The following is a 55109-nucleotide window of genomic DNA, read 5'->3' on the forward strand; positions in this document are numbered from 1 at the left end:
GAGAGGCTGTCCCAAGCGGTGAGCACGGCGATGGGTTTGCCCTTCTGCTTGAAGTAGGTCAGATCAGAAGGACGCATGCAGCTTCAGAACCCCTCGAGGGCTCATTGCTAGCATTTAGCCGATTCGGGCCTATGCGGCTCTGACGCCCAAATCTGGTCAGAACCGGAAGGGAGCAGCCACACGGGATGCTCAGGGCAGGCGTGGGTTCCGGGTCACCACCTTCGAAGCAGCCGTCAGACCAGAAGGCCTGACAGTGTTCTCATACCGTGCCGTTGTCCTGTTGTTGACGACGACGCAGGAATTCAGGAATGCGGGCGCCGTTCTCTTCAGGTTCCCCACGAGTCAACATTCCTGGCACAGAGCGGCTGCGCTCGCTGCGGTAGGGCTGCTTGTTTTCGAATCCTGTGGCGATCACCGTGACGTGAATTTCGCCTTCGAGCGCCTCATCCACTACAGCGCCCACAATGATGTTTGCTTCCGGGTCGACGACGTCGTAGATAACCTCGGAAGCAGTGGTCATGTCCTCCAGGGTCATGTCCTTGCCGCCGCTGATGTTGATCACACAGCCCTTCGCGCCATCGATCCGCTCGGTTTCCAGCAGTGGGCTGGCGATCGCAGCCTGTGCTGCTTCCACGGCTCGGGAGCGACCGGAACCGATTCCGATGCCCAGCAGTGCCGTTCCCGCTTCTGTCATCACGGAACGAACGTCCGCAAAGTCAACGTTCACCAGGCCTGGGCAGGTGATGATGTCACTGATGCCTTTGACGCCCATGCGCAGGACGTCGTCCGCACTGCGGAAAGCTTCCTGAAGAGGAGCTCCGCCGATGGCATCACGCAGGCGGTCGTTGGGGATCACGATCAGCGTGTCCACATGTTCCGCCAAACGAGCGATGCCTTCGTCGGCCTGACGCATGCGACGACGGCCCTCAAAGCTGAACGGCTTGGTCACGATTCCGACGGTAAGAGCACCGACTTCACGGGCGACTTCGGCCACCACTGGAGCAGCACCAGTACCCGTTCCACCACCCATGCCAGCGGCAATGAACACAAGATCGGAGCCCTGCAGTGCATCGTGCAAATCAGTACGGGATTCCTCGGCTGCTTTCTGGCCGATGGTCGGATTGCCGCCGGCGCCAAGCCCGCGGGTCAGGGTCTGCCCCAGCTGCAGGCGTTGCTGGGCTTGCGATTGAATTAGGGCCTGCGCATCGGTGTTGAGAACGCGATAGCCAACCCCCTCAAGGTCACTGAGGATCATGCGGTTGACGGCATTGCTGCCACCGCCGCCAACGCCGATGACCTCGATGCGGGCGGATTGGCTGGGCTGGATTCCCGCTGCCGTGTAAGACCCTGAGCCGCTCACCATCTCCATCGTCGAGGCAGAACCGTGTGGTTGAGATGCATTATGTCCCTGAAGCCTGGTCTCGGCTTCAACAGATCACAAACCAGGAACTGAGGTTGTGGTCTCCAGATTTTTAATCCTTTGGATTCAGGGTTGAGTTTTGACCTTTTTGGGCGTGGGTGGAGCCGGCAGTTGCAGTTCCGGTCGGTCCGGATTGCTGAGATCAAGGCTGCTCTGATGGGCCTGGCGCAGGTACTTAGGCAACGTCTTGTTGAGGTGGACGATCGTCTCGATTTGGGCGTTTAGAAGGGCTGGTTCGCCACCCAGATCAATCTCGCCCAGTTCGGTGGTGATCAGACTGACATTGCCGTCAGGGTGAAGCACGATGGCTTTCAGCCTCCCCTCGAACCGATCCTGTTGTTGCAGCAGTGCAGCGATCTGAGCGCGCTGCTGGTCGTTCCAACCGCGCACAACGATGTTCGTGAGCGGTTCTGGTAGTGCGTCGCTCAGTGTGATCCACTCTCCTGCGGCGTTCAGCAGTCCCCGTTCCCGTCCAGCAGGCCCCTGACGCACCGCCTTTGCGACGGGAATCTCGGGCTTCAGGCTGATGATTAGGCGAGCAGGCAGCATTCGGCGCTGCACCTGAGCGCTGCGAACCGGTAAGACCTTCAAGAGTTCTTGTTCAAGAGCCCTGGGACTGACCTCCAGGAGAGGTGAGGGAAAGCGCAGCTTGGCGGCCTCGATGACCTCATTGGTCTCAAGGGCAGCATCGCCGGTCAGGATGATCGCCTCAGGGCTCCGCAGCGTCCAGCCATGGCGCAACAGGGTCCAACTGAATCCTCCACTGAGAAGCAGCAAGGCCGCGAACCGCCAGAGCTGAAGCAATAGGGTCTGGCGGCGCTGCCGGCGGAAGTCCCGGCGCCGGGCGACCTGAGCGGAAACCGGCCGTTGGGAGGGTTTGTTGTTGGTCGAGACCCGGCTCACAGGTCGCATCTGGCCCGTGCCATCAGCTGCTCACCCCAGCTGCGCGCGCGGTCGGCATCAGAGAAGGGCACATCCATCTGCAGGTCCTTACCGATGAGGCGCAGCCGACAACGCCCCTGGGATTCATCGGTGAGCGGCGCATCACCGGATGCCAGCGACATCAGTTCCACAAGCTCAAGCCTGCAGACATCAAACGAGCCCTGATCCTGAAAACAGCCCGCTTCGAAGCTGCTCCATTGCAATTCACCGTTTTTAAGACGGGCACCACCACAACCGTCGAGCTTGGCGAGTTCGGAGCCTTCGGCCCAGGTACGAAACAGGTTTTGGCGCCGTCGTTCCAGCCATCCGAGCGACGCCAGCAGCACAAAGGCCAGCAACAAAGGAAACCAGAGCAGTCCGTGGCTCATGGGTTAGGCGAAGGACGCTGTGCTCATTCTCCTGCGGTTTGGATCAGTTTGTGCACCAACTGTTCGAGTGTTACGCCGCTGGCCGCCCAGAGCATCGGGAACATGCTCTGGGCCGTGAAACCAGGCAGGGTGTTGATTTCGTTGATCCAGAGCTGATCGTTGACGTCGTCGTAGAAGAAATCCACACGTCCCATGCCGTTGACGCCCACGGCAGAGCAGGCCTGGAAGGCCTGGGCGCGGATCCGGTCAGCCACTTCATCAGATAGGGGAGCTGGAATCAACGTGGTGCTGCGCCCTGCGGTGTATTTCGTCTCGTAGTCGTACCAGTCCGCATCAAAACGAACCTCACCGATCACCGACGCTTCGAGCATGCGTCCCCCCAGGACGGCGCATTCCACCTCTCTAGCGTTGACGCCCTGCTCCACTACCAGCCTTGGATCGAGCGCTGCTGCCTGGTTGAGGCCTGCTTCCAGTTCGTGGCGGGAACGCACCTTGCTGATGCCCACCGACGAGCCGAGATTGGCGGGCTTCACAAAGCAGGGGTAATTCAGTTCGCGTTCAATCCGATCCAAGAGTGCCGATCGGCTCTTGGCGTCTTCGAGTTCGGACGCGCGAAGGGCCACATAGGGCACCTGTGACAGCCCGGCGCTGGAGAAGGCAGATTTCATCGCCTGCTTGTCCATGCTGACGGCTGAGCCGAGCACGCCGGTGCCTACGAAGGGTTTGCCGGTCAGCTGGAACAACCCCTGAATGGTTCCGTCCTCTCCATTAGGACCATGCAGCACCGGATACCAGAGATCAACCGCATCACATCCCTCTGGGAACCCTTGGAATCCTGAGGGGGGCAGAGGTGGTGTGAGCTCTGGTGCGGTTTCGGAGGCCAGGGTTGCCTCGGATAGATCCGTTCCCCACCAGCGACCATCATGGTCGATGTAGATCGGCTGCACCGTATAGCGCTCTCTGTTGTTTCCGGTGCGCAGGCCTCGGACGACGGTCGCCGCAGATCGGATAGATACGTCGTGCTCTCCAGAGCGGCCTCCAAAGACGAGCCCGACCGTGATGGGACTGGACGGCATGAATGCTGCGACCCCTGAGCGGTGGGAGCGCCAAAGGTATCAGCGTTGTGCTTAGTGGGGCAGGGGGCTGCCGCTGAGTGAAAAGGACCGCACCGCATCGATGCGCACCTGCACGAGATCGCCGGCTTTGTGGGCATGACCATCCGCCGATGTGGAGCTGAAGAAGGTCAGGCGATTGGTGCGGGTTCGTCCCATCAGCTGCGATGGGTCCTTGGGATTGATGCCCTCCGCCAGTACTTCTTCAGTGCGCCCCTCGTAGCGGGCATTGGCCTTCCGGGCGCAGCGTTCCACCAGGGCATTGATTTCGCGCAGGCGTTCCACCTTCACCTCCTCCGGCAGCTGGTTGTCCCAATTGGCTGCAGGGGTATTGGGCCGAGGTGAATAGGCCGCTGTGTTCACCTGATCGAAGCCGATCTCTTCGATTAAATCGAGGGTGCGGCGGTATTGCGCATCGGTTTCGCCGGGGAAGGCAACGATCACATCGGCACTGAGGGAGGCATCGGGCATGCGCTCACGGATGCGGTCGATGATCCGCCGGTAGCGCTCAACGGTGTAGCCCCGGGCCATGGCTTGCAACACGTCGTTGTCCCCGCTCTGAAAAGGAATGTGGAAGTGTTCACAGAGCTTGGGAAGGTCGGCACAAGCATCGATCAGCCGCTCGGTGAAGTAGCGCGGATGGCTGGTGGCAAAACGGATCCGTTCAATGCCCTCCACGTCGTGTACGTGATGGAGCAAATCCGTGAGGGTGTGTTGGCGGCGGCCCTCTGGAGTGATGCCCGGTAGATCACGGCCGTAGGCATCAATGTTCTGGCCGAGCAGGGTGATTTCCTTGTAGCCCTGGGCGGCAAGACCCTCCATTTCCAGCTTGATCGCCTGGGGCAGCCGTGATTGTTCTTTGCCGCGCACGGAGGGCACCACGCAGTAGGTGCAACGTTCGTTGCAGCCATAAATCACGTTCACCCAGCCGCAGATGCTGCTGTCTCGGCGGGCCGTGGTGATGTCTTCAAGGATGTGGTGGTCTTCGGTGGCGACCACCTGCTGACCGCTGTCCACCTGCAGCAACAAGGTTTCAAGCCGGTTGGCGTGTTGCGGACCCATCACCAGATCCAGCTCCGGCACCCGTCGTAGCAGTGATTCGCCCTCCTGCTGGGCCACACAGCCCGCCACCACCAGGGTGAGATTGGGGTTACTGCGTTTCCTCTGGGCTTGTCTGCCGAGATAGCTGTAAACCTTCTGTTCGGCGTTGTCCCTGATGGTGCAGGTGTTGTAGAGCACCAGATCGGCATCCAGTTCGGCTGACGCCTCCTGGTAGCCCATGGCCTCAAGGATTCCCGCCATCCGTTCGGAATCCGCCTTGTTCATCTGGCAGCCGAACGTGGTGATCCAGTAACTGCCACGTTGGGGATTGGCAGTGGCGTCAGTGGCGAGGGGGGCGGAGGCGACCAAATCTCTGGCTCAAGCCTTCTCAGTGTGAGTCACAGCGGTGTTGTGTCAGTTTGGAGATTGACAGCCGGATGGCTGTGGGCTGGGCTCTCACACGGTTTTCGCTCACCAAGGCCGTGCCCCTCACGATCAGCCGGGGCACCACAGCTGTTGTGGTGCGGTTGGAGCTCAGGGTGGAACGTGATGGGCTGGTCGGCCGCGGCGAGACCGGTGGATTTGAGACCGGCCACCGTGCCTTTGCCCTGGAGGCTGTGGAACAGGAGCTGCTGGCGCTTTTGCCGCAACTTGAGGCTCTGGATCCCAACCATCCGCAACGGTTTGAGCCCTTGCTGGACGCCCTCAGTCCCCAGGCGCGTTGTGCCATCGACCTAGCCTTGCGGGACTGGTATGGGCAACGGCTTGGCCATCCGCTATGGCGGCTCTGGGGGTTGGATCCAGCCAAGGGTGTGGCCACCACTGAAACCCTGGCAAGCTGGGTTGGGCCCGATGGGACATTGAGCTTGCCAAGGTGGACGCTGTCGCGCTCAACACCGAACGCCTCGATGAAGCTCAGGCTCGGGAGGAGAGGTCGAGCGCGTCCAGCAAATGCTGGGTTTGGCCTGCACCGATCCGATCCGCTGGGGTGCAGAACCCCTCCTAGGAGCCTTACTGGATTGTTGAGAAGGGCGAGCGAGGGGATTCGAACCCCCGAATAGCGGCGCCACAAGCCGCTGCCTTAACCACTTGGCGACGCCCGCCGCGTCCGTGAGAATCTACCAACACGAGCTGCAGCCTGCCTGGTGTCCCCTTCATCGCGTCCGCAAGGCCGGCATGTTCTGGCGATGTTGGTGGGGGGGATTGCAGCGGCCGGGGTGCTGTCGCTGGTGGTGTCCAATCCGTCGTTGGAGGACTATCAAGACCATGCCGGAGACCAGCTGGTCAGGTTGGGCACCAAGGAACTGTGCGATGAACCGACCCTGCCCATCGTGCTGCGTCTTTGGATACGCAATTGCCCTGAACTGATTGCCTCCCAGCGGGACGCCCTGGCGGCATTGGCGGCTCAGTTCACCACCCGTAGCAACCTGGTGGTGGCCAGTTTGTACTCCACCCAGATGGAAGGGAAGGAGCTGCTGCCAGGTCTGCGCCTGCCTGGCTTTGAAGTGCTCAGCCTTGGTGTGGCAGGTCGTTTCGTGGTTTTCAGCGCTGACGCCAGCAATGGTGCGGAAGAGTGATGGATGCCCCGTCGCTTAAGACCCAGCCGGAGAGTGGTGTCCTTGAGGCCTGGGCACCCCTGGGACTGCTGGATTTCGCCCCTTCAACGCTCCTGCCGGACGTCGCGAAGCAAGGACTAACGCCGGTGCGCCTTGCCTGGCATCAGGGGCGCTTGCGGGAGCTGAAGCCCCTGCCCGCCGAGCACGTGCCACCGTCTCGGATCGTGCTGCCGCGCTTGGTCGACTGCCATGTCCATTTGGACAAGGCCTACACCTGGCATGAATATCCCAACCTCTGCGGCAGCTATGGGGGTGCCCTGGACGCCAACCTGCGGGAGCACAACACCCGAACCGTCGCCTCCGTGCTTCAACGCGGCGAGCGCGCCATGGAGAGGGCGTTCGCCAATGGGCTGCGTGCCATGCGCAGCCATGTCGACAGTGGTGGCCCTGGCGCCGAGCCCAGCTGGGATGCACTGCTGACGCTGCAGCAACGCTGGCGTAGCCGCATCGATCTTCAGCTGGTGGCGCTGGTGCCCTTGGAATTTTGGTGTTCAGCTGACGCGGATGCCCTGGCGCGTTGCGTGGCCGCCAGTGGCGGTTGCCTCGGTGGTGTACTGACCCCTCCTTGTGGATCGGCTCTGGTCACCGAGCAGCTGGAGGCTTTGTTGTGCCTGGCTGATCGCCATGACTGCGGCGTCGATTTGCACATCGATGAAGCGGACCATGGTCCGGCGGAGGGCATGGTTCAGCTCCTGAAGGCTCTGCGGCGCGTACCAGTGCAGGTTCCAGTCACCTGCAGTCATGCCAGCAGTCTTTCCCTGCTGCCGGCACCACGCCTTGCGCGGTTGGCGGAGCGCATGGCCGCTGCAAATCTCAGCGTGATTGCCCTCCCCCTCACCAATGCCTGGTTGCTGGCTCGGGCGGATGAAGCCACACCACTTCAGCGTCCGCAGGCCCCGATCCGTCAGTTGCAACGTTGTGGTGTTCCCGTGGCTGTGGCGGGTGACAACGTGGCCGACCCGTGGTTCCCGGGAGGAGACTTCGATCCATTGGCCTTGCTGGCTGCATCAATGCCGTTGACCCAGTTGTTGCCCTGGCAGCGCTTGGGCCTTGCCCCTTTCACCACTGCACCGCCCGCCATTCTGCAGTTGGAGTGGGATGGGGTGCTGCGGGCTGGGGCTCCAGCTGATCTGATCTGCATGGAGGGCCAGGGATGGTCAGATCTGATCCAGTGTTCTTCCCAACGTCAGATTCTCGTGAAAGGCCACTGGCAGGCGTCACCGAGCGCTAGACCCTGACCAGTGTTTCGCCACGTCATGGGTCGCGCTGAAGACTTAATAGCTCTGCGTCAAGCCCTCAGCGCTGTTCCGGATCTGGAGCTGTTGGAGGAACCGGGGGACCTTCAGCGCCATTCCCGGGATGCCTTTGAGTACTCCCCCGTTTTGACGCCGCGCCTGGAGGCCTGCCGTGCTGAGTTGGTGCTCCGCCCCCGCTCGGTGGACGCCGTCGAACGACTGGCTTCGGCCTGCGCTGAGCATCAGGTTCCCTTGACCCTGCGGGGTTCCGGGACGGGGAACTACGGCCAGTGTGTGCCTCTGCAGGGCGGCGTGGTGATGCTCACCACGGCCCTGCGGCAGATCCGTTCGATTGATCCGATCACTGGGGTGGTGACCGTGGAACCTGGCTGTGTGATGCGTGATCTGGATCAGGAGTTGCGCCGGCATGGACGCCAGCTGCGCTTGATGCCCAGCACCTGGCGCAGCGCCACCATTGGCGGCTTTGTTGCAGGGGGGTCTGGGGGCATCGGTTCGCTGCGTTGGGGCTTTCTGCGGGATCCAGGCCATCTGCTCGGGTTGGAGATCGTGCCGCTACGCCCCGATGCCCAGCGCCATCAACTCGGCGAGATGGATGCGGAGCCCTTGAACCACGCCTACGGCACCAACGGCATCATCACGGCCCTCAGCCTGGCCACAGCACCAGCGGTCAACTGGCACCAGGTGAGTGTGGACTGCGAGCATTGGGAGCAGGCGGTTGAGCTGATGCACCGGATTGCTGCCTCGGCCTTGGATCTCCATTTGGCGAGCCTTCTGGAACAGCCGCTGCTGTCGCGGATGCCCGGTTGGGGTGGCCCTGCTGTCTCAGCTCACCGGCTGCTGTTGCTCGTCGCACCCGATGGGCTCAAAAGCTTGCAAAGGATGGTGCAGTCAGCCGGCGCGAGCCTGCGGGATCTCGGCCCTGAGGATCTCTCCGGAGGCAATGGCTTGCGCGAGCTGAGCTGGAATCACACCACCCTGCATGTGCGGGCTTCAGAGCCGGGATGGACCTACCTGCAGATGCTGTTGCCGCAACCGGAGGCCCCAGCGATGGCGGCATTGAAGCAGCATTGGGGTGATGCCCTTGTCTGGCATCTCGAGCTTGTGCGGCAGCAGGGCTGTCCCCGCCTGGCTGCTCTGCCGTTGGTGCGTTGGCAGGGACCAGATCAGCTGAACCGGTTGATGGATGACTGCAGGGCCGCTGGTGCCGTGCTGTTCAACCCCCACGTGATCACTGTGGAAGACGGCGGCCTTGGCGTCATTGATGCCGATCAGGTGGCGGCCAAGCAGCGCTTTGATCCTGCCGGTCTGCTCAATCCAGGCAAGCTTCGGGGTTGGGAGGAGCGCTCCTGAGGATCAGCAGCCCAGACTGTCGAAGGTGGCGACTCCGGTACTGGGGTTGATGCCATCGGCCTCGCCACAAAGGCGGCGTTGATCATCACGATCGAGCAGGGCGTCAGTGAAATCAGCCCCTTCGATTTGAGCGTTGCTGAAGCTGCTGCCCGACGCAATGATCCCAGTTAGGACGGCATTGCGTAGATCTGTGGCGACGAAGTCGGCGCGATCCATCAGGGCATCGGAGAGGTCAGCGCCTTGGAAATCAGCCTCGGCGAAAGCCCCTTGGGTGAGGATCGCGCCATGCAGGTTGGCGCCCCGGAAATTCGCTCCGCGGCCCACAGCTCCGGCGAAGGATGTGTTGGCCAGGTTCTGCCCCTCGAAGTCGCCGTTGCTCTGGTTGGTGAGCGTGTAATCCACCTTTTCCTGGAAAAGGGCCCGGTCCTGCAGCCCCACCCCAGCTGAGGTGTCCAGGGCTTGGGCAGGCGTTGCAATAAGCAGAAGGGGCAGGAGAAGGCCCAGTAACCAGGAGATTCTCAGCACAGTCCACGCTCAAGCTGTGCTCACTCTGCCGTTACAACGCCACGAGCGAACAGGTCACCGATCAGATACAGCGATCCGGCAACAATCGGCACCGGTGTCGGCCATTCGTTGCTGCTGAGGTGGTTCAGTACGGTTTCGAGGCCGTCGGCCTCTTGCAGCTGGTGCTCGAGCTGAGGCAGCTCCTGGAGGAGGGCCGACCGGTTCCAGCTCTTGTGGCTCGGTACCGGAATAATCCAAGCCTGGTCCTTCGGCTGCAGCAGCGTCTGGAGCATGGCGACAGCATCCTTGTGGGCCTGGATTGCAAGGATCCACACCACGCCAGTGGAGGCATCGATCCACTGGCTGCGTTCTTCGGCCAGCTGCACCGCTGCCGGTGGATTGTGGGCTCCATCCAGGCGAAGCTTTTGGTCCCCCCAATGCACGGTTTGCAGGCGGCCGGGCCACTGAGCTGTGGCAAAGCCCTTCTGGATCACGGCTTCAGGCAAGGTCCAGCCCAAGCCCGAGAGGGCTTGTAAGGCACCGAGGGCCACAGCCGCGTTGCTTCGCTGAATGGCGCCGGGCAAACCCAGTTGCCAGGTTGAATCCAGGGGCTTCACCCAGTGGAGCTTGGCCTGCTGGGTGAAGCAGGTTGTCTCCAGGACTTCCCGCACCTCAGGGGCTTGAACGCAACTGATCACGGTGGCCTGCGGCGGGATCGCTGCCGCTTTTTCGGTTGCGATGGCGGTGAGGCTGTTCCCTAGGTGCTCGCAGTGGTCCAGGCCAATGCTGGCGACGGCAACCACAGGGCGGCATGGGTGGGCCGTGGTTGCGTCAAGTCGTCCTCCCAGCCCCACCTCCAGCACCAGCAAGTCGCAGGCGTGACGTTGGAACTCCAAGAAGGCTGTGGTCACGAGCAGTTCAAATGGGGTAAGTCGATGCCGTTCGTTCAGGGCCTGAAGCGCCTGCAACTGGGTGCGCAGCGTTTCAACTGCAATGGGCTTTCCCTTGATCCGGATGCGTTCGCACCAGCTCACCAGGTGGGGGGAGGTGGTGACCCCGCAGCGGAGGCCGGCGGCACAGAGGGCTGATTCCAGCAAGCTGACGATGGAACCCTTCCCGTTGGTGCCCAGCACCTGAATCGCGGGAATCGTCCGACAGGGATGGTCGAGCTCGTGCAGGGCCGCATGCATGCGATCCAACTGCAGATCCATGCCACGCAGATCGAAGCGTGGAATCAGATCAGACAGATCGTCCACTCAGCTGACGCTGGAGAGGGTTGCCGCCAGGCGGCGCAGCAGTTCGCGCACCTCGCGAGTGTTGATGGTCAGTGGGGGCACCATGCGCAGCACCGAGGGGCCGGCCGCCACCAGCAGTAGGCCGTGGTCGATGGCGGCTTTTGCCAGCGAAGGGGCCTTCCAACTGCTGCCCTCCCGGATCACGATGCCTTGCAGCAGGCCCCAGCCCCGCACGCCTTGCAGGTGCTCGGGGAAGCAGTTCACCAGCTCTTGGAGCCCATCGCGCAGTTGTTCGCCGCGGGCTGTGACGTTGGTTAGCAGTCTTCGTCGTTCGATTTCGGTGGCTACCGTCAAACCCGCACGGCAGGCGAAGGGATTGCCGCCGAAGGTGCTGGCATGGTCGCCTGGTTCAAACACATCCGCGGATGCGTTCACCAGTAAGGCACCAATGGCATGGCCACCGCCTAGGCCCTTGGCCAGGGTGAAGGCGTCAGGGCTGATGCCCAGCTGCTCATAGCCCCACAGGCGGCCACTCCGCCCCATGCCCACCTGCACCTCATCAAGGATCAGCAGGATGTTGTTCTCTGTGCAGATCTCGCGCAGGCGTGAGAAGAAAACGCGGTCTCCAGGGTTGACGCCACCCTCACCTTGCAAGGGTTCAACCAGAACAGCTGCGATCGAGGGACCGGCCTTTTCGTAGCGGTTGATCAGGGCTTCGAGAGCCTTCAGATCGTTGTAAGGGAAGTAATCAAACCCGGTCACCATGGGCTCAAAACCCTTGTGGTACTTGGGTTGACCGGTGGCGGTGACAGCCGCGAGCGTGCGGCCATGGAAGCTGGCTGCTGCCGTGAGGATCACGGGGTGTTCGATGCCGCGGCGTTGATGTCCGTGTTTGCGGGCCAGCTTGATCGCGGCTTCATTGGCTTCGGCTCCGGAATTGCAGAAGAAGACGCTGTCGGCACAGCTGTTGCGCACTAACCAGCTAGCCAGCTCTTCCTGTTCCGGAATCTGATAGAGGTTCGACACGTGCTGGAGCCGTCCCAGCTGCTTGCGCAGAGCCCGCTGCATGGCTCTGTCGCTGTGGCCCAGGGTGCAGGTGGCGATGCCAGCGACTGCATCAAGGTAACGCCGCCCTTGGGTGTCCTTGACCCAGCAGCCTTTCCCCTTGGCCAGCGCCAAAGGGAAACGGCCGTAGGTGTTCATCACAGCGGATGGATGGGAGCCGGGGGACTTGAACCCCCAAGACCAGTGGCCGGCTGATTTTGAGTCAGCTGCGTCTACCAATTCCGCCAGGCTCCCGCACAGGAATTGTATTGATTGAAGGGCCCCGTTTCAGGGGATGTTGCGCTTCACCTCAGCGCCGGCAGCGATGAGCTTTGCTTCGAGGTCGTCGTAGCCTCGATCGAGGTGCTTCAGACCAGCCACTTCGGTGATTCCTTTGGCAGAGAGGCCAGCCAGCACCATGGCAGCTGCTGCACGAAGGTCGGTGCCGGTGACTGGAGCTGCGCTCAGCTGAGCCACGCCTTCAACAATGGCTGTGCTGCCCTTGAGACGAATGGATGCCCCCATGCGCTGCAGTTCGGCCACATGCTGCAGCCGGTTTTCGTAGATCTTTTCGCTGATCACACTGGTGCCCTTCGCGGTACACATCAGGGCCATGAAAGGTGCCTGAAGATCGGTTGGGAACCCTGGAAAAGGTTGGGTAGTGATGTCCACGGCTGTGATCTCGCCCGGGGTGATAGTTACGGCCCTCCCATTGATGTCGATGGAGCAGCCGCAATCCCGAAGTTTTTGGATCACAGCGCTGAGGTGCTCGGGAATGACTGGCTCCACCACCAGTGGTGAGCGCGTGATTGCTGCCGCCATCAGGAAAGTTCCGGCTTCGATGCGATCCGGGATCACCGCATAGTTGTTGCAACCATGGAGACGCTCCACTCCTTTAACGGTGATCACCGGGCCGCCAGCGCCGCTGACCTGGGCTCCCATGCTGTTGAGCAAGTTGGCCAGGTCCTGCACTTCAGGTTCCTGAGCAGCGTTTTCGATGGTGGAGACCCCATCGGCCAGAACCGCTGCCATCAGAATGGTTTCAGTGGCGCCAACGCTGGGGCAGTCGAGCACGATCTGAGCGCCTGTCAGGCGTTTTTTGATGCCCGGCACTGAGGCTGTGACAATCCCGTGCTCCACGTTGACGACGGCACCAAGGGCTTTCAGGCCGCGGATGTGCTCGACGACGGGACGTGCCCCGATGCGGCAACCCCCAGGCAGGGGGACCCGCGCGTGTCCCAGACGTCCAAGCAAGGGGCCAATGCTGAAGAAACTGGCGCGAAGGCTGTTGACCAGTTCGTATGGAGGGGCTGAGCCGCTGAGCTCGGCGGCGGTGAGGCGAATGCGGTCCGTCCTTCGGTCCACTTGAACCCCCAGAGATTCAAGGATGGCGCTCATTCCATCGATGTCTGTGAGGGAGGGAATATTGGTCAGCTCAATGGTCTCCTCGCTGAGGAGGCTGGCTGTCATCAGCACCAGGGCAGAGTTTTTTGCGCCGCTGACTCGAAGCGTTCCTGTCAGTGTCTGGCTGCCACTGACATTGAGGCGTTGCTTGAGACTCCCCTGAGACACTTCTGCAACGGCCTTCATCGATGAGCTGAACCCCTATATCCGGGATATTGGCAACGTTCTTTGAGACCGTCTAGACGGCCGGCGTTCAAACTGGACAGTCTGTTACTGGGCTGGGGCAGTCAGGAATCGGTTATGCCCTATGTTCTTTCGGTCGAACACGACACGCCAGCGGATGTGGCGGAATTGGTAGACGCGCTAGTTTCAGGTACTAGTGGTGGCAACATCGTGGGAGTTCAAGTCTCCCCATCCGCACTAACTTTGTCGGGTAGCAACGCCCGACAATCATGATCGTTCTCAAGATCTCTAACGCATCGGAAGTGGTTGCTTCCAAGGTTGGCAAATTCCTTGAACTGCTAACCCCTGACTCGATCGATCACACAACCGTTGAGGATCAGGTGATTAAAAAAATGATCGAAAATCTTGCGGCGGAAGGGATTAAAGGTGAAATCGCAGCCATCAATGGCCTCCAGCTTGATGGCGACAATCTGAGCGTTCACAAAGGCTTGAACGTGCGCAAACACGCAGCGTTCTGAGTCATTTTCTGGATTCCTCCTCTCCCCTGATCAGCAGCCGACGCAATCCCCTGGTCAAACGGCTGCGAACCCTGGCCACCCGTGAGGGGCGACAGGCCGAGGGGCTGTTGCTTCTTGAGGGCACCCACCTGTTGCAGGAAGTTCTAAGGAAGGGCAACGCACCCGAGGAAATCATCGCAACTGAAGCTTGGTTGCAAGGTCATCCGGCCCTGGCTGAACGTTGTTCCCAGGCGCGATGTCGGATCGTCACCGATGAGGTGTTGCGGGCTGCTCTCACAACGGTCACACCCGATGGTGTTGCCTGCCTGAGCCCCCTGGATCGACTGCCAACCGTCCCTCCAGAGCTGGACTTCCTCCTAGTTCTGGATCGGATTCAGGATCCAGGAAATCTGGGTACTTTGCTGCGCACGGCCCTGGCTGCTGACGTCAACGCGGTCTGGATGGGGGCTGGTGTCGATCCACTCGGCACGAAGGTGTTGCGGGCCTCAGCCGGTGCTCTGCTTCAACTGCCGCATCAACGCTTTGGCCCGAGCGAAGCGGTGGCGATTTCACAGCTTCAGCAGGAACTGACGCGGCTGGTGGCTTTGGGTGTGCAAGTGGTAGCCACTCTGGTGCCCGTTTCGACCAAGGCTGAGCCTCCCTCTCCCTACTGGGATCTGGACTGGACGCTGCCGACGGCGCTGGTGCTGGGAACCGAGGGAGCAGGTTTGCATCCGGATCTGCAGGCCTGCTGTACCCATGCCGTCACGCTCCCCCACAGCGCACGGGTGGAATCCCTGAATGTGGCGTCTGCCGCTGTTCCTCTCCTTCTGGAGCGGCGAAGGGCGACAATGACCGCCACATCGCAGCAGTTCGGGTGAGCGACGCCAGCTTCGACTTCGACGTCATCGTTATTGGAGCCGGCTACGGCGGCTTCGACGCTGCCAAACATGCCGCCGAGCACGGCCTGAAGACGGCGATTGTTGAATCCCGCGACATGGGTGGCACCTGTGTGAACCGGGGCTGTGTTCCCTCCAAGGCACTGTTGGCTGCCAGTGGAAAAGTGCGGGAACTTGCGGACAACAAGCACCTGTCGAGCTTCGGAATTCACGCTGCTCCTGTGCGGTTCGAACGGCAGAAAATCGCTGATCACGCCAATCAGCTGGTTCAGACCATCCGTACCAACCTCACCAAAACCCTGGAACGGGCCGGGGTGACGATCCTTCGGGGACATGGCCGTCTGGAGGGCAGCCAGAAGGTGGGGCTGCGGGAGCCCAGCGGGGTGGACAGGGTGCTGACCGCCAAGGACGTGATCATCGCCACGGGGTCTGATCCCTTTGTACCGCCAGGCATCGAAACCGATGGCCGGACGGTGTTCACCAGTGACGAGGCCATTAGCCTGGAATGGCTGCCCCGCTGGATCGCCATCATCGGCAGCGGTTACATCGGCCTTGAATTCGCTGATGTGTACACCGCCCTCGGTTGCGAAGTGACGATGATCGAGGCTATGGACAAGGTGATGCCCACCTTTGATCCTGATATCGCCAAGATCGCTGGGCGTCATCTGATTGACAGTCGCGATATCGATGCGCGTTCCGGTCTGCTGGCCCGCAAGGTCACACCGGGCTGTCCAGTGCAGATCGAACTGGCTGATTTCAACAGCCGTGAACTGATCGAGACCCTTGAGGTTGATGCCGTTCTGGTGGCGACAGGGCGTGTTCCCAGTAGCAAGGATCTCAACTTGGAGTCACTGAATGTGGAGACGAATCGCGGCTTCGTCCCGATCGACGACGCCATGCGGGTCTTGGTCAACGACCAGCCTGTTCCCAATCTCTGGGCTGTGGGAGACGTGACAGGCAAGCTGATGTTGGCCCACACCGCCGCTGCTCAAGGCACCGTTGCCGTGGACAACATCCTGGGTCATGCGCGCGAGATTGATTACCGCAGCATTCCGGCAGCCACCTTCACCCATCCCGAGATCAGCTCTGTTGGCTTGACAGAGGCGGATGCCAAAGCTTTGGCCGAGAAGGATGGCTTCCAGCTGGGTTCCGTTCGCAGCTACTTCAAGGCCAATTCCAAAGCTTTGGCAGAGCTGGACAGCGACGGTTTGATGAAGCTGCTCTTCAACAAAACCAGTGGTGAAGTGCTGGGGGCCCACATTTACGGACTTCACGCCGCCGACCTCATCCAGGAGGTGGCCAATGCCGTTGCCCGCCGTCAGAGCGTGAGTCAGCTCGCCACCGAAGTGCACACTCACCCGACCCTCAGCGAGGTGGTGGAGGTCGCTTACAAGCAGGCTGCCGCCCAAGTGGCCGCCTGATCACCACCAGCTTTTTCGTTCCAGCTTTTTCCCTGTTCCATGGAGATCCGCCGTCGTCCCCCCAACCCCAAGGTACGGGTGGCACATCTCGAATATGCGGTGCCCCACGACGACGAAGCACCTCGTCACATTCTCGAGAAAATTGTCTGGGAAAAAGACCGTGAGATCGATATTGCTCGTGACAAGGTTCCCCTCGACAACCTGAAGCAGCAGATTGCCAAGCTTCCCCCCACGAAGGATTTCCTGGGGGCACTTCAGGCTGCCGCAACGAAACCAGCGGTGATTGCTGAGGTGAAAAAAGCGAGTCCCAGCAAAGGGGTGATTCGCGAGGATTTCGACCCGGTGGCGATTGCCAAGGCCTACGCAGCTGGCGGTGCAAGCTGCCTCTCGGTGCTTACCGACAAGACGTTTTTCCAGGGCGGGTTTGATGTCTTGGTGGAAGTGCGTCAGGCCGTCGACCTGCCTTTGCTCTGCAAGGAGTTTGTGCTGAGTCCCTATCAGCTGTTTCAGGCCCGGGCGGCTGGCGCTGATGCGGTGCTTCTGATCGCTGCCATCCTGTCGGACCAGGATCTTCGCTATCTCAACAAGGCTGCGGCGGCGCTGGGCCTCACGGTGTTGGTGGAGGTACATGACGCCACCGAAATGGACCGTGTGCTCAGCATTGGTGGCTTCCCCTTGATCGGGATCAACAACCGTGATCTCGCCAGTTTCGAGACGGATCTAGCCACGACCGAGCGGCTGATGATTGACTTCAACGACCGGTTGAACCAACAGGGGGCGCTGCTTGTGAGTGAATCGGGCCTGTTCAGCCGGGCCGATCTCGATCGGGTGCAAGCCGCCGGTGCGGGGGCTGTGCTGGTGGGAGAAGCCCTGATGCGGCAGCCGGATGTTGAAGCTGGTCTGATGCAGTTGATCGAGGCCGGTTAAGGCCATTCGCTATCTCACTGCTGATGCAGAATTGCAATATTGAGGCGGTTCTTTGTGCTGATTAGCCTTTTGACCGGTATTGCAGCCGGGGCCGTTCATGTGGTGGGTGGTGCTGATCACCTGGTGGCGATGGCTCCCTTCTCTCTGAACAAGCCGTGGGCTGCCTTTCGTCACGGCTTGGCGTGGGGTGCCGGTCACTCCACCGGAGTTGTGGTTTTGGCGTTGATCGCCATTGGTCTGAAAGACCTGGCCCATGTGGAGGCCATGTCGTCCTGGGCGGAATTCCTCGTGGGCGTTGCCCTGCTGGTGGTGGGTGCCCTGGCCGTACGCACGGCCTTCGGGCTGAAACTGCACACCCATGAGCACCGCCACGACGGTGCCTCCGAGCATCGTCATCTTCACCTGCATGTGCACGGTGCCAGCAACCACCGTCGCCACGTCCATGCCTCCTCCGGCCTGGGTCTGCTGCATGGCCTGGCGGGGGCCAGCCACCTGCTCGCGGTGATCCCTGCTTTGGCTCTGCCGACCCACGCCGCTGTTGGCTATCTGGTGGCTTACCTGCTTGGATCCATCGGCGCCATGGTGGCTGTGGTGTCTGTGGTGTCGTTCCTCACCCTTCGCAGCGGTGCCCGGCTGATGCCCTTCATCGTGGGCGGTACGGGTGCTCTCTCGATTGTCACCGGGGCCATCTGGCTTCAGAAGACCTCACCGGCCCTGTTCTGATCTACCGCGCAGGAGCCGGCCTACCACCTCGCCAATCAATAGTTTTGTTGGCACCGCTCCCAATTGGCGGCTGTCGATGCTTTCGGCGGGGTTGTCTCCCAGCAACCAAAGCCCCGTTTCCTCAACGCTCTTCAGGCGCTTAATCAGGCGCAGCTTGCTTCGCTGCGGATGCCAGGTCACGACCACGGATCCCAGGCTGGGCGTGGGGTCCCGTCCCAGCCGTCTGACCAGAACCCGGTCTCCGGGTTCAAGGGTGGGCTGCATCGATCGTCCTTCGATCCGCAGCAGCAGCCGTCGCCCACAAAAAAGCAGCAACAGATCGCGAAGACCTGCTGCTGCGATGGGGGGAATGGTTCTGTTCGAACTCAGGATGCGGTGACCCAGGCGTCGGAACGGCCCTTGGACTGCCAGAACATGCCGTGGATTTTTTCAACGGCAGCCATCAGTTCTTCTGCCTTGGCCTGATCGATGTTCACCTTGCAGGCGCTGCAGAGCTTGGCGGCTTTCCAGAAGGTGTCGTGCAGGTCAGGGAAGGTGGCCAGGTGATCGGGCTTGAAATAGTCGGTCCAGAGGATCAACAGCTCTTTCTTGGTCTTTTGTGCTTCCTCTTCTTTGATAGCGACGTAGCGGCCGAAGGTGTTGTTGTAAGCAGCCAGGGCAGCGGCGTCGCCAGCTGCGGGAGCTTCCAACGCCTTCAGCTTTTTGGTCATCGACAGCACGGCTTCGGCTGCCACACGAGCGGAAGCCGGGTCGTACACGCCACAAGGACCGTCGCAATGGGCTTCTGCCACGGCAGCAGGGAGGGCACATGCAAGGGCGGAAAGGGCCGAGCGCAGCATCGGTTCAGAGCGGAATTGGCTTGAGATGAGCCTAGCTTCCGCTCACTTCTTCACGTCGAGGAGTTCCACCTCAAAGATCAAGGTTGCGTTCGGGGGAATCACGCCACCGGCGCCTCGGGTTCCGTAGGCCAGGTCGGAGGGGATCACCAGCTTGCGCTTGCCGCCCACTTTCATCCCGGCGACGCCTTCATCCCAACCCTTGATCACCCGGCCAGCACCGAGGGGAAAGCTGAAGGGGGTGCCCCGGTCGTAGCTGGCATCGAACTGCAGTCCGTCTTCAAGGGTGCCGCGGTAGTGCACCACAACCGTTTGGCCGGGGGTGGCCTCTTCGCCGTTGCCAACCTCCAGCTCAATGATTTTCAGACCACTGGCTGTGATGGTGGTGTCAGGGGCATCGAGGGGGCCGCCGAGGGCTGAGGCGTCGGCGGGAGCGGAATCGTTGGCCATGGCGAAAAGAGTCGGGTTGGGGTCGTCAGGGTCAAGTTCGAAGCTCAACGCCTTTTGGGGTTTCGAAGCCTCGGTGCGAACGGCAGCCGGCTGCGCTGGGGCTGCGGAAACGGTGGAGGGGGCCACGATCTGGCTCACCAGAGCCAGGAGAAGGCAGGCCACGCAGATCGTTGTGCTGATGATGATGTCTCGCACGGAAAGGCTTCTGTTACGTCGATTCTGACCTCCGGTCCGCGGCGTTGGCGTTCATTCAGGGCGGTTCATCTGCCGCAGCTGTTGCTCGAGGCGATCAATCCGGCCGCGCAGCTCATCCACTTCCTTCTGGCTGGGTACGCCAAAGTCCTGGAGCAGGTTGTCGCGGTTGCGTTCCAGGTTGCGCCCCATCTGCTGTTCGAGTTCGGGGGTTTCACCGCGGAGGGCCTTAAGCACGTCGTCCACCAGAGCGGACGCTTCATTGGGATCCAGCCGTCCACTGTTCACCCAGTTCTGGGTAACGCCGCGTAGATGGTCAGCAACGAGGGTGGTTGTGCCCAGGCCGCGGAGCAGCAGTTGCTGAAGAGGATTCGCGGCATCCATGGCGACAGGTGGGCGGGTCCGATCCAGGATGCCTTCGGCCGGGACTGCTGACCATGGGAAATCACCAACTGCAGGCCGGATCGCGGGCGCTGCTTGGCGGCGTCTTTGCAGGCGTGGCTCCATCCCTTGGCGGGCCATTGCTGATGGTCCCCGCCCTGGCGCTGCTCTGGTCTGTCGTTGAGCGTCCCAGGTGGTCGGCGGGCTGGGGACTGCTGGCTGTTTTGGTCAGCCACCGTTGGTTGCTGGCCTTGCATCCACTCACCTGGATGGGTGTTCCCGCCTGGCTCAGCATGCCGGTGGCGCTGGCCCTCTGGCTGGCCTGCGGGAGCCTTGCCGCTCTGCTCTTGGCCGGATGGTCTGTGCTGGCGCGGCGGCTGCCTCGCCGCTGGCCGCGTCTTGTGCGGCTGGTGCTGTTGGCCGGGCTCTGGGCTCTGGCTGAAGTGGTGCTGTCGGGGTCGCCGCTGTTCTGGATCGGCGTCGGCGGCACCACCCTGCCTTGGGACCGTCCTTTAGCGGGGTTGGCCCGCTGGTTCGGTTCCGGAGGGCTGACATTTCTGCAGTTGTGCTGGGCCTGTTGCCTTCTGACGCTGTTCGAGCAACCCGCTGCCTGGCGTCGCTGGGGCTTGCTCGGATTGGCCAGTGTTCTTCTGGCCCATGGCTTGGGGAGCTGGCTGTTGTTGGCGCCCCCGCCGCCGGTCGGCTCCTTTGCTCTGGGGGTTTGGCAACCCGCCGTCCCCACACGAGAAAAATTCGATCTGGAGCGTCAACAGGCGCTTCCAGAAGCTCTGGTGGATGCGATGCGTCAGCTGGAGCCAAACAATCCAGCTGCTGTGGTGGCTCCGGAAGGAGCGCTGCCGGCGCGTTTTCAGCTGCCAGCCGATGCTCCAGCCATCCCCCTGATCAGTGGCGGTTTTCGTTGGGTGCGGGGTCAGCAACGCAGTTCTTTGCTGCTGTACGAGCCGCAGGCCCGTTCTCCTGTTCCCTTGGCTGATAAGCACCGTTTGGTGCCGATCGGGGAATGGATCCCGCCCCTTCCCGCCGGGCTGACGGCGGGACTGTCTGCGGTGGGTGGATTGTCCCCCGGTCCGGCTTCAAGAACGATGGCGGTGGTTGAACCCCCTGCGGCCGTAGCGATCTGCTATGAAATCGCCGATGGTCTGGCTCTGGCGCGCGCCGCTGCCGATGGTGCGACCTGGCTCCTTGCCATTGCCAATCTGGATCCCTATCCGCTTCAGCTGCAAAACCAGTTTCTGGCGCTGGCGCAGTTACGGGCTATCGAGACAGGACGGGATCTCCTCAGCGTTGGCAACACGGGCCCCACGGCGCTGATTTCGGCCAATGGGTCTGTGCAGTGGTTGCTTTCGCCTGAGGCCCCGGGCGTCGCCGAGGCCGTTGTTCAGGTCCGCCAGCGCGTCACTCCCTATTCGCGTTGGATCAGCCCGCCACCGAGAACAGTTTCACCGTCGTAGAAGACAGCCGCCTGGCCTGGTGTGATCGAGAACTGCTCCTCCTCAAAGCTGAGACGGCAGCGATAGGGCCGCTCTCGCTGCTGATCTGCCTCGGTGGTCGGGAGGGGTGAAAGCTCCGCATGCACCGGCGAACTCCGGTAGCGCACCTGCACCTCAACGGTTTGCGGCGCCTCGATCGGGTCAATCGAGACCCAGTTCACCGCGCCCACCACGCAGCCGTCTCGGCCGGCTTCGGCCCGTGGTGCGACGACCACTCGATTCATCGCAGCGTCAAGGCGGATGACGTGAAGGGGCTCGCGCCAGGCCACCCCGAGACCTTTGCGCTGACCGATGGTGAAGTGTTCAATGCCATCGTGCTCGCCCACAACGGTCCCGTCCGCCAGCACGATTTCCCCCTGCCTCGGTGGCAGATAGGCATCCAGGAACGCTCTCATTGATCCGTGGTGGTCTGCCAGGCAAAGATCCTGGCTCTCCGGTTTTTTTGCGGTGCGCAGACCGTGTCGGGCGGCTTCGAGCCGCGTGTCGGGTTTGGTCAGTTCCCCCAGGGGAAAAACGATGCGCCCCAAAACGTCCTGGGGCAGGTCATAGAGGAAATAGCTCTGGTCTTTGCGGGTATCGAGGCCCCGCAAAAGCTGATGTCGACCTTTATCGCCGCCATGGCGTATTCGGGCGTAGTGGCCGGTAGCTATTCGGGGCAGCTTGCGCTCTTGCAGAGCCCAATCGAGCATCGGTCCAAATTTCACCGATCGATTGCACTGGGAGCAGGGCAATGGGGTGATCCCATCGCGATAGCCATCCACCAGCCGTTGAACGATCTCCTGTTGAAACGTCTCCCGCGTATCCACCACGTGGTGGGGAATGCCCAGTTGTTCACAGATGCCGGCCGCATCTACCAGCCCCTCGGCGCAACAGGCCCCTTTCCCGCTCATCAGCCAGAGCGTCAGGCCTTCCACCTGCCAGCCCGCCTCCACCAGCAGCGCAGCAGTTAGAGAACTGTCAACGCCTCCAGAGAGACCAACGGCCACGCGATGGTCCCCAGGCCATTGCCGGAGGCGCTCAAGAGCAGCTTCTCCAGCGCTGGTTGTGGTGGATCCGACGGCCATGGGCGGCGCAGGAAGTTCTCTCCATAGTGAGGTCCCGGCAACCTGCAACTGGTGTGGCCTCCCGCTGATGCCGATCACTTACTGGTAGGTGCAGTGTCCATGGGCGCCGCGGAACAGAGGTTGTTCGACAGCGGAATGCCCGTCGCTGCCTGGTGGTGGCGGGCAGTGATCACTGCGGCTCATCTGGCGCTGCGGGGGGCCATGGCCAGTGGCTGCGGCTGCGTTTAGGCAGTTGTACCGCCTCGTCTTCAATCCAGCTGGTGGCAGGTTTTGCCGGAGGTGATGCAACTAAAGGATGGGGTTGATATCAGAGTGTCTGGCTGCGGTTTTGGTCGTTCCCGGTCTGGGGGAGTCCAGTCATTGGTCGAACCAGTGGTCGGAGCAGATGCTCAGCGTTGCCGGTTTGCTAGTGCTCGATGCCGATGGCATTAATGGGCTGGCGGCCAGTCCGGAGGGGTGGCGTTGGTTGTTAAAGCGGCAGGGGCCGACCTGGCTGACGCCCCATGCGGCCGAGTTTGCGCGGTTGTTCCCAGACTGTGGATCGCGTGATGCGCTGGAAAGGGCGATTTCCGCAGCCCGCTGCAGCGGTTGTTGCATTTTGCTGGAGGGAGCGCATTCCGTGCTGGCGGATCCATCGGGTGCGGCGGCGGTGTTGACAGGCACGACCCCTCGGGTGGCCCGCACCGGCCTTGGTGACCTGATAGCCGGTTTTGCCACCGGTTGAGGCGCCCAGGCGGTTGCAGCCCAGCATCAACCTGGATTGGAGAGCTTCTCTGCCGCTGCGTCTTTGCATGGTTTTGCGGCATCTCGTGCTCACTCCAGCGATGCTTCAACAATTGCGGATTGTTTGAAAATCAATACAGCGCAGTGTCAGAAAAAGCAAACAACGATGTTCAACGAAGTCTGAACTAATGATTCGTTTTGATTGCCTCGTCATCCAGGTCTCAAAAAAGCTTTTCTTGGGTTTTGAATCTTTTGCAAATATGAAATGTTGCGGTTTGCTGTTCTAAACCTGAAGGGTTGCTGAAAACACATCGACATTCTTTCTGTTCGTAGGAAAGTCATTTCACTTCCGCAGCACCCAAGGTGTCCACAGCTTCCAAGCCGCTGGAGACGCAACGCCGGCGCAGCAGCGACCCAGTCAGTTGGTATCTCGCCACCATCGGCAGAATTCCACTACTGACACCAGCTGAAGAAATCGAACTGGGCAATCAGGTGCAGGCCATGATGGCCCTCACCGAAGACGGTTCCCGTGAGTTCAAGGATGGAGAACTCACCACGCCACAGCGCCGGCTTTTGAGGATCGGTCGCCGCGCCAAAGAGCGGATGATGAAGGCCAACCTTCGTCTTGTTGTCAGCGTTGCCAAGAAATATCAAGGCAAAGGCCTGGAGTTACTCGACTTGATTCAGGAGGGCTCCCTCGGGCTTGAACGTGCTGTAGAGAAATTTGATCCCACCCGGGGGTACAAGTTCTCCACCTACGCCTTCTGGTGGATCCGCCAGAGCATGACCCGCGCCATTGCCTGCCAGTCGCGCACGATCCGGCTTCCTGTTCATCTCAGTGAGCGGCTCACCACGATCCGCAAGGTCAGTCTTGATCTGGCTCACAAGCTCGGCGCCATGCCCAGCCGTGTAGAGATCGCAGAAGCCATGGATATCCCCTTGGATGAACTGGATTCGCTGCTGCGTCAGGCCCTCACCACCAGCAGCCTGGATGCTCCCGTTAATGGCGAGGAGGGGCGCAGCTTCTTAGGGGATCTGATCGCTGATTCATCCCTCGATGAACCGCTCGATATCGTGGAACAGCGGATTCATCACGAACAGCTGGGCCGCTGGCTGAGTCACTTGAGCGAACAGGAGCAGCACGTCCTGCGCATGCGCTTCGGGCTTGAGGGTAACGAGCGTCACACGTTGGCCGAAATCGGACGTCTGATGGAGGTGTCCCGCGAGCGGGTGCGTCAGGTTGAACTCAAAGCGTTACGGAAGCTTCGCAACCTCACCCGTCGTCTTCCGAGCGGCATCTGAGCCACCTCGGTACACGATGGACATAACAGATTCAGTTCAGCTGAATCAGTCTTCCGCCCAGATGTAGCGGGTCAGTTCCGAGGGGTCTGGCTCGGGTGCGGAGAGGGCAAAGTCAACGCAGTCTTGAACGATGCTGTCGATGTCCTTTTCGATCGCGCGCAGTTCATCGCTGTTCACCAGACCCGCTTCAGTCAGGTCCCGCTCGAGCGCTTTGAGGGGATCACGCTTGGCCCAGAACTGCTTTTCCTCCTCCGCTCGCAGTTCGTCCGGGTCAGCCAGGGAATGACCGCGGAAGCGATAGGTCAGGCACTCCAGCAAGGTCGGCCCTTCACCCGCTCTGGCTCGTTCCACTGCGCGTTGGGCCGCTGCCCGCACCGCTAGAACGTCCATGCCGTCGACTTCCTCTCCGGCCATGCCGAAGGAACTGGCCTTCCGCCAGATCTCCGGGTCACTGGTGGCCCGGTCGTGGGCCATACCGATGGCCCACTTGTTGTTTTCGACCACGAAAATGATCGGCAGCTTCCACAGCTGCGCCATGTTCATGCACTCGAAGAACTGACCGTTGTTGCAGGTTCCATCGCCGAAGAATGCAGCTGTCACGGCGTTGCTGGAGGCATCACCGAGTGCGTCACGCTTGTAGCGGCTGGTGAAGGCAGATCCGAGTGCCACGGGAATGCCTTCGGCGATGAAGGCAAATCCCCCCAGGAGGTGATGCTCCTTGGAGAAGAGGTGCATCGAACCCCCGCGACCCTTGCTGCAACCGGTCTCCTTGCCGAAGAGTTCGCTCATGACTTCGCGGGCAGGCACGCCGGCACTCAAAGCATGCACGTGGTCGCGATAGGTGCTGCAGAACCAGTCGTGCTGCCGCTTCATCGCACCGATCACACCTGTGCTGACCGCTTCCTGACCGTTGTAGAGGTGCACGAAACCAAACATCTTGCCCCGGTAATACATCTCGGCGCATTTGTCCTCAAAGCGCCGGCCCAGGGTCATGTCTCTGTAGAGGTCCAAACCGGTGTCCCGGTCCACGGTGGCCCGTTGTGCCGTGACCAGTTTGGAAAGCCGTTCGGCATGGGGACCAGCAGTCGCAGTGCCAATCGGAGCGGAATCGACAGCGAGGTCCTGACCCATGTCCACCTAAGGGATTGCGCTCAACTTTAAGGGCCCACCGATGAGCGATGGGCAAAACCCCAGACACTGACTAAGATCCGCGTCTCCTCGCAGCGGTGCTGTTGGATCTGCCCATCGATCATTTCCGACTTCTGGGCGTCAGTCCATCGGCAGAGCCTGAGGCGATTCTGCGTCGCTTGGAAACCCGCTGTGACAGTCCACCGGATCAAGGCTTTACCCATGAGGCTCTGCTCCAACGGGCCGACCTGCTGCGTCGCTCCGCCGATTTGCTGACCGATCCCGCCGATAGGGCTGAATACGAAGCAGCTCTATTGCGCCTCAGTGAATCCCATCCCAACGGCACGGTGGGGTTGGACCTCCCCACCAGTAGTGAAGTGGCGGGCCTGATTCTGCTCTGGGAGGCCCATGGAGCTCTCGAGGCCTTTCAATTGGCGCGGCAGGGTCTTCAACCCCCTCAGGCCCCGGCCCTTGGTAGCGGCCGTGAAGCGGATCTGACGCTCCTGGCCGCCTTGGCCTGCCGCGATGCTGCCCTGGAGGAACAAGACCAACGGCGCTACGAGTCGGCGGCCCAGCTTTTGATTGACGGCATTCAGCTGCAACAGCGGATGGGCAAGCTGCCCGACCAGCAGCGCCAGCTGGAAGACACCCTGCAGAGGCTCACTCCCTTCAGAATTCTGGATCTGCTTAGCCGTGATCTTGGCGATCAGGACTCCCATCAACGGGGTTTAACGCTGTTGGATGAGCTGGTCGTGGCTCGTGGTGGTCTGGAGGCTGCCGATACTGATGTTGATCAGCCTGGAAGCCTCAGCCAGGACGATTTCGAATCGTTCTTTCATCAGATCCGTCGCTTCCTGACCGTGCAGGAGCAAATCGATCTGTTCAGCCGTTGGTTTGAGGGGGGTGCCGCCGATGCCGGTTTCCTGACGGTTCTGGCCCTCAGCGCCGCGGGCTTTTCGCGGCGCAAGCCCGAGTTCCTCGAGCAGGCGCGCGACCGGATGCAGACGCTTGCCAATGCCGACCTTGATCCCATGCCGCTGCTTGGGTGTCTGGATCTGCTGTTGGGCAACGTCAAGGATGCGGATCGGCATTTCGCCGTCTTGAGGGATCCGGATCTGCAGGCCTGGTTTCTGAACCACCCCGGTGATCGGCTTGCAGCGCAATGCGAATACTGCCGGGCCTGGCTTGAACGCGATGTCTTGCCGGGCTATCGCGATGTCGATTCCGCGGGCGCTGATTTGGATGCCTGGTTCGCTGACCGTGACGTGCAGGGCTTTGTCGATCGTCTCGATCGCAAGGCGTGTCGCCAGATCGGTTCTGAAGAGATGACCCTGGCCTGGGCATCGGTAGAGGATGCAGCTCTTGGTGCGTCGAGTGAACCGGCTGAATCGGACCAGGAGGTTGAGTCCGAAGACTCGGGTGCCACACCGCTCTGGCAGCAACGCTGGGTTCGCCCCGCTGCTGCAGCTCTTGCACTGGTCGGAATCACCGTTGCAGGTTCCGCCTTGCTTCGACGCAACTGGAATCCTGCTCCGCTGTTACCGGAAATCGCTTCATTACCCGCTGAGGAGGAGCAGGTTGAAGAGACGCTGGAGCTCGGCGCTGTTTCATCCCCCGTGGATGACGAGCCTGTAGCGAGCCTGAAGGCCAATCTTGAGCCTTCAGTACCTTCTGAGCCACTGGTCAGTGATGACCCGTCGGAAGCTGAGCTTCAGGCCTTGCTCCAGGGATGGCTTGATGCCAAGGCGTTGATGCTGTCTGGTCAGCAGGCTGATCTTTTCGTCGTGGCAAGGGAGCCCCTGGTGAAGCGCGTGGAGCTGGAGCGGGCCGCTGATCAGGCTGCAGGGCGATCGAAGTCTATTGATGCTGCTATCACCACCATCGAGGTGGTCGACCGCAAGCCTCAGAGGATCGAACTGCTGGCCCAGGTGGCCTACAGCGATCTCCTTCAGGCTGCCGACGGAACCGTCATTGAAGAGACAGCACCGACTGTTTTTATCGTGACGTACGTGCTTGGTAGAGATGGAACCCAATGGCTTTTGCACGACTACATCCCGGGCTCCTGAGTTGCTGGATTGAGTTGCTTGACCGTCGCTTTTTACGATCACCACATTGATCCAGGGGCGTAACGCCGATGTTCGACGAGCTTTCAGCCCGTTTTGAGGATGCGGTCAAGGGTCTGCGTGGCCAAGACAGCATCAGCGAAACCAACGTCGATGGAGCCCTGAAGGACGTCCGTCGGGCCTTGCTTGAAGCCGACGTCAGCCTGCCGGTGGTGAAGGAGTTCGTGGCTGATGTCCGCGACAAAGCCGTTGGTGCCGAGGTAGTGCGCGGGGTCAGCCCGGATCAGAAGTTCATTCAGGTGGTCCATGAACAGCTGGTGGAGGTCATGGGGGGCGATAACGCTCCTCTGGCGAAGGCGGCTGAAGCTCCCACCGTTGTGTTGATGGCCGGCCTTCAGGGTGCCGGTAAAACCACAGCGACGGCCAAGTTGGGCCTCCACCTCAAGGATCAGGGTCGCCGAGCCCTGATGGTGGGTGCCGACGTCTACCGACCAGCCGCCATCGAGCAGTTGAAAACGCTCGGTGCTCAAATTGATGTGGAGGTGTTTAGCCTCGGTGCTGAAGCCAAGCCTGAAGACATTGCGGCCGCTGGTCTGGCCAAGGCGCAAGAGGAAGGGTTCGACACGCTCCTGGTTGACACCGCCGGTCGCCTCCAGATCGACACCGAGATGATGGAGGAGATGGTGCGGATCCGCACCGCTGTGCAGCCCGATGAGGTGCTGCTGGTGGTGGATTCGATGATCGGCCAAGAAGCGGCCGAACTCACCCGCGCCTTCCACGACCAGGTGGGGATCACCGGAGCGGTGCTCACCAAACTCGATGGTGATTCCCGCGGCGGTGCCGCCCTCTCGATCCGCAAGGTGAGTGGTCAGCCGATCAAGTTCATCGGCACCGGCGAGAAGGTGGAGGCCCTGCAGCCGTTCCATCCCGAACGGATGGCCAGTCGCATCCTCGGCATGGGTGATGTGCTGACGCTGGTGGAGAAGGCCCAGAAGGAGGTCGAACTCGCTGACGTCGAAAAGATGCAAAAGAAGCTGCAGGAGGCGACGTTTGATTTTTCGGACTTCGTGAAGCAGATGCGCTTAATCAAACGCATGGGCTCGCTTGGAGGTTTGATGAAAATGATCCCGGGCATGAACAAGATCGATGACGGCATGCTCAAGCAGGGGGAGCAGCAGCTCAAGCGCATCGAGGCCATGATCGGCTCCATGACACAGCAGGAGAGGGAAAACCCCGACCTCCTGGCGAGTCAACCCTCAAGGCGTCGCCGGATCGCCAGCGGCAGCGGTCATCAGGCTGCAGATGTGGACAAGGTGTTGGCCGACTTCCAGAAAATGCGCGGCTTCATGCAGCAGATGAGCCAGGGCAACATGCCCGGCATGGGAGGCATGCCTGGGATGGGCGGAATGCCAGGTATGCCCGGAATGGGTGGAATGCCGGGCATTGGTGGTGGAATGCCTGGTATGGGAGGTATGCCCGGGGGCGGTGGTCGCCCCGGTCGCGGTGGACCGCCGAAGCGGCAGCGACCCGTCAAGAAGAAGAAGGGCTTCGGGGACCTGTGAGGGCGGAACGGTATGGTGGTTGTTTGGCGGGCGTTTAGGCCTCGCCGGACCACCTCTTTCCTTCATTCCAGGGCCACGATGATCAAGCTCCGCCTGAAGCGGTTTGGCAAGAAGCGGGAAGCGAGCTTCCGCCTCGTGGCCTGCAACAGCACCTCACGTCGGGACGGACGTCCCCTTCAGGAGTTGGGCTTCTACAACCCGCGGACGAAGGAAACGCGTCTCGACACCGAGGCCATCCGTGAGCGTCTTGGTCAAGGTGCCCAACCCACAGATGTCGTGCGCACGCTGCTCGAGCGCGGCGGTCTTCTGGAAAAGACCGTGCGTCCTGCTGAGACCGTCGGCAAGGTCAAGCAAGCGGCCAAGCGTGAAGCTGATGCCAAGCAAGCCGCCAAGGAGGCTGCTGAGGCCAAGGCTGCTGAAGCTTCCGATTCCGCAGAATCCGAATCCACCGAGGGCTGATCATTCCGGTGTCTGACGACGGCGAACGCGGCCGTTTCGTTCTCGACCTGCCTGATCCTGATGCTGCACTGGCCCTTGCTGGTGAAGCAGAAACAACCCTGCATCGCCTTGAAGCTCTTACAGGAGCCTCCATGGTGTTGCGGGGTCTTCAATTGGTGATTACCGGGCGGCCAACGCAGATCGAGCGGGCTGCTGCGGTGGTTGAATTGGTGCGCCCGATCTGGCAGGACGGGCAGTCCGTGTCACCGGTGGATCTGCAATCGGCCCTGGGCGCTCTCAACACCGGCCGCGGCGATGACCACGCCGCCATGGGTGAGCAGGTGTTGGCGAAGAGCCAGAAGGGCAACCTGCTGCGCCCGCGCACCCTGCGCCAAAAGAAATACGTGGATGCCATGGAGCGCCACGACCTCACCTTTGCTCTCGGCCCTGCCGGTACCGGTAAAACCTTTCTTGCCACCGTTCTTGCGGTTCGGATGCTCACCGAACGCAAGGTGGAGCGCCTGATTCTCACCCGGCCGGCTGTTGAAGCTGGGGAGCGCCTGGGGTTCCTGCCGGGCGACCTGCAACAAAAGGTGGACCCCTATCTGCGTCCGCTCTACGACGCTTTGCATTCCCTGCTCGGCGCGGAGAAAACCACTGTGCTGCTGGAGAAGGGCGTGATTGAAGTCGCTCCCCTGGCCTACATGCGGGGCCGCACCCTCAGCGATGCCTTCGTGATCCTGGATGAGGCGCAGAACACCACGCCAGCCCAGATGCGCATGGTGCTCACCCGGCTAGGAGAGCGTTCGCGAATGGTTGTGACCGGCGACATCACCCAGGTTGATCTTCCCGCCACTGTGCAGAGCGGTTTGGTGGAGGCGTCCGAGGTGTTGGAGGGCGTGGAAGGAGTCGCTGTCTGCCGCCTCACCGCGGCGGATGTGGTGCGCCACCCCCTCGTGCAGCGAGTGGTGGAGGCCTATGCCCGACGGGACGAACGCAGAACGCCCAAAGTTCAACGTCGATAGGGAGATCCACACCCCAATCCCTTGTCACCGCTGGCAGGATGTGATGAGTCTTTGGTGACCTGGTCGACATGCCAGCTAGCAGCAATTTCCAGGAGGCGATCCGCGAGGCGCAATCGAGCGCACTTGTCGGGCCCAACGTTGTCAATAAGGCGCTGCCCTACGTCGGCGGCGGCATGGTGCTCACCTCGATCGGGGTGATCGGTGGTCTCTCGATGATGGCTACTCCGCTGTTCATGCCCCTGTTTTGGGTGGCAGTGATCGGCAACCTGGTGCTGTTCTTCGTGGCGCAGAACGTCGCTTTGAAGGGCAACAACGCCACAGCCTTGCCGCTGCTGTCCATCTACAGCCTGATCACTGGTTTCACCTTGAGTGGTCTCGTGGCTTTTGCTGGAGCCGTTGCCGGTGTAGGTGCGGTCGGCACCGCTGCGCTAGCCACCGGAATCACCTTCGTGATTGCCTCGATCGTCGGCCGTCGCATGAGCGATTCGGTTGGACAGGCACTCTCCGGTGTGGTTGGTCTCGGTCTGATCGGCCTGATCCTGGCGATGGTCGTCCAGTTCATCGGCGGAATCTTTGCCCCTGCCATGTTCCATGGCACCAGCTTTGAGCTAATGATCGCCGGCTTCGGCACCGTCCTCTTCGTGGGCGCAGCCTTCGTCGACTTCTACACGATGCCTCGGTCTTACCGGGATGACCAGTACCTGGCAGGTGCTCTGAGCATGTATCTCACGTACATCAACCTGTTCATCTTCATCCTGCGCCTGATCATCGTGCTCAACGGTGGTGGTCGTCGCGACTGACGATTTCAACGCGATCGAATCAGCCTTCGCCCCGGTTTGTCCGGGGCTTTTTTTGGCTCAACCCTCGGCCACGGCATAGACACTGTTCCCGATGGCTTGTTTCTGCTCGGCGTCGTACCCCCACTTCTCCAGGAAGGCGACGTCTTCGCCGCGGTTGTCGAGGGCGGCGGCCAGCAGTTGCTCCAGACGCTCCTTCACCTCCGCTGGTTCCAGCAGCCTGAGCAGTTCAATGCAGCGGTTGCTGACCCGCTCCGAGCCGGCCTGCTGCACCTCATCTCCCGTGCGCCGGTGATGAACGGCCATGGCCGTGCTCATGGCCAGATTGCGAACGCTTAGATCTACAACTCCAGCACCGGCTCCGCGTAGTTGGCCGACGACGGCGTCGGGCAAGCGATCCATCAGCACGCTCTCGCCTGCCAGGCTCACCACGAAAAATCCCCGGGCGCCATCGCGGCTGGCCACCATTTCACCGATGCGGTCGGCCAGCACCTCATCGCTGATCTCCTCGTTGTCCCATTGCTGCAGCCAGGCCGCTGTGATTTCCATGGCCTGCTGGAAGGTGGGCTGCTGATCCGCCATGGACCTGTCCAATTCCTGCCCTCAGGCTATGGGTCGATTCAACGGCGGCGCAGACTTAGAGCATGCACGCAACTCCCCTGCCAGAGGATTACCGCTCTGGCTTCATCGCACTGATCGGTCGCCCGAACGTGGGCAAATCCACGCTGGTGAATCAGCTGGTGGGTGAGAAGGTGGCGATCACATCGCCCGTGGCCCAGACCACCCGCAACCGCCTGCGGGCGATCCTCACCACTGAGGTGGCCCAGATGGTGCTGGTGGACACGCCTGGCATTCATAAACCCCACCATTTGCTGGGGGAACGGCTGGTGAAGAGTGCGCGCAGCGCCATCGGTGAAGTCGACCTGGTGGTCTTGCTGTTGGAGGGATGCGAGCGCCCGGGTCGCGGTGATGCCTTCATAGTGAATCTGCTGCAGCAGCAGACCCTGCCGGTGCTGGTGGCCCTGAACAAGTGGGACAAGCTGGCGGAGGAGCACCGCTCTGAAGCGGAAGAGGCCTATGCAGCCCTCCTGCAGGAGACTAATTGGCCGGTGCACCGCTGCAGCGCCCTGTCAGGCGATGGCTGCGCAGAGCTCACAGCAGCGATGGCGGCTCAGTTGCCCTTGGGCCCACAGCTGTATCCGCCCGAAATGGTGAGTGATCAACCGGAGCGTGTGCTGCTGGGGGAACTCATTCGCGAGCAGGTGCTTCTGCACACCCGGGAGGAGGTGCCCCACAGCGTTGCCGTCACCATTGATCGCGTTGAGGAGTTGCCGGCCAAGGGCAAGGGTGCGGGTCGGACGGCCGTCTTGGCCACGGTTCTGGTGGAACGGAAAAGTCAGAAGGGGATCCTGATCGGCAAAGGCGGGGTGATGCTCAAGACGATCGGCCAGGGGGCGCGGCTGCAGATGCAGGTGCTGATTGATGGCCCGGTGTATCTGGAGCTGTTTGTCAAGGTCGTGCCGGATTGGCGCAGCAAGCCCGCCCGCTTGGCGGAGCTGGGTTACACGGGGAATCAATAACCAATAACCGCCAGCCCCACAGCTGAGAGGATGGGCGCATGAGTGAACAAGCCTTTCCCCCGGAAGACCCTGGCTCCTTTCTGAGCCTCTGCGACGGGGAGTGGATGAGCCTGCGCAGTTGCTTTGAGCTGGCTGCCGGTGGTGATGACGAATGGCACAGCAGCGAACGGGGTGAACTCACCGTCCGCTGCGTGAGCCAGAAGGGGGCTCTCGGCCAACTGCAGGTGCAGGCCCCTGGTGGAATCAGCAGCATCCTCACCTTCGCCGCTGATGGACAGCTGATCCTCGATGGTGATCCCCCAGGCAACTGGAGGTTCTGGCCCGACGGCAGCATGGAGCTGAACCTCAGCCGGGCTGACGGCGTGCAGGTTCAGGAGCGGATCTGGTTTACGCGGGCCAACCTGCGCCTGCGCAGCACCACGGCGGTGGATGTGCAGGGAACACCGGTGCAGGGCAGTTTCTGCACGGACATCCGCAGGGTGTCCAAACCAGCGGCCTGAGGCGGCATGGCGCCCTATCGCCTTGATGTAGTGAGCCTGGCGCCGCAGGCGTTTGCTCCTCTGCTGGAGCTGGGGGTGATCGGTCGTGCCTTCAACGCGGGCATTGCCGAGTTGCATCTGCACAACCCCAGGGACTTCGCCACGGATCGCCATCGCAAAGTGGACGACGAGCCCTACGGGGGTGGTGCCGGCATGGTGCTCAAGCCCGAGCCGGTGTTCGCCGCAATGGAGGCGATTCCCCGAAGTCCTCGCAGCCGGGTGCTGTTGATGTCACCGCAGGGGCGCCCCCTGCAGCAGGCAGATCTGCAGCGTTGGTCCAATGACCACGATCAACTGGTCTTTCTCTGCGGTCACTACGAGGGCTTCGACGAGCGGATTCGCGGCCTGGCCGATGAGGAGGTGTCGATGGGTGATTTCGTCCTCACCGGTGGTGAGCTGCCGGCGATGACGGTGATCAACGGTGTTGTGCGCCTGCTGCCCGGCACGGTGGGGACGGCGGATTCCCTGGTGGAAGAAAGCCACAGTGCACTCCTCCTGGAACACCCGCATTACACCCGCCCCGCCGACTTCCGCGGCATGACCGTTCCGGATGTGCTGCGCAGTGGCGACCACGGTGCGATCGCCCAGTGGCGCCAGGAGCAGCGGGAGCAGCGCACCCGCGAGCGGCGGCCCGATCTGTTTGTCCGCTGGCAGACCGCGACAATGAATGACTTTTCAGATCCCGCCATGGAGCTGCGCATCGGCAACGGATACGACATCCATCGGCTGGTGCCCGGACGGGCCCTCATCTTGGGGGGTGTGACCCTGGATCATCCCGACGGTCTTGGCCTGGATGGCCACAGCGATGCCGATGTGCTGGTGCATGCCGTGATGGATGCGCTGCTCGGGGCCCTCGCCCTTGGTGACATCGGCAAGTACTTTCCCCCGACCGATCCCCAATGGAAAGGGGCCGACAGCTTGAAGTTGCTGGATCAAGTGGTGAAGCTGGTGAGGGAGCGCGGCTGGTCGGTAGTGAACATCGATGCGGTGGTGATTGCTGAGCGCCCAAAACTCAAGCCGCATATCGCCGAGATGAGCGGCCGGATGGCGTCAGCGATCGGGATTGCCCCCGATGCCGTGGGTGTCAAGGCCACCACCAACGAAGGCTTGGGTCCGGAGGGACGGGAAGAGGGCATCAGTTGCCAGGCTGTGGCTCTGCTGCAGCGGAGCTGAACCGTGCATCACCTCCGGTCTGTACTGCTTAGGGTCATCGCACCGTGTTTGGCGCTGGTTCTCTTGTTGGGCGGGCTTTCGGAGACAGAGGTTCGGGCAGAGTCCGACCCGAAGCTTGGTGATGTGGTGGCTGTGGTTGAGCACCTGCGGATACAGGTTCCCCGGGAGAGCCGTGAGCATTGGATGGCGGCGGAACGTGGCAGCTGGGAGCCTTGGTTGAAGCAACAGCCTGGTTTTCTGGGCCGTGATCTGTTCTGGGATCCGGCAACCGAGGAGGGAACTCTGCTGATTCGTTGGAGCAGTCGTAAGGCATGGAAATCGATCTCCCTTGCCGAGGTGGAGACGGTTCAGGAGCGCTTCGAGACCTTGGCCCGCGAGCAAACAGGACAGCGCCAGGGCAACCCGTTCCCGCTCGTGTTTGAGGGGGAATTGTTGCCGCAGTGACCACACCGGATGCTCGCCTCGATCTGCAGCGCCGCCAGCGCCTTGGCATGGTCGAGGCCGTTTGGGGGGAACACAAGACAGCCGATCAGATCATCGACATCCTTGAGAGCTTTTCCGCAGCAGGGGAACTGGGTCTGGTGACCCGGGTGGCTCCCGAAAAGGCTGCACGGGTGTGTGAGGCGTTGCCGGCGGTGGAGCTGCATGCCGTCGCTCGCTGTCTCACCCTGGGTGCACTTCCTCCTGTGCCTGCGCCACCGGCTGAGGTGGCGGTGCTAAGTGGAGGCAGCAGTGATCGCACGGTGGTGGCGGAGATCAGCTTGGCGCTGCGTTGCCATGGCATCGGCGTGGATCCTGTGATGGATGTGGGGGTGGCTGGATTGCACCGCTTGCTGGATCAACTGCCCCGTCTGCAGACGGCGCGGATTCTGATCACCTGCGCGGGAATGGAGGGTGCGTTGCCGACGGTGCTGGCTGGACTGGTGCCGCAACCCGTGATCGGCGTCCCGGTTTCGGTTGGCTATGGAATCAGTGCGGGGGGACGAGCTGCTTTGGAAGGAATGCTTGCCAGCTGTGCTCCAGGCCTGACTGTGGTGAATATCGACAACGGCTATGGCGCAGCCATGGCTGCATTACGGATGCTCAGGGGCTGTGCCACGGACGCTTCAAGCTGAGGCTTCAAGCCGCAGCGGAAGGATCGATCTGGCCGAGACGCTGCAGCTCAGCGCTGTTGTGATCGCACTCCACCTGCTGAAGCGCGTGCACAAGAGCATCAAGGTCAGCCCTTGCCAGCTCACCGTCCTGTTGCCAATGCATGGAGCGGGGATCGGGAGCCAACGCTGTAGGTAAAAAATCTAATCAAATCAATTTAGACCTGATAGCTGGGGAGAAATACTCAGAAAACCTGTAGATGAGCCATGAGGGGATTTAGCTTCTCAGAGGTGTTGGAGGTTGGGGTAAGCCGTCACAAGGTCGTTGGCGCTCAGCACATCTCCACGGCCTTCCGGTTGCCAGATCACTTCCAGGGCCATGAGTTCACTGGAGGCTGTGGAACCAAGAATGCGCAGGGTCTGGCGCAGATCTTCTCCGGTGTCAGCCCCTGCGAGCTTCGCCGATGCCGTGGAGGCCACCAGCAAAGTTACAACGATGAATTCGTTGGTGGCATCAGCGTCTCCAGAGCTGCTGCTCGTGTCCGTCGTCCGTTGCCCGCCGACGTTGCTGGTGAGCTCAGCGTCCAGCTTGCTGCGCTCGTTCATCGAGAGGCGATTGAACGTCGATTCAGCTGAACTGAAGGGAACACTGCCGCTCTCGGCATTGGCGTAAACCCAGAGGTCCGGTTGGCGCAGCAGGGCCAGGGTTGTCTCCTGCAGCAGCCTTTGCAGACCAGCAGAACTGCTGGTGTCGGACGAGGAGGCCAAAGAGCGCAGATCCTCCTGCAGGGATTTGGCACTGGCCAGCAGCCCCACCTGCACCTGAATCATGTTCACGTTGCGCGGCATGGCTGGTGCAGCAGCGCCACCACCGATTGCTGGGGCAGTGCCGCCCCGGACGGCGTTGACCAGAACACCCGCGATGGCCATCAGGATCAGCAGCCCGAACAGACCACCACCACCGAAGCCGAAGATTGGAATGAGGAAGGGGAAGCCCATTCCGCCGCCGCGGTAGCCACCCCCGCGGTATCCGCCGCGGTATCCGCCGCCGTAGCTGCCACCGGATCGCGGCATCGAAGGAGCGCGGAAGCTGCCCCCTCCCATGCGCCCCCCGCGGGCGGCATCAGCCGGCTGTGCCTGGAACAAGCAGAGCCCCACAATCACCAGCGGCAAAAGTAGTGATGCGAGCAGTCGTTGGGGTCGTTTCAACAGTCGGGGGGTGGCCAAAGCAGCGACCACAGCATCAGTTAGGCGACTCTAGGAACCACCACCAACGATGGTGACGATCTCAAGGCTGTCGTCATCCTTCACCACGATGTTGTTCCAACGGCTGCGGGGTGCGATCACCCCGTTGTGCTCGGCGACCACTAGCTGGGGGTTGTTGGCCAGCAGGGCAACAACGGCCGCCAGGCTGGCGGGGGTCGGTGCTGGATCCAGCACGCGGGTTTCACCGTTGACCATCAGGGTGAGAGGCATGGCTCAGAACGTGGCGTGGTCCAGCTGCTGGAGCAGTTGCCGCGAGGCCTGCCCGCTGTCATCTGCGTGCATGATCGCGCCGATCACCGCCGCACGTTGGCCGCCGGCCGAAAGCAGTGCCGGCAGGTTGGCTGTTGTGATTCCACCGATGGCAAAGACGGGGCGTTGGCTGATCGCAGTGGCCTGCGCCAAGAGCTCCACACCAACAGGGTTCCGCTCGGGTTTGACTGCTGTGGAGTGGATCGGGCCGAAGCCGAGGTAGTCGATCGGATCCTGCTGAGCCTGATGAACCTGCTCGATGCTGTGGGTGCTGCGGCCCAGCAGACGATCGGTACCCAACAAATCGCGGGCCACCTCACTGGGCATGTCCTCCTGGCCCAGGTGCACCCCATCCGCATCGACCGCCAGGGCCAAGTCCACACGGTCATTTATGAACAACAGAGCCCCGAAGCGGTTGCAGAGCTGCCTGAGCTGCTGGGCCTCCTGCAGACGTTCGCGGTCGTGTCCCGCTTTGCAGCGGTACTGCACCATGCCCACGCCGTTTTGCAGGGCGGCGTGCACCCGATCGCTCAGGTCATTGCAGGGCGTTGTGATCAGGCAAAGGCGACAGTCCTGAAGCTTGTTGCGTCGCCTTGCTCCCAGGGTGGCGTTGAGGCAGGTCACCTCCAGGTCGTAAAGGCCGTAGCGGATCGCAGCGGCTTCAGCAGCTAGGGCGGGATCGATGTTGCGGCCGTACTCCTCCAGCACCCGCAGCGCTTCCTGCACCCGGGCGCAGTTGGCCGCTACCACGTGGTCGGGGCTGTGGCGATCCAGTTGGGCTGGATGCTCCAGTCCGGCGCCGGTGTCAGTGCTGGTGGAGCGGGCCTGCTTGTAGCTGTCGTGGTGGAGCCGTCCGAGCCGTTGACGCCAATCCTTGAGGCGCACCACCAGATCCTGTTGCTCCAGCCCGAAGCGGCACCAGTCCTCAACAACCCTCAAACCTTCCCGGGCACGGTCGAGGTTGGCGTCGATCAGGCGTGCCACCCGTGAATCCAGGGATGTCTCGCTTGGGGTTGGATTCATGGCACCCTGTGGGCAACGGTTTCTGCGTTGGTCATGGAGAACGGTGGTTCTGAGAGCACCATGCACGTTCTGGTTTGGGGAATCGTTCTTCTCGGCGGCATCGGCGTGTTCATCGTTTGGGGCCTGGTGAATGCCTATCCGACCGTGGCCTGAGAGCCGGTCTGAAGGATCTCGCGGGCTTGAGCTGCGTCGTGGCCGATCTGGCTGCTGAGCTCCTCGAGACCACTGAATTTGGTCTGGCCGCGCAGGCGCTGCACAGGCTCGACGCCCAAGTGCCGGCCCTCCAGCTCCAGGCTCTGATCCAGCAGGTGCACCTCAACTGCCGAGGGCGATGTGGGATCGATTGTGGGTTGGGGGCCGAGGTTCATCACGGCCGGGAGGCGATCACCCTCCCCATCCAGTTGGGCCCAGGCGGCGTAGACGCCAAGTCCTGGCAATGCCTTGCGCCCATCCACCTGGAGATTGGCGGTGGGCCAGCCCAGTTCACGCCCCAGGCCTCGGCCCCGAACCACCCGTCCCTGAAAGCGGTAGGCCCGGCCCAGCAAGGCTTTGGCGGTGGTTAGGTCGGCCTGGTCGAGGGCCGCGCGGATTCTGCTGCTGCTCATCCGGCCCTCTTGGTCTTCAACGATCGGCACCACCTTCACCTCAACGCCGTTCCGAGCCGCAAGCCGTTCCAGCATCTCTGCGTCACCGCGCCGCTGATGACCGAAGCGGAAGTTGGTGCCCACGGCAATGCGCCTGGCCTGAAGTGTGTTCAGCAGCACGCTGGTGACGAAGTCTTCCGCACTCAGCTGAGCGAGCTCGCGCGTGAAGGGCACCAGCACGAGCTGCTGGATCCCCAGGGGTTCCAGCAGGGCGAGTTTTTCGCTAGGTAGATCCAGCCTGAGGCGTGCTTCGCCGAACAGCACCTCACGGGGATGGGGCCAGAAGCTCACCACCGAGGCAATGGCCTCATCCGGGCTGCCCTGGATGGCCTCGGCGATCACGCTGCGATGGCCGGCGTGCAAGCCGTCGAAACTCCCCAGCGCCAGGGCAGTGGGCCGACGGGCTTCCTCTGGAGAACAGAGCGGGATCAAAGAGGTGCAGAAGGTGCGCTTTGGTGGCAAGTTTGAACGACAGAGCACCAGGGCATGCCAGACCGCCTCGATTTCCAGAAGTTGTCGTTCGGCGTGCGTCGGATGGGATGGATCCGCTTCTGGATCCAGGTGGTCCTCGGCATCGTTGTGGTGGGCGTTCTGCTGTTCAACAACATCGGCGGCAGCCTGGCCCGCAATTCCGAACGTGCCGTGGGCCTGGGACCTGGCCTGTCGCTTACCTCCCTGGCCTTTCTTGTACTGCTGTTCAGCCTCTGGCAGGGCTGGCTGATCGTCCGTACCGGTCGGGCGATCGATAGTGGGGCCCGTCCCAGTCGGGGAGAGGTGGCGCGGCTGATCAAACGGGGGCTGTTGGCGGATCTCCTGGGTCTCACCTTTGCCACCATCGGCTATCAGGCCCTCGCCGGCAGCCTGTTCGTGCAGGCCTCCATGCAGACTCCAGGCATTGCCATCGGCGGCCGCGGCATGGCCGACAACCTGGCGATCACCTCCCTGGAAATGCTGTCCGTGCTCAGCAACACCCAGGTACTGTTCGCTCACCTGATCGGAGTGTTGTTCTCCCTTTGGTTGTTGCAGCGGGTTTACCGCACCAGTTGATCCTTGAGCTTGAGCTGCGGAAGTCCGCCGAGGGGCCCCCTCCAGAACAGGTCGGGCTGGATCGGCGTGAGTGAGGGTGAATTGGCATGAATCTGTGCCACATCACTGGGCCAATCCCGGGGGCCTTCTCCGGCTGATTCGAGATCCTGCACGGCTTCTCCGGCCAGCCAGTAGTAAGCGCGGCCGCGGGGGTCTTCCCGACGGCTGAATTGCTCGTCGTATCTCCTGATCGAGAGACGGGTCCAGCGCAGTGCTCCCATCTCCTCCCGGGCACAGGGGGGGATGTTGAGGTTGAGCAACAGGTTGTCGGGCCACTGGTCTGCGATGGCTTGTTCACTCACCTCCAGAGCAAGGTCGGCAGCCGCCTGGAACTGACGCCACTGGAAGCAGGCGCTGCTCACAGCCAGGGAACGAATGCCCTCAAGGGTGCCTTCCATCGCTGCGGCAACGGTGCCCGAGCAGAACACGTCTGTTCCCAGGTTGGGGCCGTGATTGATACCGGAGAGCACCAGGTCCGGCTTCTCTTTCACCAGTTCGAACAGGGCCAGCTTCATGCAGTCGGCGGGGGTGCCGCTGCAGGCCCAGGCGGTGACCCCTGGGGCGAACAATTCGTCGGCCCGCTCGGCACGGATGGGGGTCTGCAGGGTGAGGCCATGACCAGTGGCAGACCGTTCCTGATCTGGGCAGACCACCGTCACCTGATGGCCGCGAGCTGAAGCTGCGGCGGCCAGGGTTCGGATGCCGTCCGCAAAGACCCCATCGTCATTGCTGATCAGGATCCGCAGCGGGGCCATGGGGTCATTCGCACTGAGGTGAACCTAAGCGGCTTGGCTGCTTACAGTCGGCAGCTGTCTGTTTCATCCCTGTGAGCGCACCGGTCACCCTGCAGCAGCTCACCGATCAACTCGATGCCCTCGAGCAGCAGGCCGCGGCTGAGATCGCCGAGGCAGCCGATGCCGCTGCGCTCGAGCAACTGCGGGTCGGGCTGCTGGGCAAGAAGGGCCGCATCTCCGGTGTGCTCGGGGCCATGGGCAAGTTGCCCGGTCAGGAGCGTCCTCTGGTGGGCCAGCGCGCCAATGTGCTGAAAACACAAGTGCAGTCGCTGCTGGGAGAGCGGCTACAGGCCGTGAAGCAGGCGGCCATGGCAGAGCGCATTGCCAAGGAAAGTCTCGATGTCACCGCTCCGGCTACTGGGGTGCCGATGGGGCATCGCCATCCCCTGGTCACCACTACAGAAGAGATCGTCGATCTGTTCCTGGGCCTCGGCTACAGCGTGGCCGAGGGGCCTGAAGTGGAGCGGGACCACTACAACTTCACCGCCTTGAACATTCCCGAGGACCATCCGGCCCGGGACATGCAGGACACCTTCTATCTCGGGGGTGACCTGCTGATGCGGACCCACACTTCGCCGGTGCAGATCCGTCACTTGGAAGACAACCCTCCGCCGGTGCGGATCGTGGCTCCCGGTCGGGTTTATCGCCGCGACGCCGCCGATGCCACCCATTCGCCGGTGTTCCACCAGGTGGAGGTGCTGGCCATTGATGAGGGACTCGATTTCAGCCACCTGCGCGGCACGGTGATGGCCTTCCTCAAGGCCTTCTTCGGCGACCTGCCGGTGCGCTTCCGGGCCAGTTATTTCCCCTTCACCGAGCCTTCCGCCGAGGTGGATGTGCAGTGGCGCGGCCGCTGGCTTGAGGTGATGGGCTGCGGAATGGTGGATCCCGCCGTGTTGGAAGGGCTGGGCCTCGATCCGGAGCGCTACAGCGGTTTCGCCGCGGGCCTGGGGGTGGAGCGCTTCTGCATGGTGCGCCATGGCATAGACGACATCCGCCGTCTGTACACCAGCGATCTGCGCTTCCTCGAGCAGTTCTGATCGGGAACCTTCGTTACTGAGCGGCGTTCAGTTCTCGCGCGTCCCATAGGCTGAGGCTGACCTCTACCCGTCGTTGATCAGTGCCCCGGATTGGACTGATCGTCAATGACGGCAAGCCGCTGGCGGTGCAGACGGCGGACACGATTCAGCAGCGTCTGGAGGCAGCCGGCCATGCCGTGGAGCGGGCCAGCAGCTCCGGGGGCATGGTGGGCTTTGCCAACCCTGATCAGCACCTGAGGCTGCGGGGCTACAGCGCCTGTGTGCCCAAGGGCTTTGATCAATCGATGGTGCTGGCCATCGTGTTGGGGGGTGACGGCACGGTGCTCTCCGCCGCGCGGCAGACCGCCCCCGTGGGGATTCCGATTCTCACGATCAATACCGGTCATCTGGGATTCCTGGCCGAGGCCTATCTCGAGGATCTGGACCGGGCCCTCGATGTGGTGCTCACCCAGCAATGGACGATCGAGGAACGCAGCAACCTTGTGGTGAGCGTGATGCGGGGCGATCAGCGCCGCTGGGAGGCGTTGTCCCTCAACGAGATGGCCCTGCACCGTGAGCCGCTCACGAGCATGTGTCACTTCGAGATCGCCATCGGCCGCCATGCCCCGGTGGACATCGCTGCCGATGGTGTGATCCTCTCCACGCCGACGGGATCAACGGCCTATGCCCTCAGCTCCGGTGGGCCAGTGATCACGCCGGATTGTCCGGTGCTGCAACTCACCCCGATCGCACCCCATTCCTTGGCCTCCCGCGCCTTGGTGTTCAGTGACCGTGAGCCCGTCACGGTGTTTCCCGCCACTCCAGAGCGCCTGATGATGGTGGTGGACGGCAGTGCTGGTTGCTATGTCTGGCCGGAAGATCGGGTGCTAATCCGTCGCAGCGATCACCCAGTGCGCTTTGTGCGCCTCGCCGACCACGAGTTTTTCCAGGTGCTTCGCAACAAGCTCGGATGGGGTCTGCCCCACATCGCCAAGCCCGAGCGGGAATGAACGCTGATCCCCTGTTGCTGTTGGCAGGTCCTGCGGCTGTGTCCCTGGCGCCCCGACTGGCCGCATCGGGCTACGCCACCCTCGATTGGCTTAGTGCAGGTCCCTCGGCCCATGCCCCTGAACCGGGTGAATCGCCTGTGGCTGCTGTGCTGGCGGCCGATCAGTCCGCATTGATTCAAGACCTGCGCAGCCGTTTCGGAGGTATGCCGATCCTGTTGGACCTGGAACGGGACAGCGTTGAGGCCCGCGCCGCCTGCCTGGGAACCGGCGCCGACGATTTCTGGCTCTCGGAGATCGGGCCCAGCGACCTGTTGTTGCGTTTGCGCTTGCACCGCACGATTCAACAGCGGTCAGGTCAGCGACCGGCGCTGCTACAGCTCGACGATCTCAGAGTCGATCCCACCACCCGAACGGTGCAGCGGGGAGAACGTGTGGTGGCTTTGACAGCTCGGGAATTCATGCTGTTGCAGGTGCTGTTGCGGCGGCGGGGCCAGGTGTTGAGCCGCGAGATGTTGCTTCAGGAGGTGTGGCAGGGGGAGAGCTCCAGCAGCAATGTTGTTGAGGTGTATGTGCGCTACTTGCGTCAGAAGCTGGAGGCCGGTGGTGAGCGCCGTTTGCTCCACACCGTGCGCGGTCGGGGTTACTGCCTCGGCCAATTGATGCCGGAGGTTTGAGTGGCTATGGATGCTCTGCCCCCTGAGCCGCCTCCGCAGTGGCTCTCAGTTGCTGCCCGCTGGTGTGTGGACCAGCAGCGTTGCATTGATCTCGAGGTAGCCCGCACTCCGGAGCAGCAGCGGCTGGGGTTGATGCAGCGGCCGGCCCTGTCGCCCTTGCGCGGGATGTGGTTTCCCTTCTCCACCCCGCAGCCGCAGCGCTTCTGGATGTTCAACACCCTCGCTCCTCTGGACATGATCTTTGTGCGCGATGGGCGGGTGCTCGATTTGGTGCGTGCCGTTCCAACCTGCGCTGCGCTGCCCTGTCGCTCCTACGCCGCCGATGCGGATGGCAATGGGCGGGCTGATTTCGTTGATGCAGTGATTGAAATCGGTGCCGGGGAGGCGGAGCGTCTTGGGATTGACATCGGCGATCCGGTTCGAATTGCTCCGCTCACGCCTTCGGAGTGAAGCCGCCTTAAGCCGGCTTCGTTCCCGTCACGATCAACGTCGGGTTCATCGGAGCCAGGCGCGTGCCATCCCCCAGCGGTTGTCCACGCCAGGCCTGCAGTTGCTGTACGCGCACCGCCAATCCGGCGTTTTCGAGCAGTGGTCGAACGTTGGCCAATGCCTCAATGCTCGCCAGGGGGATCACTACAACGCCACCAGACCGCAGCTGTGCCAGCACGTCTTGCAGCAAGCGTTCGCGTTGGGCACCACCGCCTCCAAGCAGAACCCGATCGGGCTGGCTGAGATGGCTGGGGAGTCCGCCGTTCAGTATCCCGGTGGCGTCGGTTTCCAGCACGGCTGCGGGGTTAACCCCGAGCCGTTGCGCATTGCGCTGGATCAGTTGCGCGCCGCCGGCGCGGCGTTCCACTGCCAGCAGTTGCAGCTCAGGGCGCAGGCGCAGGGCTTCCAGGCCGACGCTACCGGTGCCGGCCCCCAGATCCCAGAGCACGCCCTGCTTTGGCAGGGCGAGTTCGGCCAGCAGTTGGATGCGCACCTCCCGCTTGGTCATCAGTCCGGGGTGGTCGCTGTGCTGCAGGTAGAGCCCGTCATCGAGCCCGAACAACGGCAGCTGATGGGGATCTTGTGCGGCAGGTTCCCGGGCGATCAGTAGTGCAATCAGCAGCGGATGCAGGTCTGCTGGTAACGCGGTGCCGGGGGTGATCAGCTGAACCCGCTCATCGGCATGCCCGAGGTTTTCACAAAGCCACAGATCCGTGCTGGTCTCCAGGCCACTGCTGCGCAACATCCGCTGCACGCTGCTGGCGCCCCCCTGGTTTGGGTCCGTGAGCACCGCCAGGGCCGCCGGTCGTTTCTGCAAGGCGCTGGCGAGTATTTCGGGGTTCCGTCCGTGCAGGCTCACCCAGTCGGCGTCCTGCCAGGGGCGACCGATGCGGGCGAAGGCCAACTGCAGCGATGTGGGGGCGGGATGAAACCGCAGCCGCTCTGCCCCGATGCGGTCGCAAAGGATGCGCCCCAGACCGAACCAGAGCGGATCGCCGCTGGCCAGCACCACCACAGCTTGATCACCAGTTCTTGATTGCAGGCTGTCCACCAGAGCCCGCGGGTCATCGCTGCTGATCAGCTCAGGTTTGACGTCCCCCAGCCAGTCTTGCAGAGCAACTTGCAACCGCTGCGGTGCTGCAATCACGGCGGCCGCCCGCAGCAACGTCTGCTGTGGAGCTGGCAATGAGGCGGGCGCCCCGGCGTCGGTGCCGATCACATCGATCATTCGGTCATTCTGGTGTCAGGGTTGTGGGGCCATGCGGAGGTAGGGGTGTGTTGGTCGATCGCTTGGTGGCGGGAGGCTTTGTGCGACCTACGGTGATGCTTAGAGGCTTGCAGCTCCGCCGCCCTGCCCATCGCCAGCCACTTGAGGCCTTTGAGGCGTCTAGGCGTCGGATTCCCGTGGGGCAGTTGGTTGAGCTGCCCTATGAGGCATTAATTCGACAACCCCTTGTTGCGGTGAAACGGATCTATGACGAACTCGGGCTCAGCCGCTGGTCGGTGGCATAGGCTCCGGTGCAGGCTCGGATCGCCCAGGCCCGTAGCTACACCGCTAATCCGGTGACCCTGCCCTTATCAGCGCAACAGCGTTTGAGCGACCTGATGGAGGAGGCATGACCTCAGCCCACGCTCGCCGTCAACGATTGCACGATCTTGTGATTGCTCTGATTGCGCAGCAGGACGATCTGCCCCTGCTCGACCCCGATCAGCCCGACCTGGAGGGGACGGCCCCAGGCCGTTGGCTGGATCAGAACCGACGGAGTCTGCATCGCTATCAGGCCTTGGTCCGCACGGCGGTCACCTTGGATGCCCTGCTGGATGCCGAGGACAATCCCTCAACCTTGTCTGGAGGCTGATCTCAACGGCTGGCTGATCGCGCCAAACCTGGCAATCTGGGTCGATTCTCGGCCCCTGCATGGCTTCGTTCGGTTGGTCTGCTCTGAACTCCCTGCTCGGCCGTGGCAAGCAAGCCAAGCGATGGCATCCACCGGAGGCATCCTGGAGTCGCCCCTTCGGCCTGGGCTGGGACAAGCCCTACACGGTTCGCTATGCCAGCAACCTCGACGACGGCCCCAACCACGGCATGCCGCTTGGGGGGTTTGGGGCCGGGTGCTTTGGGCGGGCGCCCGACGGCAACATCAACCTCTGGCACCTCGATGGCGGTGAGCATTGGTTCGGCGTGCTGCCCGACTGTCAGTTCGCTCTGTTTGAGGGGAATGGCCGCGGCAAGCGGGCCCATTCTCTGGCGGTGAAGCCCGGCGTCGATGCCTCCCGGCCTGATGCCGGTGAACCCCTGCAGGCTTGGGATTGGTACCCCGCCAGCACACCGGACCGCAGCACCGGCACTTATGCCGCCCGCTATCCCCTCAGCTGGACGAGCTATGAGGGCGTGTACGACGCTGAAGTGCGCTGTGAGGCCTTCAGCCCGATCCTCCCGGGTGATTACCAGCGCACCAGCTACCCGGTGGCAGTGTTCATCTGGACGCTGCGTAATCCCACCGACCAGCCTTTGGACTTGTCGTTGTTGCTGAGTTGGCGCAACACCAGCGGTTGGTTCACTAACACCGATGCCTCGGCTGAGGTTCACTTCCGCGATGACGGCAGCCCGGAGCACAACTACGCCCCGGCCATCGGCACTACCGTCGGCCAGCGCAACCGTTTCATCGACGTTGGCTCCCTCAGGGGAGTGGTGCTCGAGGGCAACGTCTCCGAACCCGTTGTTGAAGGTGAGGGCCAGTGGTGCATTGCCACAGCTGAGCAGCCCGGTGTGACTATCCAGCGCTGTAGCCGCTGGAATCCCAGCGGTGATGGCCGTGAGCTCTGGGACAGCTTCAGTGCTGATGGTTCCATCCCCGAAAGCAACAACGATCGACGCAGTGGAGTGGACGATCCTCTCAGTGCTGCGCTGGCGGTCCAGTGTCAGCTGGCTCCTGGGCAGAGCATTGAGATCCCGCTGGTGATCAGCTGGGACCTGCCAGTGACGGCCTTTGCCACTGGCAGCCAGGCTCTGCGCCGCTACACCGACTTCTTCGGTGTGAATGCCAACCAGGCTGTAGCCATTGCCGCTGAAGCGCTGCGCGACTGGCGCGATTGGCGCCAGCAGATCGAGGCCTGGCAGCAGCCCGTGCTTCAACGCCAGGACCTGCCGGAACCGCTGCGGATGGCTTTGTTCAATGAGCTTTACGACCTTTGCAGTGGTGGCAGCCTCTGGAGTGCGGCCTCAGCCGAGGATCCCCACGGCCGCTTCGGCGTTTTGGAGTGCCTCGACTACGCCTGGTACGAAAGCCTCGATGTTCGTCTCTACGGATCCTTTGCTCTGCTGCAGCTCTGGCCCGAACTCGACAAGGCCGTGTTGCGCAGCTTTTCCAGGGCGATTCCGGCGGCGGACGCCACCCAGCGCCCGATTGGCTGGTACTTCACCCAGGGCAAGGGACGGGTGGAGGCTGATCGCAAGGTGAAAGGGGCCACCCCCCACGACCTGGGGGCTCCCAACGAGATCCCCTGGGATGCGACTAACTACACCGCTTATCAGGACTGCAACCTCTGGAAGGATCTCGGCAGTGATTTTGTGCTGCAGGTCTGGCGTACCTTCAAGCTGGCCCCAAGTGGCGAAGACATCCGCTTCCTCGCCGACTGTTGGACGGCGGCCATCGAGTCGCTGCGCTACCTCAAAACCTTTGATGTCAACGATGATGGGTTGCCCGACAACGGCGGTGCCCCGGATCAGACCTTCGACGACTGGCCCCTGAAGGGGGTGAGTGCTTACTGCGGAGCCCTCTGGATCGCTGCACTGGAGGCTGCTCTCGCCATTGCCCAGACCCTTCAGCTCAGCACTGGGCTGGATACTTCAGCCGAGCAGAAGGAATTCAGCGGTTGGCTCGAGCAATCCCGGGGCAATTTCGACAAGCTTCTCTGGAATGGCGAGTACTACGACATCGATGCCGAGAGCGGCACGCCCGTAGTGATGGCTGATCAGCTGTGCGGCGATTTCTACGCACGGCTTTTGGGCCTGCCGCCAGTGGTGAGTGATGCCAACAGCCGCAGCACCTTGAAGGCCGTCAAGGAGGCCTGCTTTGATGCCTTCGATGGCGGCTGCCTGGGCGTGGCCAACGGCTTGCGCCGTGATGGAACTCCCTTGGATCCCAATGGCACCCATCCCCTGGAGGTGTGGACTGGTATCAACTTTGGGATCGCCAGTTATTACCGGTTGATGGGAGAGAAGCAGACGGCGGAAGCGATCTGCTCAGCCGTTGTGGAGCAGGTGTATTCCGGTGGTCTGCAGTTCCGCACCCCTGAGGCGATTACCGCGGTGAACACCTACCGGGCCTGCCACTACCTCAGAGCCATGGCCATCTGGGGGCTCTGGGCCACGGAGACCGATTGGACGCTGATCCCAGGAGCGGATGCCCGTTGAAGCGTGGCGCTAAAGCCCAGAGCCGAATGAAAAGCAATCTGGATTGATTAATTCTCAGTGAAAATCCTCTGAAGGACAGTTTTGTTGTGAGAATTCGCGGACTGTCGTGCTCCCTATGCGCCGTTTACTCTGCTGTTTGTTGGCCGCACTTGGGCTCTTGCTGCTCACTCCGGGCATGGCCTGGGCTCTGGTGCACCAACATGAGAGTGAGGGGGGCGTCGCCATGGTGCGTTCGCTGGAAAGCCTGCGGGATCTCGATTACGACAGCTGGCAGGTGGTGGCCTACCGCGAAGGCCCTCCAGGCCAGCCGGTGGTGTTGCGCGTGGTCGGCTATCCCGGAAAGCTGAGGCTCGATCATCCGGTGACTCTCCAGGTGTTGGCTGGTCGACGCGAATGGCGGCTGGACGACATCACCCTGGCCAATCCGGTGCTGGCCAATGATGGCCGCGACGCAGCGGCTGAATTTGCCCTTGATCCCTTGCTGGACGACCTCAGCAACAACCGACCGCTGCGCTTGGCATTGCCGGGTGTGTTTACCGAGTTGCCGATCCCTCCTTATGTCGTCGGTGAATGGCGCTCGCTGCAGGAGTTGCCTCTCAGCTGATGTGGGAGCTCTGGATGCGGCGAGCCCTGGCCCTGGCCGCCCTTGCTGAAGGTCACACCAGTCCCAACCCTCTCGTGGGGGCACTGGTTCTTGATCGCGATGGGCGCCTTGTTGGCGAAGGCTTTCATGCGCGGGCCGGTGCCGCCCACGCCGAGGTAGGTGCGTTGCGGCAGGCCGGGGATGCGGCTCGGGGCGGAACCCTTGTGGTCACCCTTGAACCCTGCTGCCACCACGGCCGCACGCCCCCCTGCAGTGAGGCGGTGCTGCGTGCCGGCATTCGCCGTGTTGTGATCGCTCTGGAGGATCCCGATCCCCGGGTGGATGGGGGCGGCATCCGTCAGCTGCGTGAGGCTGGTCTGGAGGTGATCAGTGGTGTGCTGCGCGAGGAGGCTCGCCAGCAGAACCGGTCTTTCCTTCACCGAGTTCGTACCGGCCGCCCGTTCGGGATTCTCAAGTGGGCCATGAGCCTGGACGGCCGCACCGCCTTGCCCAATGGGGCCAGCCAATGGATCAGCGGCCCACCCGCCCGCGATTGGGTGCATCGGCTGCGTAGCGGCATGGATGCTGTGGTTGTGGGGGGCGGCACGGTTCGCGGCGATGATCCGCTGCTCACCAGCAGAGGCCGGCGTTCACCGGAACCGCTGCGTGTGGTGCTGAGCCGCAGCCTGGATCTGCCTGATCAGGCCAAGCTCTGGAACACTGCGGTGGCTCCAACTTTGGTGGCACACGGTACCGATGCTGATCCCCAGCGTCTGCCCTCTGGCCCTGAGGGACTTGAACTCTCAGCCTGTGAGCCGATTCAGCTGATGGAGGCCCTGGCGGAACGGGGTTGCAATCAGGTGCTTTGGGAGTGCGGTCCTGAGCTGGCGGCAGCAGCGATCCGGCAGGGCTGTGTGCAGGAGATTGCGGCGGTGGTGGCTCCGAAACTGATGGGGGGCAGGGCTGCCCGCACCCCTCTGGGCGATCTGAACTACAGCTCCATGAATCAAGTGCTGCAGGGGAGTTGGCATCAGTGCGAGCAGCTGGGGCACGACTGGTTGCTTCGTTGGAGCATTGGCACTTGATGTCAGCGACCTTGGCTTTGGCGGTCGAGGCTGCTGGCGAAGCGGCCGATCAGCACCCCCATCACGGCCGCGAGGTAAAGCGGTCCGGCGACGCTGGTGGCCACACTCACCATTCTTGACAGGGGGAGCATCGGGCTGATGTCTCCGAAGCCCACGGTGGTGAGGCAAACGAAGGCGTAGTAGTTCAGCGCTGAAAAGATGCGGGCGTTGGCCAGAACACTCGTGTCGCTGATATTGGCCAGTTTCAAGGGCACGAAACTGCCCGGTTGAATCGTTTCAAGGGCACTCATCACCAGCCCTGCGGCGAGTCCGATGTGCAGGTACCCGGCCGTGGCACCCATCAGCAGGGCTTCGGTGACTCGCTTGGTGCTAGCGAAGCGCGTTACCAGGCGGATTACGCTCCAACCCACAAGCGCACTCCAGCTCAGGGCCAGCGGCATTCCGCTGTAGATCAGCTCCAGCGGCGTGAGCAGCCAGAGCCACATGGCTGCAACGGCGACAAGCCCCAGTCCGCGGTAAATGGCATCACTCCAATCCGGTGCCTTGCTCCTCCCCACCATCACCTGTGTGAGCAGCAAAGCAACCAGGGTGTAGCCGATGTAAGTCACCCAGTCCAAGCGAGGAAAGGCGAAGCCCACGGTTGCGATCAGGGTGAAGAGCAACAGCAGCTTCAGCTGCGTGTCATCACGCCGCAGGAGCCGCTGAACCAGTCCCAAAAGCACGACGACCACTGCTGCTGCTCCCAGGTTCGGCAGCCAGCGACGGCTGTCAAGCCTTGCTCAATCGAGCAAGGAGAGCTGCTGGTGGTTGTTTTTTGTCGCGGCTGGCTTGAGTGCTCTGCAGTCCCACGGGTCCGGTGGTGATGGCGTGAGCATCGGCTCGAGGGCGCGTCTATGGGCCCCATCACCGGGTTCGAGCCAGACGCTCTCCAATCCATCGGGAACGATCACCGGCATTCGATCGTGCAACGGCGCGACCAGGCTGTTGGGCCGTGTCGTGATAACGCAGCAGGTCTCCACTTCACTGCCATCGGGTCCGATCCAGCGGTCCCAGAGGCCGGCCAGCCAGAACATCTGCCGGTCTTTGCGATGGATCAGGTGCCCCTTTTCGAAAAAGCCCGTGCTGGGCAGAAGGCAGCGGTGATGACGCCATGGACCGCGAAAGGAGGTTTTCTCCGCAATGGTTTCGGCGCGGGCATTGATCGGTCGCGGCGCTTCTAGCGGGTCTTTGACCCAGCCCGGCAGGAGGCCCCAAAGCATGTGGGCGAGACGGTCTTCACCGTGCTCCCGCCGCACCGCCAGCACCGGTTCATGGGGACGGATCAGCTCGCGGGGGGCGTAATGCTCCAACCAGGCGCTGTCGTCCGCCCGCAGCCAGCTGCTCAGCAGCTGCTGCAATTCCGCTCGAGGCGTGTCGAGGCAATAGCGACCACACATGAGCAGAACCTAGGAGCCGTTCGGTTCTCACACCCGTTAATTGCCAAAGATCCCTCGTAGCGTGTTTGGACTTTCAGGCCATCCATGCCGATCCGCCAGGACGACAACCAGCCGAACCGTCGCTTCGGGATCATTAATCTGGTGCTGATCGGCTTCGGGGTGCTGCTGCTATTCAGCAGCTTCCTCCCCACCAACGGCATGCAGCAAGTGCCCAGGGTGCCCTATTCCCTGTTCATCGACCAGGTGAATGACGGTGCGGTGAAGCGGGCCTTTATTACCCAGGATCAGATTCGCTATGAGCTGAGCGATCCCGAGGAGGGCACGCCTCCGGTGCTGGCCACCACGCCGATTTTCGACATGGATTTGCCGCAACGCCTGGAGACCAAGGGCGTGGAATTCGCGGCAGCACCTCCGAAGAAGCCCAACATCTTCACCACCATCCTCAGCTGGGTGGTGCCACCCCTGATCTTCATCCTGGTGCTGCAGTTCTTCGCCCGTCGCTCGATGGGCGGTGGTGCGCAGGGGGCTTTGAGCTTCACCAAGAGCAAGGCCAAGGTCTACGTGCCCGATGAGGAGTCGCGAATTACCTTCGCCGATGTGGCGGGCGTGGATGAGGCAAAGCAGGAATTGACTGAGATCGTCGACTTCCTCAAGCGTCCTGAGCGTTATGCCGAGATCGGTGCCCGCATTCCCAAGGGTGTGCTGCTTGTTGGCCCTCCCGGCACCGGCAAGACCCTGCTGTCCAAGGCTGTTGCGGGCGAAGCAGAGGTACCGTTCTTCATCATTTCCGGCTCGGAATTTGTGGAGCTCTTCGTCGGAGCCGGTGCCGCTCGAGTGCGCGACCTCTTTGAAGAAGCGAAGAAAAAAGCGCCATGCATCATCTTTATTGACGAACTCGATGCCATCGGCAAGAGCCGCTCGGGATCCATGGGAGTTGTTGGCGGCAACGACGAACGGGAGCAGACCCTCAATCAGCTGCTCACCGAGATGGATGGCTTCGCTGCGCAGGACAAGCCGGTGATCGTTCTTGCGGCCACCAACCAGCCCGAAGTGTTGGATGCGGCTCTGCTGCGCCCAGGTCGTTTCGACCGGCAAGTTTTGGTCGATCGCCCCGATCTCTCCGGCCGCAAGACCATCCTTGAGATCTACGCCAAGAAAGTGAAGCTGGCTGTAGGCGTCGACCTCGACAGCGTGGCCCAGGCCACCAGCGGTTTTGCTGGCGCTGATCTCGCCAACCTCGTCAATGAAGCCGCGCTGCTGGCAGCGCGTGCCCAGCGCACCAGCGTCGAGCAGCAAGACCTCGGTGAAGCGATCGAGCGCGTTGTGGCAGGTCTGGAGAAGAAGAGCCGCGTCCTGCAGGACGACGAAAAGAAGGTGGTGGCTTATCACGAAGTGGGCCACGCGATCGTGGGTCATCTCATGCCTGGTGGCAGCAAGGTTGCCAAGATTTCGATCGTCCCCCGCGGCATGAGCGCCCTGGGCTACACCTTGCAGCTCCCCACGGAAGAGCGCTTCCTCAACTCCAAGGAAGAGCTCCAGGGTCAGATCGCCACGCTTCTGGGAGGCCGCTCCGCTGAGGAGATCGTCTTTGGCAAAATCACCACGGGTGCTGCCAATGACCTGCAGCGGGCCACTGATCTGGCCGAGCAGATGGTGGGCACATACGGTATGAGCGACACCCTGGGCCCCTTGGCCTACGACAAGCAGGGCGGTGGCCGTTTCCTTGGGGGAGGCAATAACCCCCGCCGCTCGGTGAGTGATGCCACGGCCCAGGCCATTGATAAGGAGGTCCGCGGGCTGGTGGACCAGGCCCACGAAGACGCCCTTGCGATCCTGCGGGAAAACATGGCGCTGCTCGAGACGATTGCCCAGAAGATCCTTGAAAAAGAGGTGATCGAGGGGGATGACCTCAAGCACATGCTTGAGGCGAGTGTGCTGCCGTCGGGTGTGACCGCTTGACGGCAACGGCCCTCATCCCCGATAACAGTCCTTTGAACCGTCGCGATGGCTACCGCTTCTGCGGGCGTTGCTGCTGTCCTGTCTCCGCTGTGCGGGCGTGACTTCCTTTCCTCAGCGGATTGTTCGGCTGAGGAAACAGCAGCGTTGCTGGACCTGGCTTCACAACTTAAGAGCGGCGATCGTCGGATCGATCTCGGTAACCGTGTGCTGGGTCTGATCTTCAGCAAGGCCTCCACTCGAACACGTGTGAGTTTTCAGGTGGCCATGGCCCGCCTCGGCGGCCAAACGGTGGATCTCAACCCATCTGTCACCCAGCTCGGCCGCGGCGAGCCGCTTGAAGACACGGCCCGGGTTCTCAGCCGTTACTGCGATGTGCTGGCGATTCGCACCTTCGCTCAGCAGGAACTGGTGGACTACGCCCACTGGGCTTCGGTGCCGGTGATCAATGCCCTCACCGATCTGGAGCATCCCTGCCAGGCCCTGGCGGACTTCCTCACCATGCAGGAGGCCCATGGTGCGCTTGCCGGCCAGACCCTGGCCTATGTGGGCGATGGCAACAACGTTGCTCACTCCTTGATGCTCTGCGGTGCGTTGCTGGGGGTGAATGTGCGGATCGGATGCCCTGAGGGCTTTGAGCCCTTACTGGGCGTGCTTGAGCAGGCCCAATGCCTGGCACAGCATGGTGCTTCGATTGAGGTGGTGAGCGATCCCGGTGAAGCGGTGGCGGGAGCCCAGGCCGTCTATACCGATGTTTGGGCCTCCATGGGTCAGGAAGCCGAACAGGTTCAACGGGAGCAGGCCTTCGCTGGCTTCTGTGTGGATCAAGCCCTGATGGAGCAGGCGGCATCCGATGCGATTGTCCTGCACTGCCTGCCGGCCCATCGCGGTGAGGAAATCAGCGCTGAGGTGATGGAAGGAACGGCGAGCCGCATTTTTGATCAAGCGGAAAACCGTCTGCATGCGCAGCAGGCCCTCTTGGCGGTGTTGATGGGTGGTCTGTAGGGATTAGCCCGCTGCTAGCAAGAAAGGATTGGGGGTCTGGGCTGGGGTCCGTAAAACCAGCGCAGAAGCTCCAGTGTTTGCAGCTCTTCAGTGGATGAGAGCTAGGGGCCAACAAACCCTGTCTGAGGTGGCTAAGCAGCCAAGCAATTGGCATTGGCTTAAGAAGGCGAATCCGAAGTGACCAAAGGTCGAACAGCTCCGATGGCCCCTGAAGGAATCCAACTCCCTGTCGTCTACAAATCCCCACTCCTCTATCACGCTCCTCCCTTGGAGTTCGTCTGTGCTGTTCCAGGTCAGAGGGGGTTGGCAACGGGTCAGGAGACGGGGTAACAAAAAATCTGGAAGCGGCTTCACTCCCAGACCTGTCTGAACTGCTGAGAGTTGCTTCCGTGTCAACCCTCTGCTCAACAACTAAACGCCTGCGGGGCCCTCCTCCACTACCTCCAGATGGGATCAGAGTGGCTTGGTAATGGTCATCAGTACCTCCATCACCAAGCTTCGCTTTATGGCTTCTGCAGGTCTGAATGCAGAGCTGCATCAGGCAGTTGGATGGTCTCCAGTACTGAGGGGTTCTAG

At 62.0% G+C, this 55109-nt stretch carries 61 protein-coding genes, 3 tRNA genes and 1 other RNA gene (1 of these 65 cut by a window edge); 37 read left to right on the forward strand and 28 right to left on the reverse strand.

Annotated features, from left to right (window positions below; all coding sequences use genetic code 11):
- On the reverse strand, window positions 1-77 hold the start of the coding sequence (gene panB, locus FZZ85_RS05600) for a 3-methyl-2-oxobutanoate hydroxymethyltransferase (RefSeq protein ID WP_226413026.1). The gene continues 733 nt to the left of window position 1, outside the view; the window shows 77 of its 810 coding nt (coding positions 1-77); the start codon lies at window positions 75-77; its stop codon lies off the left edge, out of view.
- A gap of 43 nt (window positions 78-120) precedes the next feature.
- On the opposite strand from panB, the gene ffs reads away from it, so the two are divergent.
- An RNA gene (ffs, locus tag FZZ85_RS05605) (signal recognition particle sRNA small type) lies at window positions 121-218 on the forward strand.
- Window positions 219-259: 41 nt separating this feature from the next.
- Here ffs and ftsZ read toward each other — a convergent pair.
- From ftsZ to miaB, 5 genes are all read right to left on the reverse strand, one after another.
- A complete protein-coding gene (ftsZ, locus tag FZZ85_RS05610; RefSeq protein WP_226413028.1) occupies window positions 260-1369 on the reverse strand; it encodes a cell division protein FtsZ in 1110 nt (369 codons plus the stop codon).
- A gap of 117 nt (window positions 1370-1486) precedes the next feature.
- Complete coding sequence (locus FZZ85_RS05615; RefSeq protein WP_226413030.1) at window positions 1487-2332, reverse strand: cell division protein FtsQ/DivIB; 846 nt, start codon at window positions 2330-2332, stop codon at window positions 1487-1489.
- On the reverse strand, window positions 2320-2730 hold the full coding sequence (locus tag FZZ85_RS05620; RefSeq protein ID WP_226413032.1) for a hypothetical protein: 411 nt from the start codon (window positions 2728-2730) through the stop codon (window positions 2320-2322). Before FZZ85_RS05620 ends, FZZ85_RS05615 begins: the two co-directional genes overlap by 13 nt.
- A 23-nt stretch (window positions 2731-2753) precedes the next feature.
- The gene (locus tag FZZ85_RS05625) at window positions 2754-3806 is read right to left on the reverse strand and encodes a D-alanine--D-alanine ligase family protein (protein WP_226413034.1); all 1053 of its coding nucleotides are present in this window, start codon (window positions 3804-3806) and stop codon (window positions 2754-2756) included.
- 51 nt (window positions 3807-3857) lie between these two features.
- Window positions 3858-5252 carry a tRNA (N6-isopentenyl adenosine(37)-C2)-methylthiotransferase MiaB gene (miaB, locus tag FZZ85_RS05630; protein ID WP_226413036.1) on the reverse strand — a complete coding sequence of 465 codons (1395 nt, stop codon included), beginning with the start codon at window positions 5250-5252 and terminating at the stop codon, window positions 3858-3860.
- A gap of 68 nt (window positions 5253-5320) precedes the next feature.
- Between miaB and FZZ85_RS12200 the strand changes: the two genes are divergently transcribed.
- Complete coding sequence (locus FZZ85_RS12200; protein ID WP_370631144.1) at window positions 5321-5944, forward strand: hypothetical protein; 624 nt, start codon at window positions 5321-5323, stop codon at window positions 5942-5944.
- Here the strand turns inward: FZZ85_RS12200 and FZZ85_RS05640 are convergent.
- Window positions 5914-5986: transfer RNA gene (locus FZZ85_RS05640), tRNA-His, on the reverse strand. The genes FZZ85_RS12200 and FZZ85_RS05640 overlap by 31 nt on opposite strands.
- A 42-nt stretch (window positions 5987-6028) precedes the next feature.
- Here FZZ85_RS05640 and FZZ85_RS05645 point away from each other — a divergent pair.
- The 3 genes from FZZ85_RS05645 to FZZ85_RS05655 are packed head-to-tail and all read left to right on the forward strand — an operon-like array spanning window position 6029 to window position 9105.
- Complete coding sequence (locus tag FZZ85_RS05645; RefSeq protein WP_370631145.1) at window positions 6029-6460, forward strand: DUF4359 domain-containing protein; 432 nt, start codon at window positions 6029-6031, stop codon at window positions 6458-6460.
- Complete coding sequence (locus FZZ85_RS05650; protein ID WP_226413038.1) at window positions 6460-7737, forward strand: amidohydrolase family protein; 1278 nt, start codon at window positions 6460-6462, stop codon at window positions 7735-7737. Before FZZ85_RS05645 ends, FZZ85_RS05650 begins: the two co-directional genes overlap by 1 nt.
- An 18-nt stretch (window positions 7738-7755) precedes the next feature.
- The gene (locus FZZ85_RS05655) at window positions 7756-9105 is read left to right on the forward strand and encodes an FAD-binding oxidoreductase (RefSeq protein WP_226413321.1); all 1350 of its coding nucleotides are present in this window, start codon (window positions 7756-7758) and stop codon (window positions 9103-9105) included.
- Between the two features lie 3 nt (window positions 9106-9108).
- On the opposite strand, the gene FZZ85_RS05660 is transcribed toward FZZ85_RS05655, so the two are convergent.
- From FZZ85_RS05660 to murA, 5 genes are all read right to left on the reverse strand, one after another.
- Complete coding sequence (locus FZZ85_RS05660) at window positions 9109-9630, reverse strand: pentapeptide repeat-containing protein (protein ID WP_226413040.1); 522 nt, start codon at window positions 9628-9630, stop codon at window positions 9109-9111.
- A gap of 20 nt (window positions 9631-9650) precedes the next feature.
- Window positions 9651-10865 (reverse strand): Mur ligase family protein, encoded by a 1215-nt coding sequence (locus tag FZZ85_RS05665; RefSeq protein WP_226413042.1) that lies wholly within the window; start codon window positions 10863-10865, stop codon window positions 9651-9653.
- Entirely contained in the window at window positions 10866-12047 is a 1182-nt protein-coding gene (locus tag FZZ85_RS05670) for an aspartate aminotransferase family protein (protein ID WP_226413044.1), read from the reverse strand.
- A gap of 13 nt (window positions 12048-12060) precedes the next feature.
- Window positions 12061-12143 (reverse strand) — tRNA-Leu (locus FZZ85_RS05675).
- A 33-nt stretch (window positions 12144-12176) separates the two neighbouring features.
- On the reverse strand, window positions 12177-13478 hold the full coding sequence (murA, locus tag FZZ85_RS05680; RefSeq protein ID WP_226413046.1) for a UDP-N-acetylglucosamine 1-carboxyvinyltransferase: 1302 nt from the start codon (window positions 13476-13478) through the stop codon (window positions 12177-12179).
- Window positions 13479-13628: 150 nt separating this feature from the next.
- Between murA and FZZ85_RS05685 the strand changes: the two genes are divergently transcribed.
- The 6 genes from FZZ85_RS05685 (at window position 13629) to FZZ85_RS05710 (ending at window position 17942) form a co-directional block, all read left to right on the forward strand.
- Window positions 13629-13712: transfer RNA gene (locus tag FZZ85_RS05685), tRNA-Leu, on the forward strand.
- A 32-nt stretch (window positions 13713-13744) separates the two neighbouring features.
- The gene (locus FZZ85_RS05690) at window positions 13745-13993 is read left to right on the forward strand and encodes a hypothetical protein (RefSeq protein ID WP_226413048.1); all 249 of its coding nucleotides are present in this window, start codon (window positions 13745-13747) and stop codon (window positions 13991-13993) included.
- A 26-nt stretch (window positions 13994-14019) separates the two neighbouring features.
- On the forward strand, window positions 14020-14853 hold the full coding sequence (locus FZZ85_RS05695; RefSeq protein WP_226413323.1) for an RNA methyltransferase: 834 nt from the start codon (window positions 14020-14022) through the stop codon (window positions 14851-14853).
- The gene (lpdA, locus tag FZZ85_RS05700) at window positions 14850-16292 is read left to right on the forward strand and encodes a dihydrolipoyl dehydrogenase (protein ID WP_226413050.1); all 1443 of its coding nucleotides are present in this window, start codon (window positions 14850-14852) and stop codon (window positions 16290-16292) included. Before FZZ85_RS05695 ends, lpdA begins: the two co-directional genes overlap by 4 nt.
- A 39-nt stretch (window positions 16293-16331) precedes the next feature.
- Window positions 16332-17219: an indole-3-glycerol phosphate synthase TrpC gene (gene trpC, locus FZZ85_RS05705; protein ID WP_226413052.1), complete on the forward strand. Its 888-nt coding sequence runs from the start codon at window positions 16332-16334 to the stop codon at window positions 17217-17219.
- A 54-nt stretch (window positions 17220-17273) separates the two neighbouring features.
- A complete protein-coding gene (locus FZZ85_RS05710) occupies window positions 17274-17942 on the forward strand; it encodes a hydantoin utilization protein A (protein WP_226413325.1) in 669 nt (222 codons plus the stop codon).
- Here FZZ85_RS05710 and sodX read toward each other — a convergent pair.
- From sodX to FZZ85_RS05730, 4 genes are read right to left on the reverse strand one after another with little or no spacing between them, the layout of a single operon-like run.
- The gene (gene sodX, locus FZZ85_RS05715) at window positions 17925-18257 is read right to left on the reverse strand and encodes a nickel-type superoxide dismutase maturation protease (RefSeq protein WP_226413054.1); all 333 of its coding nucleotides are present in this window, start codon (window positions 18255-18257) and stop codon (window positions 17925-17927) included. The genes FZZ85_RS05710 and sodX overlap by 18 nt on opposite strands.
- A 50-nt stretch (window positions 18258-18307) precedes the next feature.
- Window positions 18308-18781: a superoxide dismutase, Ni gene (sodN, locus tag FZZ85_RS05720; protein WP_226413056.1), complete on the reverse strand. Its 474-nt coding sequence runs from the start codon at window positions 18779-18781 to the stop codon at window positions 18308-18310.
- 42 nt (window positions 18782-18823) lie between these two features.
- Window positions 18824-19423: an FKBP-type peptidyl-prolyl cis-trans isomerase gene (locus FZZ85_RS05725; protein WP_226413058.1), complete on the reverse strand. Its 600-nt coding sequence runs from the start codon at window positions 19421-19423 to the stop codon at window positions 18824-18826.
- A gap of 51 nt (window positions 19424-19474) precedes the next feature.
- The gene (locus tag FZZ85_RS05730) at window positions 19475-19804 is read right to left on the reverse strand and encodes a phasin family protein (protein ID WP_226413060.1); all 330 of its coding nucleotides are present in this window, start codon (window positions 19802-19804) and stop codon (window positions 19475-19477) included.
- A gap of 53 nt (window positions 19805-19857) precedes the next feature.
- Between FZZ85_RS05730 and lnt the strand changes: the two genes are divergently transcribed.
- Window positions 19858-21273: an apolipoprotein N-acyltransferase gene (gene lnt / locus FZZ85_RS05735; protein WP_226413062.1), complete on the forward strand. Its 1416-nt coding sequence runs from the start codon at window positions 19858-19860 to the stop codon at window positions 21271-21273.
- Here lnt and mnmA read toward each other — a convergent pair.
- Window positions 21225-22376, reverse strand: coding sequence for a tRNA 2-thiouridine(34) synthase MnmA (gene mnmA, locus FZZ85_RS05740; RefSeq protein ID WP_226413064.1), 1152 nt, complete (start codon window positions 22374-22376; stop codon window positions 21225-21227). The genes lnt and mnmA overlap by 49 nt on opposite strands.
- Window positions 22377-22427: 51 nt before the next feature.
- On the opposite strand from mnmA, the gene FZZ85_RS05745 reads away from it, so the two are divergent.
- From FZZ85_RS05745 to FZZ85_RS05755, 3 genes are all read left to right on the forward strand, one after another.
- Window positions 22428-22604, forward strand: coding sequence for a hypothetical protein (locus FZZ85_RS05745; protein ID WP_226413066.1), 177 nt, complete (start codon window positions 22428-22430; stop codon window positions 22602-22604).
- Between the two features lie 100 nt (window positions 22605-22704).
- On the forward strand, window positions 22705-23100 hold the full coding sequence (locus tag FZZ85_RS05750; RefSeq protein ID WP_255616028.1) for an NAD(P)H-hydrate dehydratase: 396 nt from the start codon (window positions 22705-22707) through the stop codon (window positions 23098-23100).
- Window positions 23101-23462: 362 nt separating this feature from the next.
- On the forward strand, window positions 23463-24401 hold the full coding sequence (locus tag FZZ85_RS05755; protein WP_226413070.1) for an RpoD/SigA family RNA polymerase sigma factor: 939 nt from the start codon (window positions 23463-23465) through the stop codon (window positions 24399-24401).
- Window positions 24402-24446: 45 nt separating this feature from the next.
- On the opposite strand, the gene pdhA is transcribed toward FZZ85_RS05755, so the two are convergent.
- Window positions 24447-25532, reverse strand: a complete 1086-nt coding sequence (gene pdhA, locus FZZ85_RS05760; RefSeq protein ID WP_226413072.1) for a pyruvate dehydrogenase (acetyl-transferring) E1 component subunit alpha — start codon at window positions 25530-25532, stop codon at window positions 24447-24449.
- Between the two features lie 101 nt (window positions 25533-25633).
- Between pdhA and FZZ85_RS05765 the strand changes: the two genes are divergently transcribed.
- From FZZ85_RS05765 to FZZ85_RS05785, 5 genes are all read left to right on the forward strand, one after another.
- Entirely contained in the window at window positions 25634-27595 is a 1962-nt protein-coding gene (locus FZZ85_RS05765; RefSeq protein ID WP_226413074.1) for an IMS domain-containing protein, read from the forward strand.
- A gap of 68 nt (window positions 27596-27663) precedes the next feature.
- Window positions 27664-29154, forward strand: a complete 1491-nt coding sequence (gene ffh / locus FZZ85_RS05770; RefSeq protein WP_226413076.1) for a signal recognition particle protein — start codon at window positions 27664-27666, stop codon at window positions 29152-29154.
- A 78-nt stretch (window positions 29155-29232) separates the two neighbouring features.
- Window positions 29233-29613, forward strand: coding sequence for a 30S ribosomal protein S16 (gene rpsP / locus FZZ85_RS05775; RefSeq protein WP_226413078.1), 381 nt, complete (start codon window positions 29233-29235; stop codon window positions 29611-29613).
- Window positions 29614-29621: 8 nt separating this feature from the next.
- Complete coding sequence (locus FZZ85_RS05780) at window positions 29622-30617, forward strand: PhoH family protein (RefSeq protein WP_226413080.1); 996 nt, start codon at window positions 29622-29624, stop codon at window positions 30615-30617.
- 68 nt (window positions 30618-30685) lie between these two features.
- On the forward strand, window positions 30686-31417 hold the full coding sequence (locus tag FZZ85_RS05785) for a Bax inhibitor-1 family protein (protein WP_226413082.1): 732 nt from the start codon (window positions 30686-30688) through the stop codon (window positions 31415-31417).
- A gap of 57 nt (window positions 31418-31474) precedes the next feature.
- On the opposite strand, the gene FZZ85_RS05790 is transcribed toward FZZ85_RS05785, so the two are convergent.
- Complete coding sequence (locus FZZ85_RS05790; protein WP_226413084.1) at window positions 31475-31996, reverse strand: hypothetical protein; 522 nt, start codon at window positions 31994-31996, stop codon at window positions 31475-31477.
- 62 nt (window positions 31997-32058) lie between these two features.
- Between FZZ85_RS05790 and era the strand changes: the two genes are divergently transcribed.
- The 5 genes from era (at window position 32059) to larB (ending at window position 35821) form a co-directional block, all read left to right on the forward strand.
- Entirely contained in the window at window positions 32059-32994 is a 936-nt protein-coding gene (gene era, locus FZZ85_RS05795) for a GTPase Era (protein WP_226413086.1), read from the forward strand.
- Window positions 32995-33032: 38 nt separating this feature from the next.
- On the forward strand, window positions 33033-33494 hold the full coding sequence (locus FZZ85_RS05800) for a phycobiliprotein lyase (RefSeq protein ID WP_226413088.1): 462 nt from the start codon (window positions 33033-33035) through the stop codon (window positions 33492-33494).
- Window positions 33495-33500: 6 nt separating this feature from the next.
- The gene (gene trmD / locus FZZ85_RS05805) at window positions 33501-34706 is read left to right on the forward strand and encodes a tRNA (guanosine(37)-N1)-methyltransferase TrmD (RefSeq protein ID WP_226413090.1); all 1206 of its coding nucleotides are present in this window, start codon (window positions 33501-33503) and stop codon (window positions 34704-34706) included.
- A 63-nt stretch (window positions 34707-34769) separates the two neighbouring features.
- Window positions 34770-35150, forward strand: a complete 381-nt coding sequence (locus FZZ85_RS05810) for a TIGR03792 family protein (protein ID WP_226413327.1) — start codon at window positions 34770-34772, stop codon at window positions 35148-35150.
- Complete coding sequence (larB, locus tag FZZ85_RS05815; protein WP_226413092.1) at window positions 35147-35821, forward strand: nickel pincer cofactor biosynthesis protein LarB; 675 nt, start codon at window positions 35147-35149, stop codon at window positions 35819-35821. Before FZZ85_RS05810 ends, larB begins: the two co-directional genes overlap by 4 nt.
- Before the next feature lie 4 nt (window positions 35822-35825).
- Here larB and FZZ85_RS05820 read toward each other — a convergent pair whose 3' ends face one another.
- The 5 genes from FZZ85_RS05820 to FZZ85_RS05840 form a co-directional block, all read right to left on the reverse strand.
- On the reverse strand, window positions 35826-35984 hold the full coding sequence (locus tag FZZ85_RS05820; RefSeq protein ID WP_226413347.1) for a hypothetical protein: 159 nt from the start codon (window positions 35982-35984) through the stop codon (window positions 35826-35828).
- A 98-nt stretch (window positions 35985-36082) separates the two neighbouring features.
- Complete coding sequence (locus tag FZZ85_RS05825) at window positions 36083-37036, reverse strand: DUF1517 domain-containing protein (RefSeq protein ID WP_226413094.1); 954 nt, start codon at window positions 37034-37036, stop codon at window positions 36083-36085.
- Between the two features lie 18 nt (window positions 37037-37054).
- Window positions 37055-37273: a sulfur carrier protein ThiS gene (thiS, locus tag FZZ85_RS05830; RefSeq protein WP_226413096.1), complete on the reverse strand. Its 219-nt coding sequence runs from the start codon at window positions 37271-37273 to the stop codon at window positions 37055-37057.
- 3 nt (window positions 37274-37276) lie between these two features.
- On the reverse strand, window positions 37277-38335 hold the full coding sequence (locus FZZ85_RS05835) for a thiamine phosphate synthase (RefSeq protein ID WP_226413098.1): 1059 nt from the start codon (window positions 38333-38335) through the stop codon (window positions 37277-37279).
- 134 nt (window positions 38336-38469) lie between these two features.
- Window positions 38470-39411, reverse strand: coding sequence for a bifunctional riboflavin kinase/FAD synthetase (locus FZZ85_RS05840; protein WP_226413329.1), 942 nt, complete (start codon window positions 39409-39411; stop codon window positions 38470-38472).
- Between the two features lie 54 nt (window positions 39412-39465).
- Between FZZ85_RS05840 and FZZ85_RS05845 the strand changes: the two genes are divergently transcribed.
- Complete coding sequence (locus FZZ85_RS05845) at window positions 39466-40026, forward strand: DUF3611 family protein (protein ID WP_226413100.1); 561 nt, start codon at window positions 39466-39468, stop codon at window positions 40024-40026.
- On the opposite strand, the gene surE is transcribed toward FZZ85_RS05845, so the two are convergent.
- Window positions 40011-40820 (reverse strand): 5'/3'-nucleotidase SurE, encoded by an 810-nt coding sequence (gene surE / locus FZZ85_RS05850; protein WP_226413102.1) that lies wholly within the window; start codon window positions 40818-40820, stop codon window positions 40011-40013. The genes FZZ85_RS05845 and surE overlap by 16 nt on opposite strands.
- A gap of 71 nt (window positions 40821-40891) precedes the next feature.
- On the opposite strand from surE, the gene pheS reads away from it, so the two are divergent.
- From pheS to FZZ85_RS05870, 4 genes are all read left to right on the forward strand, one after another.
- Entirely contained in the window at window positions 40892-41899 is a 1008-nt protein-coding gene (gene pheS / locus FZZ85_RS05855) for a phenylalanine--tRNA ligase subunit alpha (RefSeq protein WP_226413104.1), read from the forward strand.
- An 80-nt stretch (window positions 41900-41979) separates the two neighbouring features.
- Window positions 41980-42888 carry an NAD(+) kinase gene (locus FZZ85_RS05860; protein ID WP_226413106.1) on the forward strand — a complete coding sequence of 303 codons (909 nt, stop codon included), beginning with the start codon at window positions 41980-41982 and terminating at the stop codon, window positions 42886-42888.
- Window positions 42885-43562 carry a response regulator transcription factor gene (locus FZZ85_RS05865; protein ID WP_226413108.1) on the forward strand — a complete coding sequence of 226 codons (678 nt, stop codon included), beginning with the start codon at window positions 42885-42887 and terminating at the stop codon, window positions 43560-43562. The genes FZZ85_RS05860 and FZZ85_RS05865 overlap by 4 nt, the downstream gene beginning before the upstream one ends.
- A 6-nt stretch (window positions 43563-43568) precedes the next feature.
- Complete coding sequence (locus FZZ85_RS05870) at window positions 43569-44012, forward strand: DUF192 domain-containing protein (RefSeq protein WP_226413110.1); 444 nt, start codon at window positions 43569-43571, stop codon at window positions 44010-44012.
- A gap of 7 nt (window positions 44013-44019) precedes the next feature.
- Here FZZ85_RS05870 and cbiE read toward each other — a convergent pair whose 3' ends face one another.
- Window positions 44020-45279, reverse strand: a complete 1260-nt coding sequence (gene cbiE, locus FZZ85_RS05875) for a precorrin-6y C5,15-methyltransferase (decarboxylating) subunit CbiE (RefSeq protein WP_226413112.1) — start codon at window positions 45277-45279, stop codon at window positions 44020-44022.
- A gap of 47 nt (window positions 45280-45326) precedes the next feature.
- On the opposite strand from cbiE, the gene FZZ85_RS05880 reads away from it, so the two are divergent.
- The 5 genes from FZZ85_RS05880 to ribD all read left to right on the forward strand — a co-directional run bounded on the left by FZZ85_RS05880 (window position 45327) and on the right by ribD (window position 50136).
- Window positions 45327-45563, forward strand: coding sequence for a sulfotransferase (locus FZZ85_RS05880; protein WP_226413114.1), 237 nt, complete (start codon window positions 45327-45329; stop codon window positions 45561-45563).
- 104 nt (window positions 45564-45667) lie between these two features.
- The gene (locus FZZ85_RS05885) at window positions 45668-45910 is read left to right on the forward strand and encodes a hypothetical protein (protein WP_226413116.1); all 243 of its coding nucleotides are present in this window, start codon (window positions 45668-45670) and stop codon (window positions 45908-45910) included.
- Window positions 45911-45969: 59 nt separating this feature from the next.
- Window positions 45970-48468, forward strand: coding sequence for a GH116 family glycosyl hydrolase (locus FZZ85_RS05890; RefSeq protein WP_226413118.1), 2499 nt, complete (start codon window positions 45970-45972; stop codon window positions 48466-48468).
- Between the two features lie 115 nt (window positions 48469-48583).
- A complete protein-coding gene (locus FZZ85_RS05895) occupies window positions 48584-49072 on the forward strand; it encodes a DUF3122 domain-containing protein (protein WP_226413120.1) in 489 nt (162 codons plus the stop codon).
- A gap of 14 nt (window positions 49073-49086) precedes the next feature.
- Entirely contained in the window at window positions 49087-50136 is a 1050-nt protein-coding gene (ribD, locus tag FZZ85_RS05900) for a bifunctional diaminohydroxyphosphoribosylaminopyrimidine deaminase/5-amino-6-(5-phosphoribosylamino)uracil reductase RibD (RefSeq protein ID WP_255616029.1), read from the forward strand.
- A gap of 2 nt (window positions 50137-50138) precedes the next feature.
- Here ribD and FZZ85_RS05905 read toward each other — a convergent pair whose 3' ends face one another.
- Both FZZ85_RS05905 and FZZ85_RS05910 read right to left on the reverse strand, forming a co-directional pair.
- A complete protein-coding gene (locus FZZ85_RS05905; RefSeq protein WP_226413122.1) occupies window positions 50139-50867 on the reverse strand; it encodes a potassium channel family protein in 729 nt (242 codons plus the stop codon).
- 48 nt (window positions 50868-50915) lie between these two features.
- Entirely contained in the window at window positions 50916-51572 is a 657-nt protein-coding gene (locus FZZ85_RS05910) for an SOS response-associated peptidase (protein ID WP_226413124.1), read from the reverse strand.
- Window positions 51573-51656: 84 nt separating this feature from the next.
- Between FZZ85_RS05910 and ftsH the strand changes: the two genes are divergently transcribed.
- The gene (ftsH, locus tag FZZ85_RS05915; RefSeq protein ID WP_226413126.1) at window positions 51657-53531 is read left to right on the forward strand and encodes an ATP-dependent zinc metalloprotease FtsH; all 1875 of its coding nucleotides are present in this window, start codon (window positions 51657-51659) and stop codon (window positions 53529-53531) included.
- A gap of 45 nt (window positions 53532-53576) precedes the next feature.
- Window positions 53577-54533: an ornithine carbamoyltransferase gene (gene argF, locus FZZ85_RS05920; RefSeq protein ID WP_226413128.1), complete on the forward strand. Its 957-nt coding sequence runs from the start codon at window positions 53577-53579 to the stop codon at window positions 54531-54533.
- The last annotated feature ends 576 nt before the right edge of the window (window positions 54534-55109 follow it).

This window comes from Synechococcus sp. MU1642, from assembly GCF_020514115.1.
In the GTDB taxonomy this organism is placed as follows: Bacteria; Cyanobacteriota; Cyanobacteriia; order PCC-6307; family Cyanobiaceae; genus Parasynechococcus.

Bases quoted from the DNA above. Each gene is read 5' to 3' on its own strand.
- FZZ85_RS05625 (WP_226413034.1), bottom strand. From the start codon at position 3,806: ATGCCGTCCAGTCCCATCACGGTCGGGCTCGTCTTTGGAGGCCGCTCT.
- FZZ85_RS05885 (WP_226413116.1), top strand. From the start codon at position 45,668: ATGACCTCAGCCCACGCTCGCCGTCAACGATTGCACGATCTTGTGATT.
- FZZ85_RS05865 (WP_226413108.1), top strand. From the start codon at position 42,885: ATGAACGCTGATCCCCTGTTGCTGTTGGCAGGTCCTGCGGCTGTGTCC.
- FZZ85_RS05730 (WP_226413060.1), bottom strand. From the start codon at position 19,804: ATGGATGCCGCGAATCCTCTTCAGCAACTGCTGCTCCGCGGCCTGGGC.
- trpC (WP_226413052.1), top strand. From the start codon at position 16,332: ATGGAGATCCGCCGTCGTCCCCCCAACCCCAAGGTACGGGTGGCACAT.
- surE (WP_226413102.1), bottom strand. From the start codon at position 40,820: ATGGCCCCGCTGCGGATCCTGATCAGCAATGACGATGGGGTCTTTGCG.
- FZZ85_RS05785 (WP_226413082.1), top strand. From the start codon at position 30,686: ATGCCAGCTAGCAGCAATTTCCAGGAGGCGATCCGCGAGGCGCAATCG.
- cbiE (WP_226413112.1), bottom strand. From the start codon at position 45,279: ATGATCGATGTGATCGGCACCGACGCCGGGGCGCCCGCCTCATTGCCA.
- rpsP (WP_226413078.1), top strand. From the start codon at position 29,233: ATGATCAAGCTCCGCCTGAAGCGGTTTGGCAAGAAGCGGGAAGCGAGC.
- era (WP_226413086.1), top strand. From the start codon at position 32,059: ATGCACGCAACTCCCCTGCCAGAGGATTACCGCTCTGGCTTCATCGCA.
- FZZ85_RS05845 (WP_226413100.1), top strand. From the start codon at position 39,466: ATGCCAGACCGCCTCGATTTCCAGAAGTTGTCGTTCGGCGTGCGTCGG.
- FZZ85_RS12200 (WP_370631144.1), top strand. From the start codon at position 5,321: ATGGCTGTGGGCTGGGCTCTCACACGGTTTTCGCTCACCAAGGCCGTG.
- ftsH (WP_226413126.1), top strand. From the start codon at position 51,657: ATGCCGATCCGCCAGGACGACAACCAGCCGAACCGTCGCTTCGGGATC.
- thiS (WP_226413096.1), bottom strand. From the start codon at position 37,273: ATGCCTCTCACCCTGATGGTCAACGGTGAAACCCGCGTGCTGGATCCA.
- pdhA (WP_226413072.1), bottom strand. From the start codon at position 25,532: ATGGGTCAGGACCTCGCTGTCGATTCCGCTCCGATTGGCACTGCGACT.
- FZZ85_RS05835 (WP_226413098.1), bottom strand. From the start codon at position 38,335: ATGAATCCAACCCCAAGCGAGACATCCCTGGATTCACGGGTGGCACGC.
- ribD (WP_255616029.1), top strand. From the start codon at position 49,087: ATGCGGCGAGCCCTGGCCCTGGCCGCCCTTGCTGAAGGTCACACCAGT.
- mnmA (WP_226413064.1), bottom strand. From the start codon at position 22,376: ATGGCCGTCGGATCCACCACAACCAGCGCTGGAGAAGCTGCTCTTGAG.
- FZZ85_RS05910 (WP_226413124.1), bottom strand. From the start codon at position 51,572: ATGTGTGGTCGCTATTGCCTCGACACGCCTCGAGCGGAATTGCAGCAG.
- FZZ85_RS05790 (WP_226413084.1), bottom strand. From the start codon at position 31,996: ATGGCGGATCAGCAGCCCACCTTCCAGCAGGCCATGGAAATCACAGCG.
- FZZ85_RS05895 (WP_226413120.1), top strand. From the start codon at position 48,584: ATGCGCCGTTTACTCTGCTGTTTGTTGGCCGCACTTGGGCTCTTGCTG.
- murA (WP_226413046.1), bottom strand. From the start codon at position 13,478: ATGAAGGCCGTTGCAGAAGTGTCTCAGGGGAGTCTCAAGCAACGCCTC.
- FZZ85_RS05890 (WP_226413118.1), top strand. From the start codon at position 45,970: ATGGCTTCGTTCGGTTGGTCTGCTCTGAACTCCCTGCTCGGCCGTGGC.
- FZZ85_RS05650 (WP_226413038.1), top strand. From the start codon at position 6,460: ATGGATGCCCCGTCGCTTAAGACCCAGCCGGAGAGTGGTGTCCTTGAG.
- sodN (WP_226413056.1), bottom strand. From the start codon at position 18,781: ATGCTGCGCTCGGCCCTTTCCGCCCTTGCATGTGCCCTCCCTGCTGCC.
- FZZ85_RS05620 (WP_226413032.1), bottom strand. From the start codon at position 2,730: ATGAGCCACGGACTGCTCTGGTTTCCTTTGTTGCTGGCCTTTGTGCTG.
- FZZ85_RS05800 (WP_226413088.1), top strand. From the start codon at position 33,033: ATGAGTGAACAAGCCTTTCCCCCGGAAGACCCTGGCTCCTTTCTGAGC.
- lnt (WP_226413062.1), top strand. From the start codon at position 19,858: ATGGGAAATCACCAACTGCAGGCCGGATCGCGGGCGCTGCTTGGCGGC.
- FZZ85_RS05655 (WP_226413321.1), top strand. From the start codon at position 7,756: ATGGGTCGCGCTGAAGACTTAATAGCTCTGCGTCAAGCCCTCAGCGCT.
- FZZ85_RS05690 (WP_226413048.1), top strand. From the start codon at position 13,745: ATGATCGTTCTCAAGATCTCTAACGCATCGGAAGTGGTTGCTTCCAAG.
- trmD (WP_226413090.1), top strand. From the start codon at position 33,501: ATGGCGCCCTATCGCCTTGATGTAGTGAGCCTGGCGCCGCAGGCGTTT.
- ffh (WP_226413076.1), top strand. From the start codon at position 27,664: ATGTTCGACGAGCTTTCAGCCCGTTTTGAGGATGCGGTCAAGGGTCTG.
- ftsZ (WP_226413028.1), bottom strand. From the start codon at position 1,369: ATGGAGATGGTGAGCGGCTCAGGGTCTTACACGGCAGCGGGAATCCAG.
- argF (WP_226413128.1), top strand. From the start codon at position 53,577: ATGGCTACCGCTTCTGCGGGCGTTGCTGCTGTCCTGTCTCCGCTGTGC.
- FZZ85_RS05615 (WP_226413030.1), bottom strand. From the start codon at position 2,332: ATGCGACCTGTGAGCCGGGTCTCGACCAACAACAAACCCTCCCAACGG.
- FZZ85_RS05670 (WP_226413044.1), bottom strand. From the start codon at position 12,047: ATGAACACCTACGGCCGTTTCCCTTTGGCGCTGGCCAAGGGGAAAGGC.
- FZZ85_RS05870 (WP_226413110.1), top strand. From the start codon at position 43,569: ATGGATGCTCTGCCCCCTGAGCCGCCTCCGCAGTGGCTCTCAGTTGCT.